The organism is Nocardiopsis algeriensis (assembly GCF_014203695.1).
Classification (GTDB): domain Bacteria; phylum Actinomycetota; class Actinomycetes; order Streptosporangiales; family Streptosporangiaceae; genus Nocardiopsis; species Nocardiopsis algeriensis.
Genome location: NZ_JACHJO010000005.1, coordinates 1 through 57671 on the forward strand (window position 1 = coordinate 1; position 57671 = coordinate 57671).

Annotated in this window: 50 protein-coding genes and 2 pseudogenes (1 of these 52 running past the window's edge); 24 read left to right on the forward strand and 28 right to left on the reverse strand. The window is 72.5% G+C overall.

Annotated elements, in window-relative coordinates; translation table 11 throughout:
- The 7 genes and pseudogenes from FHS13_RS21350 to FHS13_RS08755 all read left to right on the forward strand — a co-directional run.
- Positions 1–111: pseudogene (locus tag FHS13_RS21350) on the forward strand (IS5/IS1182 family transposase); the annotation flags it as partial.
- Positions 108–473 (forward strand): glycoside hydrolase family protein, encoded by a 366-nt coding sequence (locus FHS13_RS08735; RefSeq protein ID WP_184290307.1) that lies wholly within the window; start codon positions 108–110, stop codon positions 471–473. The pseudogene FHS13_RS21350 and the gene FHS13_RS08735, both read left to right, overlap by 4 nt.
- Before the next feature lie 92 nt (positions 474–565).
- Positions 566–697 (forward strand): hypothetical protein, encoded by a 132-nt coding sequence (locus FHS13_RS21690; RefSeq protein WP_281388743.1) that lies wholly within the window; start codon positions 566–568, stop codon positions 695–697.
- Between the two features lie 83 nt (positions 698–780).
- Complete coding sequence (locus FHS13_RS08740; protein WP_184290309.1) at positions 781–2517, forward strand: ABC transporter transmembrane domain-containing protein; 1737 nt, start codon at positions 781–783, stop codon at positions 2515–2517.
- Positions 2511–4217, forward strand: a complete 1707-nt coding sequence (locus FHS13_RS21855) for an ATP-binding cassette domain-containing protein (protein WP_184290311.1) — start codon at positions 2511–2513, stop codon at positions 4215–4217. The genes FHS13_RS08740 and FHS13_RS21855 overlap by 7 nt, the downstream gene beginning before the upstream one ends.
- Before the next feature lie 323 nt (positions 4218–4540).
- A pseudogene (locus FHS13_RS08750) lies at positions 4541–4861 on the forward strand (leucine zipper domain-containing protein); the annotation flags it as partial.
- Between the two features lie 721 nt (positions 4862–5582).
- On the forward strand, positions 5583–6140 hold the full coding sequence (locus FHS13_RS08755) for a type I-E CRISPR-associated protein Cas6/Cse3/CasE (RefSeq protein WP_184290313.1): 558 nt from the start codon (positions 5583–5585) through the stop codon (positions 6138–6140).
- Here the strand turns inward: FHS13_RS08755 and rox are convergent.
- The 3 genes from rox to FHS13_RS08770 all read right to left on the reverse strand — a co-directional run bounded on the left by rox (position 6137) and on the right by FHS13_RS08770 (position 9413).
- Positions 6137–7561, reverse strand: coding sequence for a rifampin monooxygenase (gene rox / locus FHS13_RS08760; RefSeq protein ID WP_184290315.1), 1425 nt, complete (start codon positions 7559–7561; stop codon positions 6137–6139). The genes FHS13_RS08755 and rox overlap by 4 nt on opposite strands.
- A gap of 245 nt (positions 7562–7806) precedes the next feature.
- Positions 7807–8466 (reverse strand): DUF6518 family protein, encoded by a 660-nt coding sequence (locus FHS13_RS08765; RefSeq protein ID WP_343064956.1) that lies wholly within the window; start codon positions 8464–8466, stop codon positions 7807–7809.
- 50 nt (positions 8467–8516) lie between these two features.
- Positions 8517–9413 (reverse strand): LysR family transcriptional regulator ArgP, encoded by an 897-nt coding sequence (locus tag FHS13_RS08770; protein WP_184290317.1) that lies wholly within the window; start codon positions 9411–9413, stop codon positions 8517–8519.
- A gap of 74 nt (positions 9414–9487) precedes the next feature.
- Between FHS13_RS08770 and FHS13_RS08775 the strand changes: the two genes are divergently transcribed.
- Positions 9488–10102: a LysE/ArgO family amino acid transporter gene (locus FHS13_RS08775; protein WP_343064957.1), complete on the forward strand. Its 615-nt coding sequence runs from the start codon at positions 9488–9490 to the stop codon at positions 10100–10102.
- Positions 10103–10232: 130 nt separating this feature from the next.
- On the opposite strand, the gene FHS13_RS08780 is transcribed toward FHS13_RS08775, so the two are convergent.
- Complete coding sequence (locus FHS13_RS08780) at positions 10233–11804, reverse strand: MFS transporter (RefSeq protein WP_425491166.1); 1572 nt, start codon at positions 11802–11804, stop codon at positions 10233–10235.
- 119 nt (positions 11805–11923) lie between these two features.
- Between FHS13_RS08780 and FHS13_RS08785 the strand changes: the two genes are divergently transcribed.
- Positions 11924–12517, forward strand: coding sequence for a TetR family transcriptional regulator (locus FHS13_RS08785; RefSeq protein WP_184290319.1), 594 nt, complete (start codon positions 11924–11926; stop codon positions 12515–12517).
- A gap of 50 nt (positions 12518–12567) precedes the next feature.
- The gene (locus FHS13_RS08790; protein ID WP_184290321.1) at positions 12568–13278 is read left to right on the forward strand and encodes a creatininase family protein; all 711 of its coding nucleotides are present in this window, start codon (positions 12568–12570) and stop codon (positions 13276–13278) included.
- 84 nt (positions 13279–13362) lie between these two features.
- Here the strand turns inward: FHS13_RS08790 and FHS13_RS08795 are convergent, their stop codons facing one another.
- From FHS13_RS08795 to FHS13_RS08835, 9 genes are all read right to left on the reverse strand, one after another.
- The gene (locus FHS13_RS08795) at positions 13363–14148 is read right to left on the reverse strand and encodes a class I SAM-dependent methyltransferase (RefSeq protein ID WP_420221735.1); all 786 of its coding nucleotides are present in this window, start codon (positions 14146–14148) and stop codon (positions 13363–13365) included.
- Positions 14145–15215, reverse strand: a complete 1071-nt coding sequence (locus tag FHS13_RS08800; RefSeq protein ID WP_184290323.1) for a glycosyltransferase — start codon at positions 15213–15215, stop codon at positions 14145–14147. The genes FHS13_RS08795 and FHS13_RS08800 overlap by 4 nt, the downstream gene beginning before the upstream one ends.
- Entirely contained in the window at positions 15212–15595 is a 384-nt protein-coding gene (locus FHS13_RS08805) for a 6-pyruvoyl trahydropterin synthase family protein (RefSeq protein WP_184290325.1), read from the reverse strand. Before FHS13_RS08805 ends, FHS13_RS08800 begins: the two co-directional genes overlap by 4 nt.
- 10 nt (positions 15596–15605) lie before the next feature.
- Complete coding sequence (locus FHS13_RS08810) at positions 15606–16580, reverse strand: zinc-dependent alcohol dehydrogenase (protein ID WP_184290327.1); 975 nt, start codon at positions 16578–16580, stop codon at positions 15606–15608.
- Between the two features lie 266 nt (positions 16581–16846).
- Positions 16847–17470, reverse strand: a complete 624-nt coding sequence (gene ribA / locus FHS13_RS08815) for a GTP cyclohydrolase II (protein WP_184290329.1) — start codon at positions 17468–17470, stop codon at positions 16847–16849.
- Between the two features lie 281 nt (positions 17471–17751).
- Positions 17752–20127 (reverse strand): beta-xylosidase/alpha-l-arabinosidase, encoded by a 2376-nt coding sequence (locus tag FHS13_RS08820; protein WP_184290331.1) that lies wholly within the window; start codon positions 20125–20127, stop codon positions 17752–17754.
- Between the two features lie 60 nt (positions 20128–20187).
- On the reverse strand, positions 20188–21033 hold the full coding sequence (locus FHS13_RS08825; RefSeq protein WP_184290333.1) for an ABC transporter permease subunit: 846 nt from the start codon (positions 21031–21033) through the stop codon (positions 20188–20190).
- Positions 21030–21938, reverse strand: coding sequence for a carbohydrate ABC transporter permease (locus FHS13_RS08830; RefSeq protein ID WP_343064958.1), 909 nt, complete (start codon positions 21936–21938; stop codon positions 21030–21032). Before FHS13_RS08830 ends, FHS13_RS08825 begins: the two co-directional genes overlap by 4 nt.
- On the reverse strand, positions 21935–23209 hold the full coding sequence (locus FHS13_RS08835) for an extracellular solute-binding protein (RefSeq protein ID WP_184290335.1): 1275 nt from the start codon (positions 23207–23209) through the stop codon (positions 21935–21937). Before FHS13_RS08835 ends, FHS13_RS08830 begins: the two co-directional genes overlap by 4 nt.
- A 209-nt stretch (positions 23210–23418) precedes the next feature.
- Between FHS13_RS08835 and FHS13_RS08840 the strand changes: the two genes are divergently transcribed.
- On the forward strand, positions 23419–24411 hold the full coding sequence (locus tag FHS13_RS08840) for a LacI family DNA-binding transcriptional regulator (RefSeq protein ID WP_343064975.1): 993 nt from the start codon (positions 23419–23421) through the stop codon (positions 24409–24411).
- Positions 24412–24474: 63 nt separating this feature from the next.
- On the opposite strand, the gene FHS13_RS08845 is transcribed toward FHS13_RS08840, so the two are convergent.
- The 5 genes from FHS13_RS08845 to FHS13_RS08865 all read right to left on the reverse strand — a co-directional run bounded on the left by FHS13_RS08845 (position 24475) and on the right by FHS13_RS08865 (position 29322).
- Positions 24475–25527 carry a FecCD family ABC transporter permease gene (locus FHS13_RS08845; RefSeq protein WP_184290339.1) on the reverse strand — a complete coding sequence of 351 codons (1053 nt, stop codon included), beginning with the start codon at positions 25525–25527 and terminating at the stop codon, positions 24475–24477.
- Positions 25524–26570 carry a FecCD family ABC transporter permease gene (locus FHS13_RS08850; RefSeq protein ID WP_343064959.1) on the reverse strand — a complete coding sequence of 349 codons (1047 nt, stop codon included), beginning with the start codon at positions 26568–26570 and terminating at the stop codon, positions 25524–25526. The genes FHS13_RS08845 and FHS13_RS08850 overlap by 4 nt, the downstream gene beginning before the upstream one ends.
- A complete protein-coding gene (locus FHS13_RS08855; protein WP_184290341.1) occupies positions 26570–27598 on the reverse strand; it encodes an iron-siderophore ABC transporter substrate-binding protein in 1029 nt (342 codons plus the stop codon). The genes FHS13_RS08850 and FHS13_RS08855 overlap by 1 nt, the downstream gene beginning before the upstream one ends.
- A 171-nt stretch (positions 27599–27769) precedes the next feature.
- The gene (locus FHS13_RS08860; protein WP_184290343.1) at positions 27770–28609 is read right to left on the reverse strand and encodes a helix-turn-helix domain-containing protein; all 840 of its coding nucleotides are present in this window, start codon (positions 28607–28609) and stop codon (positions 27770–27772) included.
- Between the two features lie 83 nt (positions 28610–28692).
- Complete coding sequence (locus tag FHS13_RS08865) at positions 28693–29322, reverse strand: hypothetical protein (protein ID WP_184290941.1); 630 nt, start codon at positions 29320–29322, stop codon at positions 28693–28695.
- Between the two features lie 56 nt (positions 29323–29378).
- Between FHS13_RS08865 and FHS13_RS08870 the strand changes: the two genes are divergently transcribed.
- The 3 genes from FHS13_RS08870 (at position 29379) to FHS13_RS08880 (ending at position 32292) form a co-directional block, all read left to right on the forward strand.
- Entirely contained in the window at positions 29379–29621 is a 243-nt protein-coding gene (locus FHS13_RS08870) for a hypothetical protein (RefSeq protein WP_184290943.1), read from the forward strand.
- A gap of 1349 nt (positions 29622–30970) precedes the next feature.
- Complete coding sequence (locus FHS13_RS21360) at positions 30971–31717, forward strand: thioesterase domain-containing protein (RefSeq protein ID WP_184290344.1); 747 nt, start codon at positions 30971–30973, stop codon at positions 31715–31717.
- A gap of 53 nt (positions 31718–31770) precedes the next feature.
- Positions 31771–32292, forward strand: coding sequence for a GNAT family N-acetyltransferase (locus FHS13_RS08880; protein WP_184290346.1), 522 nt, complete (start codon positions 31771–31773; stop codon positions 32290–32292).
- Between the two features lie 8 nt (positions 32293–32300).
- On the opposite strand, the gene FHS13_RS08885 is transcribed toward FHS13_RS08880, so the two are convergent.
- Positions 32301–33179, reverse strand: a complete 879-nt coding sequence (locus FHS13_RS08885) for an aldo/keto reductase (protein ID WP_246404984.1) — start codon at positions 33177–33179, stop codon at positions 32301–32303.
- Positions 33180–33311: 132 nt separating this feature from the next.
- Positions 33312–34109 (reverse strand): IclR family transcriptional regulator domain-containing protein, encoded by a 798-nt coding sequence (locus FHS13_RS08890; RefSeq protein ID WP_184290348.1) that lies wholly within the window; start codon positions 34107–34109, stop codon positions 33312–33314.
- A gap of 190 nt (positions 34110–34299) precedes the next feature.
- Here FHS13_RS08890 and FHS13_RS08895 point away from each other — a divergent pair, with 190 nt between their 5' ends.
- Entirely contained in the window at positions 34300–35475 is a 1176-nt protein-coding gene (locus FHS13_RS08895) for an acetyl-CoA C-acyltransferase (protein WP_184290350.1), read from the forward strand.
- A gap of 77 nt (positions 35476–35552) precedes the next feature.
- Entirely contained in the window at positions 35553–36368 is an 816-nt protein-coding gene (pcaD, locus tag FHS13_RS08900) for a 3-oxoadipate enol-lactonase (protein WP_343064960.1), read from the forward strand.
- Between the two features lie 206 nt (positions 36369–36574).
- Here pcaD and FHS13_RS08905 read toward each other — a convergent pair whose 3' ends face one another.
- From FHS13_RS08905 to FHS13_RS08925, 5 genes are all read right to left on the reverse strand, one after another.
- Entirely contained in the window at positions 36575–37417 is an 843-nt protein-coding gene (locus tag FHS13_RS08905) for an SAM-dependent methyltransferase (RefSeq protein ID WP_184290352.1), read from the reverse strand.
- A gap of 215 nt (positions 37418–37632) precedes the next feature.
- On the reverse strand, positions 37633–38337 hold the full coding sequence (locus FHS13_RS08910) for a hypothetical protein (RefSeq protein ID WP_184290354.1): 705 nt from the start codon (positions 38335–38337) through the stop codon (positions 37633–37635).
- Positions 38334–41294, reverse strand: coding sequence for a DEAD/DEAH box helicase (locus FHS13_RS08915; RefSeq protein WP_184290949.1), 2961 nt, complete (start codon positions 41292–41294; stop codon positions 38334–38336). The genes FHS13_RS08910 and FHS13_RS08915 overlap by 4 nt, the downstream gene beginning before the upstream one ends.
- Before the next feature lie 66 nt (positions 41295–41360).
- Positions 41361–42761: an MFS transporter gene (locus tag FHS13_RS08920; RefSeq protein WP_184290356.1), complete on the reverse strand. Its 1401-nt coding sequence runs from the start codon at positions 42759–42761 to the stop codon at positions 41361–41363.
- Between the two features lie 6 nt (positions 42762–42767).
- A complete protein-coding gene (locus FHS13_RS08925) occupies positions 42768–43601 on the reverse strand; it encodes a glycerophosphodiester phosphodiesterase family protein (RefSeq protein ID WP_184290358.1) in 834 nt (277 codons plus the stop codon).
- 156 nt (positions 43602–43757) lie between these two features.
- Between FHS13_RS08925 and FHS13_RS08930 the strand changes: the two genes are divergently transcribed.
- The 3 genes from FHS13_RS08930 (at position 43758) to FHS13_RS08940 (ending at position 48169) form a co-directional block, all read left to right on the forward strand.
- A complete protein-coding gene (locus FHS13_RS08930; RefSeq protein ID WP_184290360.1) occupies positions 43758–44213 on the forward strand; it encodes an Rv3235 family protein in 456 nt (151 codons plus the stop codon).
- A 214-nt stretch (positions 44214–44427) separates the two neighbouring features.
- Entirely contained in the window at positions 44428–46326 is a 1899-nt protein-coding gene (locus tag FHS13_RS08935) for a S9 family peptidase (protein WP_184290362.1), read from the forward strand.
- Between the two features lie 175 nt (positions 46327–46501).
- On the forward strand, positions 46502–48169 hold the full coding sequence (locus FHS13_RS08940) for a glycosyltransferase (RefSeq protein WP_184290364.1): 1668 nt from the start codon (positions 46502–46504) through the stop codon (positions 48167–48169).
- A 7-nt stretch (positions 48170–48176) separates the two neighbouring features.
- On the opposite strand, the gene pstS is transcribed toward FHS13_RS08940, so the two are convergent.
- Complete coding sequence (pstS, locus tag FHS13_RS08945; protein WP_184290366.1) at positions 48177–49325, reverse strand: phosphate ABC transporter substrate-binding protein PstS; 1149 nt, start codon at positions 49323–49325, stop codon at positions 48177–48179.
- A gap of 201 nt (positions 49326–49526) precedes the next feature.
- Between pstS and treY the strand changes: the two genes are divergently transcribed.
- The 4 genes from treY to FHS13_RS08965 all read left to right on the forward strand — a co-directional run bounded on the left by treY (position 49527) and on the right by FHS13_RS08965 (position 55514).
- Positions 49527–51917: a malto-oligosyltrehalose synthase gene (gene treY, locus FHS13_RS08950; protein WP_184290368.1), complete on the forward strand. Its 2391-nt coding sequence runs from the start codon at positions 49527–49529 to the stop codon at positions 51915–51917.
- A gap of 73 nt (positions 51918–51990) precedes the next feature.
- The gene (locus FHS13_RS08955) at positions 51991–52830 is read left to right on the forward strand and encodes a putative RNA methyltransferase (RefSeq protein ID WP_425491171.1); all 840 of its coding nucleotides are present in this window, start codon (positions 51991–51993) and stop codon (positions 52828–52830) included.
- 62 nt (positions 52831–52892) lie between these two features.
- Entirely contained in the window at positions 52893–54725 is a 1833-nt protein-coding gene (gene treZ / locus FHS13_RS08960) for a malto-oligosyltrehalose trehalohydrolase (RefSeq protein WP_184290372.1), read from the forward strand.
- A 99-nt stretch (positions 54726–54824) separates the two neighbouring features.
- Entirely contained in the window at positions 54825–55514 is a 690-nt protein-coding gene (locus FHS13_RS08965; RefSeq protein WP_184290374.1) for a class I SAM-dependent DNA methyltransferase, read from the forward strand.
- 1 nt (position 55515) lies between these two features.
- Here the strand turns inward: FHS13_RS08965 and FHS13_RS08970 are convergent, their stop codons facing one another.
- The gene (locus FHS13_RS08970; RefSeq protein WP_246404987.1) at positions 55516–56289 is read right to left on the reverse strand and encodes a phosphotransferase enzyme family protein; all 774 of its coding nucleotides are present in this window, start codon (positions 56287–56289) and stop codon (positions 55516–55518) included.
- A 248-nt stretch (positions 56290–56537) separates the two neighbouring features.
- Positions 56538–57092, reverse strand: a complete 555-nt coding sequence (locus tag FHS13_RS08975) for a pyridoxamine 5'-phosphate oxidase family protein (RefSeq protein ID WP_184290379.1) — start codon at positions 57090–57092, stop codon at positions 56538–56540.
- Positions 57093–57430: 338 nt separating this feature from the next.
- Between FHS13_RS08975 and FHS13_RS08980 the strand changes: the two genes are divergently transcribed.
- Positions 57431–57671, forward strand: the start of a protein-coding gene (locus tag FHS13_RS08980) for a response regulator (protein ID WP_184290381.1). 419 nt of this gene lie beyond the right edge of the window; only the first 241 of its 660 coding nucleotides appear in the window; the start codon lies at positions 57431–57433; its stop codon lies beyond the right edge, outside the window.

Here is a 57671-nt window from a genome sequence, read left to right on the forward strand (position 1 = left end):
ATCGCCCAGCTCAAGCAGTGGGCCATCCTGCGCCGCCTGCGCTGCTGCCCCAACCGGGCCGGCCAGATCACCCGCGCTGTGCTGATCCTTCAGCTTCGAGAAGCAAGATGAAAAGGGCTCAGTACCTCGCCGTTACGGGAAGAGATGACCAGAGGCTTCAAGAGGCTCAATCCGGGATCGATCTCGCGGCCTCCTACGAGTTTTACTACCTAGCCGGCTGCTTCAACGGAAGAGCCGGAATCCTGTCCTATCTTGCGCAGGCCATACGCCTGCGTCCTGATGGTGTGCTGGAAGCGACGGCCCGGAGACTGGTGGAGAGCCTTTCCCTCTACGCGGGTGTGCACGAGGGGCGTGTGGTGTTTGCAGGCAACCATCTTCTGAGGCTTTCCGCGGACCTGGCAACCGGTTCTGCCGGAGTCCTTTTGGCGCTCAATGCCTGGTCAGGCGGGCAAGGTCTTCCTTTCCTCAAGTAGCAAGCACAAATAAAGCTTCCGGGCACGGTGCCCGGAGCGGGTCGAACGACCCGTGTCGAAGGCGCTTCGCCTTCACTAAAGGAGAAAGAAAAATGAGCAAGATCCTGCAGATGCAGATGCTCGAGGCGGTCTCCTCCCCTGAGACCACGGGGCTCGTGAGCACGCTCAGCGTCGTTTCCCCCTGCCCCGGCTGGCCCTCCGCCCTCACTTGGGGAAACTGCTAATTCCTGTGTGACCGGGGGCTGAAGGCGCAAGGGCCTTCAGCCCCTTCGAGTGAGGCCGACCAGGCCGGGTGGGGGGAAAGACGATGGCGCGAGAGGTGAGAGCTGCGGACAAGTTGCTCTTGTCGTCGATCCGGGATTCCTATCTGCCGCTCACTTTGTATACGCTGGCCCGTTTGCTGGGTGCGGCGGCAGGGATCGCCCTGCCGCTTTCGATGGCTGCTGCGGTCGATGCTGTTGTCGACAGGGAGAGCGTAGAAGCTGCGATCGGCTTACTTGCCGCGGTCTCGGCCCTGCTCGTCCTTTGTGAGATGGCTGCGCTCCTCAGCGGTGCGTACTGCTCCGCGAGGGCCACTGCCCGACTGAGACAGCTCACGGCCCGGCGTCTGATGGCTGCGCGCCCCTCGGAGATCGAAACGGCGGATCGTGGTGGCCTCGCCATGGCGATCATTTCGGGTGCCCCCGAAGCCTCTGGAGCGCCCGTTGCCCTCGTGCAATCTGCTATCGCCGTGTTGACCGGGGTGGGTGCGATTGCCGTGCTCGGTTTCCTCGACATCTGGAGTTTGGTCGCCTATCTGGCCGTCGCTCCGCTGGGACTGCTGGTGGTACACCGTTTCATGGTCAGGGGCACCGCTGCCTCGCATGACTATCAACGTGCTCAGGCTCGGCTCGCAGGACACCTGATCAACAGTCTCAACGGTGCTCGGACCATAGCTGTGTCGAAGACCGCGGACCGTGAGATCGACAGGATCCTGGGGGGACTGGCGGATTTGGGCAAGGCCGGCCGGGCCTTCTGGGAGTCGATGGGGCGTGCGTCGAAGGGCGGCGAATTTCTCGTCCCCCTGCTCCAGGCGGTGGTTCTGGCTGTGGCTGGAATCGGAGTCGCCGGGGGGAGACTGACCCCCGGAGTGTTGGCTGCAGTGGTGCTCTACGCCGCTCAGGGCCTCGCCGTCTTCGATCAGGTGGGTGTCATCTCTGCGATTGCCCGGGCCCGGGCCGGAGCACGACAAGTCGCCTCGGTCGTCTCGCGCTCCCCCATCCGGTACGGGGACCTGGAACCGGGGGAGCATATGGGTGAACTGAGGTTGGAATCCGTCACAGTGTACGGCAAGGACGGCCGACCCGTACTGGATAGCGCAAGTTTGGTCGTTCCGCGGGGCACTGTTGTCGCCGTTGTGGGGGACGCTGCGGCTACGCGGTGCATTTGCTGGCTGGCAGCACGTCTGACAGATCCCGACCACGGTCGGGTGTACCTGAGCGGAGTCGACCTGCGTGAGTTGAGCGAGAAGTACCTCAGGTCGGTTGTTGGATTTGCGCCCACCACTCCCCACCTCTTCGGTGAAACGCTTGCCGATGCCGTGAGTTCGGGAAGAAAAGGTGGGAGTGAACGACTCACCGAGGCTGCAAAGAGTGCAGGGATCGCTGAATACGTTTCTCACCTTCCCGGGGGGTGGCGAACCCCTCTAGAAGATGTGGCTCTCTCGGACGGTGAGAGACAGCGCCTGGGTATGGCCCGCGCATTCTACGGACGCCCCTGCCTGCTCGTCGCAGAGGACGTCACCTCGAACCTGGACACCGTGACCGAAAGGCTTGTACAGGGCGCGCTGACCACACCACTGGGAAGCGGATCCAGATTGCTCGCGACCAGGCGCAGAGCTGTGGCGGAGCGGTGTGACCTGGTGGTATGGGTCAGCGACGCGCGAATCCGTGCGGTTGGTACACACGCGGAACTGTGTGAGAGCCCTGGTTACCGCGCAGCCTTGGTGAGCACCGGCGGTGCGGAAGGAGAGAACACCGTCATGACGGCTGGAGAGCTGTGGTGAATCCCGTTGCGAATTACCTGGGTGACCTGCGATCGCACTGGCGGCGGATTCTCGTTCTCCTGGGATGGTCGACTCTGCAAGCCCTGCCGGTGTTCGCCACCGGCCGCCTGGTGACTATTGCTATTGACGAGGGCTTTCTCTCCGGTCGGCCTGTACTCGGGTTGCTGGTGGCCGCACTGATTCCTATATTCGCACTGGTGGGAGCGGCCGCCGCACATCTAGTTTTTCGGAGCCTGGCTGAGATCGTTGAGCCAATCAGAGACGCTATGGTCCGACGGATCGTCACCGAAGCGGTCGAAACTGTGGCAGCCGATCCCCGGACTGCGCGTGTGAGTCGTTCCTTGGCACGGATCACCAGGCAGACCGAAGCTGTGCGGGGGGTCACGGCAGGAGTGCTGGTCGAGACCGCGTCCATGGCTGTCACCATCGTTGCTGTCGCGGCAGGGCTTGCCCTACTGGCCGGAGAAGTCTTTGCCCTGGTGGTGCTCCCAGTGGTGGCTTCCCTGGTATTGCTGGTCATGGCCCTGGGGAGGTTGATGAGGCGGCAGGACAGGGTGTATCGCCTGGAAGAGGAGCTCTCGGTCGAGGTCGATCACGGGGTCATGGCTTTTCGCGACATTGCAGCTCAGGGGCGTGGTACGCATACGGCGGACGAATTGGCTGCGCTTGCCTTTCGCCAAGCGGCGTTCGAAGTGGCGGTCGCCCGGGCGGGCACAATGAGAGGCCTGGTGGTCGGGGTCGGTGGATATTTCCCGTTGGTCCTCGTCCTGATATGTGCGGTTCCTCTGCTTGACCGAGGTTTGAGCCCCGGTGAACTGCTTGGGGCGTTGACCTATGTTTCGACGGGGCTGATTCCGGCCCTGAGATCCTTTGTCGGGGTCGCGGGCGATGCTCTGCCGCGTTTGGTCACCGCGCTCCGCCGTAGCGGAAGTACCCAGCTCACCCGCCCTGACATGATCGAGTTGCCGAGGGCGGCCCCCTGCGAACTGCTGCACGGACGTGCCGTTCTGTTCGAGTCGGTGACCTTCGCCTACGGTGAGGGCGCGCCGCTCTTCCGCGGCTTGGATCTGGCCTTTGCCGCAGGGGAACATATAGCGGTTGTGGGGCCCAGCGGTGCGGGCAAATCAACTCTTGTTGATCTCATGTGCGGAGTGCGGGAACCGACCGGAGGCCGGGTACTCGTCAGCGGAGTACCTCCAAGAGAAAACAGACATGTCGCTGTTCTCCCCCAGGAAGGCTATGTCTTCGATGCGACGCTGCGGGAGAACCTGGGATACCTCGCGAAAGGTACCGTCGACGACGACGAGGCGGCTCGAGTGATCGAAGCATTGGGAGCGGCCGCTCTCATTGACCCTGTGGAGGGTTTGGACGCACGAGTCGACCCGCGTTCATTGTCACCCGGGGAGCGCCAACTGATCTCACTGGTGCGACTGGCGTTGTCGGAAGCAAGTGTGGTGATTCTGGACGAGGCGACAAGCCATCTCAGCCCCGCGGTGGACGCGCGGATAGAGCGGCTCCTTCATAACCAGGGCCGCACATTGATTGTGGTGGCCCACCGTTTGGATGTGGTGCATCGAGCCGATCGAGTGGTGCTGGTGGACACGGTGGGGACCAAAGCAGGTACACACGAGAAGTTATTGGCTTCCTCGCAGGTCTACCGAGACCTGTTGGGGGATTCAGCTTCTGCCCAGGACTGCTGAATTCGCAGCTGGACTCTGGCACATGTGTTGTGACACAGCCAGAAAGGCTCGATAGGGCTGCCGCAGGCCGTTTTCCGGTGGGACATTGCTTCGTTCACCGGGAAGTATTCGCTTCGATTGAAATCTACATGGTTCGCAACCTTCGCATCGCAGAGCTCCCTTTGTGCCTGAGGTGCCCAAAGCCAGCGTGCCCAAGGGCGGGCCTAGGTGTGATGACCGCAGAGGTGAAGAACAGCCCGGCAGTGGCTTGACAACAAGAGAGGGCCTCCGACATAGGTGTGGATTGCTCAGATCAACACCTGAAGAAGGTCAGAAGGACCTCGATGTCCCACACTACCCATGCCAATGCCTGCCTCGCACCCACCGGACGCCTGGCCCTGGCCCGCTGCGTGGTCGAGGACGGCTGGCCGCTCAGGCGTGCCGCCGAACGCTTCCAGGTAGCGGTCACCACCGCCAAACGCTGGGCCGACCGCTACCGCACCCCGGGCCAGGCCGGGATGAGCGATTGTTCCAGCCGCCCCCGCCCCGGCGAGCTGGTGCACGTCGACATCAAAAAACTCGGCAACATCCCCGACGGCGGCGGGCACCGGGTGGTGGGCCGACATGCGGGGATACGCAACAAACAGGCCAAACAGCAGCTTGGGCAGCTGCTGGACCACGACGGAGAAGGGACATGGAGGTAACTCCCCAAGGCATGACGAGGGCACCGAACGGCGCGTGGACGGGACAGCACGGTCGGGTGCTGTCCGGCCAGTCTCGGCGGGGAGCCGCGTGATGAGAGAAGTGGAAAGCGGAAGGTCTGAGGCCTACCGCGCAGGCTCCTGGTACCAGACGGGCCGAGCGATCGGGCGCACGGCGGTGGTGTGCATCGAGGTCCTTTCGAGTGCTGGTCGTGCTTTGCGGGTGGACAGGGGGCCGGAGGTCCGGTGAGGAGCACGTTGCGGGGAAATCACTTGGGAAGCGATGGGTTTTCCAACAGCTGTCCGGGACGTGGTGTGTGGGAAGATTCTGCCTTGCCCAGGGAAGTGAGCACACACCGCGATCGCGCACCTGATCGATTGCGAAGGGACACCCCAGGGCCCATACGAGCCGGAGGGCGACGTCAGCGTAGCCCGCAGGGTGGGGACCCATGCGGCTATTCCCAGCAGCCCACCATGCTCTGTTGGCCGACCCCGCTCCGCCCCAGAAGCGCTGGACCCACCGTGGTGTCCTGGTGCGGTGTCACGCCTTGTCGCCTGGGCCCTGCGGTGCCGGGCCGGGGGCCGGAGCCTCGTACAGTGGGAATTTCACCCCGGGCACAGGAGATCCCTGGTGTCCCGGGACCACGTATGTCCCGCCTCGGCGGGGACGACCGGAGGGAAACCCTTGTACCTGGCCCGCATCAACCTCGACCCCAAGCGCAGCGCCGGCATGGACCAGTGGGCGGCCATGGGGCGGGCCGTACGCAGGGCGGTCGATCCCGACGAGTCCGGCACCCGTGTGCTGTGGGCGCGTACCTCGCCGAACACGCTGGTGGTCAGCTCCGACACCGCCCCGGCCTGGGGCAAGGTCCCCGGGGCGGTCTCCGCCGCCATCCACCCGATGCCGCGCCACCCCGAGGGCGAGACCGTCCGCTGGGAGCTCATCACCGCACCCACCGGGCAGCGCCGGGCGGAGTCCGGCGAGGAGGAGCAGCGCCCGCGCGGCAAGCGGACCCTCCTCGCGGAGGAGGAGTTCGAGGACTGGCTGCACGGCAAGTTCGCGGGTGCGCTGGACCTCACCTCGGTCAAGTGGAAGCGCCTGGGCGGCAGGCCCGCCCGGTACCACTTCACCGGGGAGGCCGTGGTGCGGGACAGCGAGGCGCTCCAGGAGCTGTGCCTGAGCGGTATCGGCGCGGGCACGGCCACGGGGGCCGGACTCCTCCTCACCAGTTCGATCGCCTAGGCGGCGGCGCCGAACCACGTCGGCAGGTGGGCGAGCAGGTCCTGCTGGTCCCCGCCGACCCAGGCCACGTGGCCGTCGGGGCGCAGCAGCACGGCGGGCACGTCCGGTTCCCCGCTGTCGTCGACGACGTGGTCGACCCGGTCGCTCCAGCCCTCCACCGAGAGCCGGCCGGTCCGGTCGAGGAGCAGTCCGCGGCCGCTGCGCAGCAGCTCGTAGAGACGTCCCTGCCTCAGGGGGACGTCGCGCAGCCGGCTGCCGAGCAGCTCGTGCCCCTCTCCGAGGTCGTAGCGGACCCCGACCGCGGTGATCTTCTCCATGAGGCGCCGGTTCACCTCCTCGATGTCCATCAGTTCCGACAGCAGGCCGCGCATCGCCCGGGGCCCCGGTTCGGGTGTCATCAGCAGCATCTGCGCGCGGGTGTTCTCCAGGACGCCGGCGGCCACCGGGCGGCGTTCGGCCTGGTAGGTGTCCAGCAGCCCTTCCGGTGCCCAGCCGGCGATCTCGGCGGCCAGCTTCCAGCCGAGGTTGAACGCGTCCTGGACGCCGAGGTTGAGCCCCTGCCCGCCGGTGGGCGGGTGGATGTGCGCGGCGTCGCCGGCCAGGAGCACCCGGCCGGCGCGGTAGTGCTCGGCCAGCCGGGTGGCATCGCCGAAGCGGGAGAGCCAGCGGGGTGAGTGCACACCGAAGTCGGTGCCGGCGAGTGCCCGCAGCCGCTGCCGGAACTCGTCGAGGGTCGGCCCGGCCGTGCGGTCCTCGGCCACCCCCTCGGCGGGCGCGATGACGCGGTACAGCCCCTCCCCGAGGGGAGCGACACCGAACCGCTGGTGGGTCTTGCCGACCTCGGCGACCACGGCCTCCACCTCCTCCAGGGGCCGGCCCAGCTCCATCTCGCCCAGCAGGGTCTCGTTCGTGCCGGGTTCGCCGGGGAAGCCGATGCCGAGCAGCTTGCGCACCGTGCTGCGGCCGCCGTCGCAGCCCACGAGGTGGCGCGAGCGCAGCTGCGTGCCGTCGGCGAGTTCGGCGGTCACACCGTGTTCGTCCTGGCTCAGGCCGGTCAGTGCGCAGCCGCGGCGGATCTCGGCGCCGAGGTCGGCGGCGTGCTCGGCGAGCAGGCGCTCGGTGAGGGGCTGCGGGATGGCGAGGATGTAGGGGTGCGCGGTGTCGAGGCTGTCGGGCCAGGGCTTGGTGATGCCGGCGAAGAAGCCGCCGACCACGAACTTCTCGCCCAGTTCCAGGAAACGCTCGAGCAGACCGCGCTGGTCCATCAACTCGATGCTGCGCACGTGCAGGCCGCCGGCGCGCGCGTGGGAAGTGGGCTCCTCCTGCCTCTCCAGGACGAGCGCGTGCACGCCGCGCAGCCGCAGTTCTGCGGCCAGCATCAGTCCGGTCGGTCCTGCCCCGACCACAATGACGTCAATCATGGGATCCCCCGTTCCTCGACATCGAATTTCCGCGGCCGCATCGCTTTTTCCCTTGGTGTTCCGGTACTTCTGTGCATGTGGTGCGCCGAAAGGGAAAAGGCATGTCGCGCAGCGCGGATGTGCACGCTGCGCGGCCGTGGAAGTCGATTCTGCGGCATGCCCGGGGGCTTGCCGCAAGCCCCCGGGTGCGATATATATTGAAAATGGCGGGAGATGTTTTTTCTCGCCTTCCCGTATCCGGATCCTCAGCTGAAGAGCAGGAGGAAACGGGGGGAGTAGGCCAAGGGGAACAGGACCGTGATCGGCACCGCCGTTCCCAGCGCGGCCGCGACGCCGGCAAGAGCGGGGGAGTTCCGCAGGACCCCCCAGGCGGTGAGGGCGACCCCCGCCGCGATGGAGCAGGCCCAGTAGGCGGGCGGGGTCGTGTCGGCGATGTGGAGGAGTCCGTACACGCCCTCCCCGGCGAGCACGCCGCCCATGAGGCCCGCCGCCGCGGGGGCGAAGCGGCTCCGGGTGCGAACGGCGTTGCCGGCCAGGCCCAGGAGGGGCCCCGCCGTGGCGGCGGCGGCCAGCCAGAACAGCGTCTGCCCCGAGGAGGGGGAGTGGCCGCGCACGAGCGAGGCGATGTCGTAGCCCGCCAGCATGGCCGCCAGGGACAGCACTCCGATGAGGCACGAGACCCACGGCCTGCGGGAGAGAAGGGCGAGCAGGAAGGCGGCCAGGCTCCAGGAACCCGACGAATTGGCCAGCGGGGACAGCGCGTGGGGAAGCAGGCCCTGGGCGAACGCGGTCGCGAAGCCGATCAGGAGCGCTGCGCAGACGGCGATGCCCAACTGCGCCGCCGGGTGCGCGATGAGCGGTGCGGGGCGTTCGAGGGCCGGTGCGGGGATGCGGGTTCTCTTCACACAGGCACCAACGCGCCGAGCACCGCCCGTGGTTCTTGTTCCGGCCGGGATCACAGGGGGCGCAGCCAGGCGCGGGCGCCGGCGCGCACGGCCTCGGTGACGCGGTCCAGGACGGGGGAGCGCAGGTTCCAGCGCTGCCAGTACAGGCGCACCTCGACCGGATGGTCGGGGGCCAGGGCGACGAGGCGCCCGCTCTCCAGTCCGGCGCGGCACTGCTGTTCGGGGACGGCGCCCCAGCCGAGGCCGAGGGCGACCGCGCGGGCGAAGTCCTCCGACGCGGGGACGTAGTGGCGCGGACCCGCCGGCTCACGTCCGGTGAAATCCCGTACGAACCGGTCCTGGAGCTCGTCGCGGCGGTCGAAGTGCACCACCGGCGCGCCGGCCAGCATGCCGGGGTCGCCGCGTCCGCCCAGGTGGCGCTCGTCGAACTCGGGGGTGCACACCGCCTGGTAGCGCAGAGTGCCCAGTCCTTCGACGGAGCAGCCCTGCACCGCGTCGGGGGCGGAGGTGACGGCGGCCATCACGGTGCCCGAGCGCAGCAGGGAGACGGTGTGCTCCTCGTCCTCGCGGTGGAGCTCGAACACGGCGCCCAGTTCGTCGGGCAGGTCGGCCAGCGCGTCCAGGAACCAGGTGGCCAGGCTGTCGGCGTTGACCGCCAGCGGTACGGGGATCCGGCCGCGCTCGTCCTCGCCCCGGCGGAGTTCGGCCAGGACGTCCCCGTCGAGCAGCAGCACCTGGCGGGCGTGGCGCAGCACGACCTCCCCCGCCGGGGTGGCGGTGACCGGGTTCGTGCGCCGGACCAGGACCTTTCCCGCGGTCTGCTCCAGCGCCCGCACCCGCTGGGACACCGCCGAGGAGGTCACGTGCAGCCGCCGTGCGGCGGCCTCGAAGGTGCCCTCCTCCACCAGGGCGGCGAGGGTGCGCAGGTGGTCGAACTGGAACGGCATCTTCAGCCCTTCTGAAGTATCTGAAGAAACTTTAGCTGTACTTATGGGTGCGCGGAGTTCTAACGTGCCCTCCTGTGAACGCAACGCTTGTCCCCGCTCTGCTCGGCCTCGGGACCGGGCTGGCCCTCATCGTGGCGATCGGTGCCCAGAACGCCTTCGTGCTGCGGCTGGGCATCGACGGCCGCTCGGGCACGGTCCTGTCCGTCGTGCTGGTCTGCGCGGTGTCCGACGCCCTGCTCATCACCGCCGGTGTCCTCGGAGTGGGCGCCGTGGTCGAGGCGGTGCCCCGGGCGGTCGCGGCGGTCCGCCTCCTGGGCGCCGCCTTCCTGCTCGTGTACGGTCTGGCGGCGGCGCGCCGCGTGCTGCGCCCGGGCACCTTGGAGGCCGCCGGGACCGCCGCGGGCGGGGCCGCCGCCGTGGCCACGGCGGCGGCGCTGACCTGGCTCAACCCGCACGTGTACCTCGACACCGTGGTCCTGCTGGGCTCCCTGGCCAACCAGCACGGCGATGTGCGCTGGTGGTGGGCCGCGGGGGCGGTCTGCGCCAGCTTCCTGTGGTTCTTCGCCCTGGGGTTCGGCGCCCGCCTGCTGCGCCCGCTCTTCGCCCGTCCGGGCTCCTGGCGGGTCCTCGACGCACTCGTCGCCGCCGTCATGCTCGCTCTGGGGGTGCGGCTGCTCCTGGGGACGTGAGATACGGCGCGGCGGGGCCGGAGGCGGTCGGTGGCAGGGCGCGGGGAGAAGGCCGGCCCTTGCGCGGGCCGTACGGGCGAAGGGCCGCCCGGTGGGGAAGCCCGGGCGGCCCTTCTGCGTACGGTGCGGATCAGGTGCCCTTGGCGGCGGGTGCGGGCTCCTCGGCCGGGGCGGCGGGCATGTCGATGCTGTCGCGCAGCTGGACCCTGGGCAGGAAGAGGGCCACGACCGCGCCGACCACGGCGATGCCGACGGCGACCAGGAACAGGTCACCGGTGGCGGTTCCGTAGGAGGCCTCGACGATCTCGCGGGCGAAGGCCGGCATGGCCTCCAGGTTGAGGGTTCCCGTGTCGGCCGCCGCGGCGCCCGAGGGGTCCACGCCGGCGGCGGCCATACCGTCGGCGATCTCGGTCGAGACGCGGTTGGCCAGGAAGGCGCCCAGGACGGAGACGCCGATGGTGCCGCCCAGGGAGCGGAAGAAGGCCACCGCGCCGCTGGCCGCGCCGAGCTCGCGCAGCGGGACCGAGTTCTGCACCACCAGCACCAGGTTCTGCATGGACATGCCCACGCCGGTGCCCATCAGAAGCATGCCGATGGCCACGACCGGCAGCGGGGTCGCCTCGTCCAGGAAGGACAGGACGGCGAAGCCGGAGACCAGGACCGCCATCCCGGTGACGACGTAGGACTTGACCCGGCCCGAGCGCGAGACCATGCGTCCCGAGACGGTGGAGGAGACCAGCACGCCCAGCATGAGCGGTGTGGTCAGCAGGCCCGCGGCGGTGGGTGAGTAGCCGCGGGAGAGCTGGAAGTACTGGCCCAGGAACACGGCACCGCCGAACATCGCCATGCCCACCGCGGCGCTGGCGACAATGGCGATTGCGCTCTCACGGCGCATGACCAGGTGCAGCGGGATGACGGGTTCGGACACCCGGGACTCCACCCACACGGCCAGGCCGAGCAGGACGACACTGGCGCCGACCATGGCGGCGCTCTGCCAGGAGACCCAGGCGAAGCTGCCCCCGACGAAGGTCACCCACAGCAGCAGGAGGCTGACGCCCGAGGCGATGAGTACGGCTCCGGGGTAGTCCACCTTGGTGCCGGGCCGGCGGACGTCCTCCAGGTGCAGGGTGCGGCTGAGCACGACGAAGGCCAGGAGCATGAACGGCACGCCGATGAGGAAGCACCAGCGCCAGCCGCCCCACGGGATCTCGGCGAGTGCACCGCCCACCAGAGGACCACCCACGGTGGCGATGCCCATGATGCCGCCGATGTAGCCGTTGAGGCGGCCGCGGTCCTTGGGACTGACGAGGGAGCCGATGATCACCTGGACCAGGACCTGCGAGGCGCCCATGCCCAGGCCCTGGATCGCACGGAAGGCGATGAGCTGGCCGGTGGTCTGGGCGAGGCCGCACAGCAGCGAGGCGACGATGAACAGCACGACCGACACCTGGAGCAGCAGCTTCTTGTCGAAGAGGTCGGCGAGCTTGCCCCAGATGGGTGTGGAGGCGGTCGAGGCCAGCAGGGCGGCGGTGACCACCCACGTGTACTGGGCCTGGGTGCCGTTCAACGAGCCCACGATCTGGGGCAGGGCGACCGAGACGATCGTGCCGCTGAGCATGGTGACGCCCAGCACGGTGAAGAGCCCGACCAGCGAGCGTTTGACGGCGGGCCACTCGGGTGCTGGCGAAGGAGGTGCGCTCAAAGAAACCTCTGCGAAGGAAAGCCGGGAAAGGTAAACGTAGTTGACCTGTCGGCCAGTTTACATGCCCGCCAGGCAAACATGCCCAGTGGGCAAACTTGCACACTGTGTAGAATCCCACTGTGGACAGAACACCCGGGCTGCGCGAGCGCAAGAAGGAACAGACGAGGCGGGCGGTGCACGAGGCCGCCCTGCGTCTGGCCGTCGAGCGCGGCTTCGACAACGTGACCGTCGACGCGATCGCCGAGGCAGCCGACATCTCCCGACGCACCTTCTCCAACTACTTCGCCGGCAAGGAGGACGCCGTCCTCTACGCGGGGGAGCAGCGCATCGCCGACCTCGTCGGCGCCCTGCACGACCGGCCCGCCGACGAGCCCGCGTGGACCGCGCTGCGCGCCGCGGCCCGGGCCCTCTACGGCGCCGAGTCCCCCTCCTCCGACCGGGAGTGGGCCCAGCGCACCCGCATGGTCCACCAGCACCCTTCGCTGCTGGCCCGCCAGCTCGCCAACCAGCACACGCTCTCGCGCGACCTGGAGGCCGCCGTCAAGGGGCGCGCACTGCCGGCCGGGACGTCCCGGCCCGCGCTGCTGGTGGCCGCATTCCTGTCGGGACTGCGCATCGCCCTGAGCGAGTGGACCGAGGCCCAGGACGACCGCCTGCTGATCGATGTGGTCGAGGAGGCCCTGGACGAGGTGGAGAAGCCCTTCGGCACATGATGCGGGTCCGCCGCGGGTGAGGCGGGCGCCGGCGGGGCAGGACCGGAACCATGGACGACCCAGCACTCTCCCTGCTGCCCCTGAGCACCGGCCCCGAGGAGGGCGAGCGCGCCGCCCGGGTGGCGCTGCTGCCCGTGGGCAGCCTCGAACAGCACGGACCCCACCTGCCCCTGGTCACCGACACCGTCGTCGCCTGCGCCCTGGCCGCTGAACTGGCCCGCGCCCACTCCGCGCGGCTGCTGCCCCCGGTCGCGTTCGGCTGCTCCCACGAGCACGCCGCCTGGCCCGGCACGGTGAGCATCTCGGCGGGAACACTGGCGGCCGTGGTCGAGGACATCGCCGCCTCCCTCGGTGAGACCCGCCTCGTTCTCGTCAACGGCCACGGCGGCAACCACGTTCTGGCCAACACCGTCCAGGCCTCCGGGGGGCGTATGGCCCTCTACCCCGGTCCGGCCGACTGGGAGGCGGCCCGCGTCGCGGCGGGGATGGCCACCGACAACGAGCGCGACATGCACGCCGGAGAGCTGGAGACCTCCGTGCTGCTGCACGTGCGGCCCGACCTGGTCCGACCCGGCCACGAGAAGGCCGATCACCTCACCGGCGAACGCGAGCACCTGCTCACCCTGGGGCTGGCCGCCTACACCGAGTCCGGGGTGGTGGGCCTGCCCTCCCTGGCCACGGCCGCCAAGGGGCGCGACCTCCTGGCCTTCCTCACCGAGCGCTTCGCCGGGCATCTCGCGGCACTGGACCGGGCCCGCTGAGGGGCGTCCGGCTCCCGCCCGCCGCGAGCGGTGCTCCGGCGGGCGTCGCGCCCCGCCCCCGGTCGGACGCACCGGCCCGCGGGGTCACCGGGGCGGGGCGAAGCCGGGAGGCAGGAGCAGCAGGTCGTCGTGGTGGACGGCGGCCGACAGGCGGCCCGCGGCCAGATCGGCCAGGCGCCGCTCCAGATAGGCCTCCGCAGGCAGGAACGGGGCCTGGGCGGCCGCGGCGCCCACCCATCCGCGCAGCCAGGCCTCGGTCAGCTCCGCCCGGGTCGCGTCCAGCCGCCACGGGCTGGGAAAGGCCAGGCAGCGGTAGCCGCGGCCGGCGAAGGCGTCGGCCGCCGCCGCGACGGCGTCCGGCCCGAGGAGCCCGCCGCGCCGCTGGTGGCCGTTGAAGGCCTCGCCGAACACGTGGTCCAGCGGGTCGGAGGGCGAGAGCTCCACCCGGCCCGTCACCGAGAGCGTGAACAGTGCGGGGCAGCCGACCGCGGCGACCGAGTCGGCCACCGCTGCCACGGTGTCCCCGGTGAGCATGTCCAGCAGGGCCGAGGCCGCCACCAGCGTCGCCCCCTCCAGGTCCCGGGGGCGCAGGTCGGCCAGGTCGAGCAGCCGGGTCTCGACCGTGTCGGCCGGCACGCTCGTGCGGGCCGCCTCCAGCAGCACCGGGTCGTGGTCGAACAGGATCCAGTGCCGCGCCCCGGGCAGGCGAGGGGCCAGCCAGCGGCCCAGCGAGCCCGTGCCGCACCCCAGGTCGGCGACGGTCCGGCCGTGCCCGCGCAGCAGCGCGACCGGACGTGCGGCGCGGGCTCGGGCGTCGGCGCCCTCGCGCATCGCCAGCCATTCGGGAGTGAAGGCTCCGGCCCCGCTCAACGGGTCTCCTCCCGGTCGAGGAGGGCGGCCGTCTCCCGAGCCGCCTCCTCCCAGCCGGTCAGGTCCTCCCGGCGCAGCAGGGCCGACCGCCGGAGCCGGGCGCGCAGCCGTCCGTCGGTGAGCCAGCGGCGCAGCTCCCGCGCCAGGGCGGCGGGGTCGCCGGGAGGCACGAGCATTCCCGGGAGGGACCCCTCCCGGTCGCGGCCGAGGGCCTCGGGTACCCCGCCCACACGGGAGGTCAGGACGGGGAGGCCGCGGGCCAGCGCCTCGGTGATCACCATGCCGTAGGTCTCACCGTGGGTGGGGAGCACGAACAGGTCGGCGCCGGCGTAGGCGTCCTCCAGGGCTGCGGGGGTGAGCGTCCCGGGGAAGGAGACCCGTCCGCCGATGCCCAGGCGGCGGGCCTGTTCCCTCAGCAGCGAGGCTCGGGAACCGCCGCTTCCCGAGAGGGAGGCGGACAGGCCGCCGTCGGGTCCGGCGCACACGCAGCTCCAGGGCAGGTCGGCGGCCGAGGCGAGTGCCTCCAGCAGCACCTCGTGCCCCTTGTGGCGGCTCAGCGAGGCCACGCACAGCAATCGGGAGCCGTCGCCCGGTGCTGCGGCGGGGGCCGGGTCGGTGCCCGGGACGACCACCGCCGGGAGTTCCAGGCCGTGGCGGCGGGCCAGGTGGCGGGCCGCCCAGCCGCTGGTGGCCACCACGGTGCGCGCGCACTCCAGGGCCGCGCGCTCCAGCGTGTCCAGTTCGGCGGCCTCGGCGGGGTCGTGCGCCCCTTCGGCCAGGGGCAGGTGCACGATCACGGCCAGGTGCAGCCGGGCCGCGTGGGGGTGCAGTACCTGGGGGACGCCGCAGGCCACGAGCCCGTCGAGCAGGACCGCTGCCCCGTCGGGCTGCGCGGCCAGCAGGTGCTGCAGTGCGGCGGTCCCTTCGGGGCCCGGTCGGGGCCAGGCCCCGGGCAGCTCTCTGCGGTGCACCGGTCGGCCCAGTTGCGTGAGCGCCTCGGCCAGGCGGCGGTCGTAGGTGTTGCCGCCGCTGGGCACGGTGTCCGGCGGGACCGCGAAGACCGTCACAGGTCGCGTTCGTAGCTCGCCCACGCCACGTGGGACTCGTGCAGTGTCACCGCGACGGAGCACAGCCCGGCCGCGTGGTCGCCGAGCCGTTCCACCAGGCGGTCGGCCACCTCCTTTGCCAGGAACTCGGTGGTGGTGTTGACACCGGCGAAGTCGGGTTCCTCGTCCAGGTTGCGGTAGTTGAGTCCGGCCACCACCTCGCCCAGCGCGCCGGTGGCCATGCCGATGTCCACCACGACGCCGTTCTCGTCGAGTTCGCGGCGGCGCAGGGTCGCGTCCACCACGAACGTGGCGCCGTGCAGTTTCTGGGCGGGTCCGAAGACCTCGCCGCGGAAGCTGTGCGCCACCATCAGGTGGTCGCGGACGGTCACACTGAACATCTCGCTCCTCTCAGGGGTAGGTGATGCGGTGGCACAGCGCGGGCAGGGTGCCGTCGGAGAGCCGGGGCAGCACCTCGGGCAGCTCCTCGAAGAGACTCTCCCCGGTGAGGAGGGCGTCGAAGGCCGGGTCGGTGAGCAGCTCCAGCGCCAGTGCCAGTCGCTCGGCGTGGTCGTAGCGCGACCGGCGCGCGGGGGAGATCATCCCCACCTGGCTGGCCCGCACGGCCAGCCGGTGCGAGTGGAAGTCCTCGCCCAGGGGCAGTATCACCCTCCGGTCCCCGTACCAGCTCAGCTCCACGACCTCGCCCTCGGGGGCGAGCAGTTCCAGGGAGCGGGTCAGTCCCGCCTCGGTGGCGCTGGTGTGGAAGACCAGGTCGCAGTCGCCCTCGGCCTCGGAGGCGTGGGCGAACCGGGTGCCGATCCGCTCGGCGATCCGCGCGCGCTCGGGCACCACGTCCACCAGCTGCACCCGCACGCCGGGGATCTGCGAGACCAGCCGGGCCACGCAGCAGCCCACCATCCCGGCGCCCACGACGGCGACCCGGTCGCCCACCATCGGCGAGGCGTCCCACATCGCGTTGACGGCGGTCTCGACGATGCCCGCGAGCACCGCGCGCTCGGGCGGGACCCCCTCGGGCACGACCGACACGGCCGAGGCCGGGACGGTGAACAGCGTCTGGTGCGGGTACAGCGTGAAGACCGTCCGCCCCTCCAGGTGCGGCGGCCCCTCCTCCACGGTGCCGACGTTGAGGTAGCCGTACTTGAGCGGGGCGGGGAAGTCGCCCTCCTGGAACGGCGCCCGCATCACCTCGTACTGGTTGGGCGGCACCCCTCCGCCGAAGACGAGGGTCTCGGTGCCCCGGCTGATCCCCGAGTACAGCGTGCGCACCAGGACCTCGTCCGGCCCCGGGGCGGGCACACCGACCTCCCTGATCTCCCCCTCCCCGGGGGAGCGCACCCAGAACGCGCGTGCTGTTCGCTTCATCGTTCCCCTTTCCCGAGCGCGGTGCCCCGGCTCGGTGCCGCCGGGGAACCGCTCCCACCAGACTTGCAGACCTCGCGCGGGAAACCCCCGCAACCCCGCCGGTTCGCGACCGCCGCGGCGGGTCGGGAGCGGTGCCCGGAGCAAGGAGCGGCCGGCGTCGCTGCGCCGGGGGCGAGGAGGGAGGGTTCCGCGGCGACCGGTTCCTGGCCCGCCGGGGGCAGGGCGCGCGGTCCCTCCGGGCCCGCGCGCCGCCGGCCGGGGCCGGATCAGCCGCCGCCGAGGTGGGGCAGGTCGTGGCCCAGCCTGTCGCGCTTGGCGGTGAGATAGGGGCGGTTCTCCGTGCGCACCGGGGCCAGCAGGGGTGTGCGGGCCGCCACCTTGACCCCGTGCTCCTCCAGGGTGCGCACCTTGTCGGGGTTGTTGGTGAGCAGTCGCACCGAGTGCACGCCCAGGTGGTGCAGTACCCTCGCGGCGGGCGCGTAGTCGCGCGTGTCCACGGGCAGGCCCAGCTCGGTCGCGGAGTCCACCGTGTCCAGTCCGTGCGCGTCCTGCAGGACGAGTGTGCGCACCTTGTCCAGCAGGCCGATACCGCGGCCCTCGTGGCCGCGCAGGTAGACCAGCACGCCCCGGCCCTCGGTGCGGATCTCCTCCAGGGCCGCCTCCAGCTGGTCCCCGCATTCGCAGCGCAGCGCGCCGAAGACGTCACCCGTCACGCATTCGGAGTGCAACCGGACGGGGACCTCCTCCTCGTCGCGGACATCTCCGAGCACCATGGCCAGGTGCTCGGAGCGGTCCGCCGGGTCGCGGAAGGCCACCGCGCGGAAGGGTCCCCCGCGGGTGGCGACCTCCGCCTCCGCCACGTCCTCGGCATCCATGCCCCGGTCGCTCATACGCCCCCTCGGATCGGCTCTCGTCGTCGACGGGACATGGGACGGATGTGACCGCTCATGTACGTACGGCCGCGGAGGTCCGCACGACCTCGCCGCGAGTACAAGACCGGCCACAGCCGGAAGTGTGCTTCTTCAGGGTTGTCCCATCGACGGTCTAAGTGCCCGTTGCCCGTCCGCCGGGGCCGGGAAACCTTCCCCGGCCCCGGCGGCACCCGGTCGCCCGGGTCCGCTCGGGTGGGACCGCCCCCGTGTCGCCGGTCCCTCCCGTGCGGGGGACCCGCTCACCCCGCGTCGGCGGATCCGTCGGCGGATCCGTCCACGCGGGCCCGACTGAGCAGGTGGCGGGAGTGGTCCACGGTCCGCTCGGGCCCGCGCAGGCGGATCGGTACCCGCAGGCCCGGGTCGGCGCTGGAGGCGGCCAGGTACAGCTCCAGGTCGCCCGGCTCCACGATCCGCCTGCCGTCGGGGCCGGTGTAGGCGGACAGGTCGGCGTGCACGGTGAACTCCACGCGGCGCCCCGCCCTGGGCTCCAGGTCCACCCGCGCGTACCCCACCAGGCGGCGCACCGGCCGGGTCACCCTGGCCACCGGGTCGCTCAGGTACAGCTGCACGACCTCCGTGCCGGCGACCGCGCCCTCGTTGCGCACGGTGCATCCGACGGTCACCTCGCCGTCGGTGCCCACCTCGGCCGGTTCGGCGCCGGGTTCCACGGCCGCGCCGTCCAGGACCGGGTCGGACCAGCCGAAGCGGGTGTAGGACAGGCCGTGTCCGAACGGGAACAGCGGGGTGGGGTCCACCGAGCTGACCTCCCCGGGACCGGCCAGCGGCGGGCCGAGGTAGGTGGTGGGCTGGCCGCCGGGGTCGCCCGGCACCCCCAGGGGCAGCCGTCCGCTGGGGTTGACCCGCCCGGAGAGCACCCCAGCCACCGCGGGTGCGCCCTCCTGGCCGGGGAAGAAGGCCTGCACGACGGCGGCCGTGCGGTCGGCGAGCGCGCCCAACGCGTAGGGGCGTCCGGTGAGCAGCACCAGCACCACCGGGGTGCCCGTGGCCGCCACCGCCTCCACCAGTTCCTGCTGGACGCCGGGGAGGCGCAGGTCGGTGACGTCGCACCCCTCGCCGGAGGTGCCCCGGCCGAACAGTCCCGCCCGGTCGCCGACCACGGCCACGCACACCTCGGCGCCGCGCGCGGCCTCGACGGCCTCGGCGATCGCGGAGGTGTCGTCGCCGTCCACCGTGCAGCCGGGCACGTGCACCAGTTCGGCGCCGGGCAGCTCGGTGTGCAGGGCCTCCAGCAGCGTGGCCATCTCCAGACCCAGCGGCACGTCCGGGTGCTGGGCGCCCACGTGGCTGGGGAAGGAGTAGCAGCCCATGAGGGCCTCGGCCGTGTCGGCGTTGGGGCCCACGACCGCGATCCTTCCCCGGTCGGCCAGCGGCAGCACCCCGTCGTTGGCCAGCAGCACGACCGATTCCTCGGCCAGGCGCCGGGCCAGGGCGCGCTGGTCCCCGGTGTCCAGGGAGAGGTCGTCCTCCTGGGGTTCGGGGGCCCAGTCCTCGTCCAGGAGCCCCAGTTCGCACTTCTGGAGCAGCACCCGGCGCACCGCCCGGTCGACCAGCTCCTCGGGCACGCGCCCGGCGCGCACCTCCTCCAGCAGCGGTTCCCCGTAGCAGTGCAGCGTGGGCAGTTCGACGTCCACGCCCGCGGACAGGGCCAGCGCCGCGGCCTCGCCGGGCGAGCCGGCCACCCGGTGCAGGGTCTCCAGGAAGGCGATGCCGAAGTAGTCGGCCACGACCGTGCCCTCGAAGCCCCACTCCTCGCGCAGGAGCCCGGTGAGCAGCCCGGCGTCGGCCGCCGCGGGCAGCCCGTCGTTGTCGTTGTAGGCGTGCATCACCGATGCGGCGCCGCCGTGGCGCAGCGCCATCTCGAACGGCGGCAGCACGGTGTCGGCCAGCTCGCGCGGCCCCATCGACACGGGCGCCAGGTTGCGTCCGCCCCGGGAAGCGGCGTAGCCGACGAAGTGCTTGAGCGTGGCCACGATCCCGGCCGACTGCAGGCCGCGCACGTAGGCGCTGCCCACCGTTCCCACCAGGTAGGGGTCCTCGGAGACGGTCTCCTCCACCCGGCCCCACCGCAGGTCGCGGGCCACGTCCAGGACGGGGGCCAGCCCCTGGTGGACGCCGACCCGGCGCATGCGCTCGCCGATGGCGGCGGCCATCCGCTCCACCAGGTCGGGATCGAAGGCCGCACCCCAGGCGGGCGGGGACGGGAAGACGGTCGCGGTCCAGGCGGTGAAACCGGTCAGGCACTCCTCGTGCACCTGCGCCGGGATGCCGAAGCGGTTGGCTGCCGCGATCTCGCGCTGGGCGCGGGCCAGCGATCGGGCCCCCGCGGCCGGCGCCACCGGGGCGGTGCCGAAGGGCCGTGTCAGCTGGCCCAGCCCGTGGGCCACGGCCTCCTCCCAGGAGGGCGGCTCCTCCATGTCGTGCTGGTGGGGGGCGACCCCCTCGCCGGAGGTGTCGGCACCGACCCACAGGCCGCGCAGCTGGGCGGCCTTCTCCTCCAGCGTCATCTGCGCCAGCAGGAGGTCGACGCGTTCTTCGGAGGGCAGGGACGGGTCCTGCCAGGGGGCGGGGGCGCTCTGTGCGGTGGGGCGCGTCATGTGCGTTCTTTCCAAAGTCGGGGGCTCCCCGGGGAGCCGTCGGTCGCGGGCGGGGAGCGGCTACTTGCCGCCCACCCCCATGAGCCCGTTGACCAGGGAGCGGCGTGCCAGCAGGTAGACGACAAAGAGGGGGACCGTCGACAGCACCACGGCGGTGAGCAGGCCGGGAACGTCGACCCGGTACTCGCCCTGGAACTCGAACAGGCCCATCGTGATCACCCGCTTGTCGGCGGACTGGGTGAGGATGAGGGGGAACAGGAAGCCGTTCCAGGCCTGCAGTGCGGCGTAGACGCCCACCGTGCTCAGGCCCGAACGCGACATCGGCAGCACCAGCTGGGTGAAGGTGCGCGCCACCCCGGCCCCGTCCAGGGCCATGGCCTCGTACAGCTCCTCGGAGATGTCGCGCATCGTGCCCACGAGGATCAGTACGCACACCGGGAGCGCGAAGGCAGCCGTGGGCAGCACGATCGCGGTCAGGGAGTCGTAGAGCCCCAGGTTCACGATGATCAGGTAGACGGGGATGATGACCGCCTGGGAGGGGATCGCCAGCCCCAGCAGGAACACGCGGAACACGTTCTGGGTCCAGCGGCTGCGCGAGCGCACCACGGCGAAGGCGGTCGTCGCCGACAGCACCATGACCAGCACCGCCACCGCCAGGGTCACCAGCGCGGTGTTGCCCACGAACACCAGCAGGCCGTTGTCGATCGCGGCGACGTAGTTGCGCAGGGTCGGTTCCGAGGGCAGCGCCAGCGGCCCCTCGGCGGTGTAGTTCTCCGACCGCTGCACGGTGGCGATCAGCAGCGTGTACAGCGGCACCGCCACGACCAGCAGCCACAGGAAGGCTCCCAGGCCCCCCAGGACGTTGGGCTTCTCCCGCACCGGGCGGACACGTCGTACGGTGGTCACATTCCCTCCCGGGTACTGCGCATCGAGCCGAACCCGGTGAAGCGCACCATGAGCAGCGCGACCACCGTTGCGGCGAGGACCAGGGTGAAGGCGATCGCGCTCGCGTACCCCAGCTCCCAGCTCTTGAAGCCCACCCGGTACATCAGGAACGGGACGATGCTGGTGTCGGTGCCCGGACCGCCGCCGGTCAGGATGAGCACCGTGTCGAAGTAGGTCAGTGCACCCACCACCATCAGCACGGAGGAGGTGGTGATGGTGTGCCGCAGCTGCGGCAGGGTGATGTGCCAGAACATGCTCAGTCGGCCGGCGCCGTCGATGCGGGCCGCCTGGTAGAGGGACTCGGGGATCTGGCGGGCCCCTCCTTGGTAGAGGAGCATGTGCAGCGGGATGAACTGCCAGGCGCTGACGAACACGATCACCCAGAAGGCGCTGCCCGAGCCGCCGAGCAGGTCCAGGGACCCCAGGCCCAGCGCGGGCCCCAGCCAGGCCGCCGGCCCGAAGTTGGGGTCCAGCAGGGCGCGCCAGATGATCGCGACGGCGGCCGAGGACAGCAGCAGCGGCAGGAAGAAGATCGCCGAGAGCACGGCGCGCGTGCGCTGGCGTCCGGCCGCCCAGACGCCCAGCAGCAGGGCGATCGGGGTCTGCACCGCCCACGAGGCTGCGGTGAGCAGCAGGCTCAGCCACACGGCCTTGCCCATCAGCGGGTCGTCGAACAGCCGGGCCCAGTTGTCCAGGCCCACGAACCGGGGCGCGCCCAGGCCGCCCCACTCGGTCAGCGACAGATAGGCCACCAGGGCCATCGGCAGCGCCGCGAAGACCGCGAAGTAGACGAGGCCGGGCACCGCCCACAGGGCGCCGGGCCGCCCCGTGCGAGGGGCGGACCCGGCGGGGGACTTCCTGGTCACAGCGCCGCCAGCGCGTCGACGAACTGCTCGGGCGTGCTCTGCCCGTTGAACAGGGACTCGATCTCGGTGACCATCGGGGTGGCCACGTCCGGGGGCAGGGCCTGGTCCCAGGAGAGCTGGAAGTGGGGCGCGTCGCGCACCATCTCGTACTGGAAGGTCGCGAAGTCGGGGCTGGGGCTGTCGGCCAGCAGCTCCTCGGCGCCGGTGGTCGTGGGCACCTCGCCGTTGGCGACCATGTCGGCCACGTACTCCTCCTGGGAGGTGTACGTGAGGAACTCCAGGGCCGAGTCCAGGTGGGGGCTGTCGGAGGTCACGGAGAAGAAGTTGGTCGGGTTGCCCACGACGTTGGCGGGGTCGCCCTCGCCCCCGTCGATGGGCGGGAAGGCGGTGTAGCCCAGGTCCTCCTTGGCGAAGTCCTCGGCCTGGTCCAGGTGGGTCGAGTACTCCCACGAGCCCATGAGGTGCATCGCGGCCCGGCCCTCGGAGAGCAGCGTGGAGGCGCCGCCCTCGGTGTAGCTGACCGAGGCGTAGGCGTCGCCGAACGCGCCCCGGTCCACCAGCTCGGCCACCATCTCGGCGGCCTCCAGCACGGCCGGGTCGCGCCAGCCCTCGGAGTCGCCGCCCACGATGCGCTCGAACACCTCGGGGCCGCCGATGCGGTCCACCAGGTACTGCAGCCACATCTGCTCGGTCCAGGGGTCGGCCCCGGCCAGGGCGAAGGGGGTGACGCCCTCCTCGTTGAAGGTGTCGACCAGGTCCAGGATGTCGTCCCAGGTCTCGGGCGGTTCGGCGCCGGCCTCCTCGAACACGGCCTCGTTGTAGAAGAGGATGACCGGCTGGGTGCCGCGCAGGGGGATCCCGTACTGGACGCCGTCGATCTTGCCCGACTCCAGGACGGAGGGGATGAAGGACCCGGCGAACTCGGGGTTCTCGGCGAGCATGTCGTCCAGGGGCTCGAGCATGCCCTGCTCGACGTAGGGCTCGATGCTGCCGCCACCCCAGTTGAAGAACACGTCGGGCTTCTTGCTGGAGCCCATCGCGGTGCGCAGCCGCTCGACGTAGCTGTCCCCGGGGACCTCGTCGATGACGGCCTCCGCGTCGGAGTCCGCGTTGAAGCGCTCGACCGCGCCCTCCTGCACGACCACCAGGGTGTCCTGGTACATCCACACGTGCATCTCGTCGCTGCCCGCACCGCCGCCACCGCCGCAGGCGGTGGTGCCCAGCAGGGCGAGTGCCGCGACCGCGGCCGCGCTGACTCTGGGGGTAGTCATGGCCCACCTTCTTCGAAACTATCGGGAATGTTTCCGAAACTGTGTCGTCAGAATGTACGGGTGTCCTGTGCGATCGTCAATAGCCCCCTGAGATCCACATCACCCTGGGGTGGGGCGGGGCGTGCCCGAGCGGCGGGAAGAGCGTAGTATCAGGCGGCGTGAGTGCAGAACCCCTACCTTCCGCCCGCTCCGACACAGGTTCGCAACCGATAACGATCTCGAAAATTGCGGAGGCCGCCGGTGTCTCGGTGCCGACGGTCTCCAAGGTGCTCAACGGCCGCGCCGACGTGGCGGCCGACACCCGGGCGCGGGTGGAGGAGCTGATCCGCCGCCACGGCTACCGGCGCCGGCGCGGCTCCGGGGCGGCGCGCTCGTCGCTGATCGACCTGGTCTTCCACGAACTCGACAGCGCCTGGGCCGTCGAGGTGATCCGCGGGGTGGAGAACGTCGCCCGCAGCGAGGGCCTGAGCGTCGTCCTGACCGAGACCGGCGGGGAGAAGACCCCGCGCGACGACTGGGTCGACTCCGTGCTCGCCCGCCACACCACGGCCGTGGTCCTGGTCTTCTCCGACCTTGCCCCCGAGCAGCGGGGCAGGCTCACCGCCCGCGGCATCCCCTGCGTCGTGGTCGACCCGGCGGGGGATCCGGCACCGGACATGCCCGCGGTCGGATCGGCCAACTGGAGCGGCGGCCTGGCGGCCACCCGCCATCTCCTGGAACTGGGGCACCGGCGCATCGGCGTGATCGGCGGGCCCCGGAGCGTGCTGTGCAGCCGCGCCCGCATCGACGGCTACGCCTCGGCCCTGGACTCGGCGGGTATCGAGGTGGACCCCGAGCTGGTCCGCCACGGCGACTTCCACGTCGAGTCGGGACGCGACCGCGGGCGCGAGCTGCTGCTGCTCGACGAGCCGCCCACCGCGGTCTTCGCCGGCAGCGACCTGCACGCCATGGGCCTGTACGAGGCCGCCCGCGAACTGGGGGTGCGCATCCCCGAGGACCTCAGCGTCGTCGGCTACGACGACCTGCCGGTGGCCCGCTGGGTGGGGCCGCCCCTGACCACGGTGCGCCAGCCGCTGACCGAGATGGCCGAGGAGGCGACCCGCATGGCGCTCACCCTCGCACGCGGGGAGAGCCCGCCCAACCCGCGCCTGGACCTGGCCACCGACCTGGTCGTGCGCGGGAGCACCGCGCCGCCGCGGTGACGCGGCGGCCCGGCCGTCGATCCGGCCGTCGATCCGGCCGCCGGCCGGTCGGCGGCGGTGAGGTCAGAGGGAGCCGCCCGCGCGGTTGGTCCGGACGATCAGGTACACGAGGTAGGGCGCACCGAGCACCCCGGTGACGACCCCTACCGGGTAGCGGGTGCCGAAGGCGAACTGCGCGCACAGATCCGCCGTCAGGACCAGGAGGGCCCCCACCAGTGCGGAGGGGATGAGCAGGGAACCGCCGGGGCCGGTGAGGCGCGCCGCGATCGGTCCCGAGAGGAAGGCGACGAAGGCGATCGGCCCGGATGCGGCCGTGGCGAAGGCGATGAGCCCCACCGCGCCCACGACCGCGAGGAGCCGGGTGCGGTCCACGCGCACGCCCAGGGCCGCGGCGGTGTCGTCGCCGAGCTGGAGCGCCGACAGGCTGTTCGCCTGGGACAGCAGCACGGGGGTGAACACGAGGAGTGCGAGCAGGACCGGGACGGTCCCGTCCCAGCTCGCGCCGTTGAGGCTGCCCGTCAGCCACCGCATCGCCTCCTGGAGGTCCCAGGCCGGCGCCCGGTCCAGGATGTAGTCGGTGATACCGGTGAGCACGGCGGCCACACCGATGCCGATGAGGATGAAGCGGGTTCCCGAGACCCCGTCGCGAAACGCCAGCCCGTACACGAGCAGGGCCACCAGCAGGCCGGCGGTGATCGCGAAGACCGACACCCCGGTCGCGTCCAGCGAGAGCACCACGATCGCGAACGTGGCCGCCGCTCCGGCACCCGCACTGATGCCGATGACGTCCGGGCTGGCCAGGGGGTTGCGGAGCATGGTCTGGAACGTGACCCCTCCCAGGCCGAAGCACAACCCGGCCGCCACCGCCAGCACCGCCCGGGGCAGGCGCAGGCGCCCCACGGTGAACGAGGCGCCCGGGACGTCCTGGCCCAGGGCCACCCGCACGACGTCGCCGAGGGGATAGAAGGTCTGCCCGACCATCAGGGACACGGTGAACACGGCGGCGACCAGGACGGCCAGGACGGCGATCACCGTGCCCCGCCGACGGGCGCGGCGCGCTCTGGCGCGGGCGACGGCGGCGACGGTGGAGGCACTCGGGGCAGCGGGGGCGGTCAAAGCGCACGTACCTTCTGGCGGCGGACGATGTGGATGAAGAACGGGGCCCCGACCAGCGCGGTCACGATGCCCACGTCGATCTCGGCGGGGCGTGCCGCGATGCGGCCGACCACGTCCGCCGCGGTCAGCAGGGCCGCGCCGCCGAGGGCGGAGAACGGCAGCAGCCACCGGTGCCCGGAACCGACCAGCAGCCGGCACGCGTGCGGCACGACGAGGCCGACGAAGCCGATCGGCCCGGTGACGGCGGTGGTGGCGCCGCACAGCACGACGGCGCCTAGGGAGGCGGTCGCCCGCGCGAGCGCCACGCGCTGCCCCAGGCCGGCGGCCGTCTCGTCGCCCAGGGCGAGGAGGTCGAGCCCTCGCGCGGACAGGAGGCAGACGGCGGCCCCGACCGCGATGAAGGGCAGCAGCTGCGCGAGCGAGTCGAACGTGCCGCCGCCCACGCCGCCGACCTGCCAGGAGCGGACACCGTCGGCGATGTCGTTGCGCGGGAGCACCACGGCGCTGACGAGCGAGGCCAGGGCGGCGGAGACCGCGGCCCCGGCGAGGGCGAGCTTGAGGGGTGTGGCTCCGCCCCGGCCCAGGGCCCCGATCGCGTACACGAACACCGCGGTGGCGCCCGCCCCGGCGATCGCGACCCAGACGAAGCTGGAGGCGGAGGCCAGCCCGAAGAAGGCGATGCCGGTGACCACGGCCAGCGAGGCGCCCATGTTCACGCCCAGGATCCCGGGGTCGGCCAGCGGGTTGCGGGTCACGCCCTGCATGACCGCGCCCGACAGCGCCAGGGCAGCCCCCGCCAGGGCCGCGAGCAGGGTCCGGGGGACCCGTTTGGCCACCGCCGCCTGGTCGAAGCCCTCGGTGGAGCCCCCCAGTGCGGCCGTGACGGCGGACCAGGGCACGGTACGGGACCCGACCGCGACCGAGACGAGCAGGAGGGCGGCCAGGACGCACAGGAGGGCGACCAGCCACAGGGCCCGGGCGCGCCTCGGGCGCCGCACGGCGGCGGCGCCCGGGACGGGGGGCGAGAGGGTGTGCGCGGCCACTACGCCCCGCCGGCTGCTTCCGAGAGGAGCGACAGGTACTCGTCGAGGACCCACGAGATCGCCAGCGGGGTCGGGTTGGCGGCCGTGCCCAGAGGGCTGTCACCGGGCAGGCTGACGACCGCGCCGTTCTCGACCGCGGGCATCTGCGACAGGAGGGGGTCGCCCTCCAGGGCCTCCACGAGCTCGTCGCCGCCGTAGGTGACGATGATCTCCACGTCGTCGAAGGCGTCCGCCTGTTCGGCGCTGTGGGTCAGCGAGAACAGGTCGGTCTCGGCCGAGGCGGTCGCGACGCTCTCGGGGGTGGACATCCCCAGGTCCTCGAAGAACAGGGCGCGCGTGTCGTGCGTCGTGTAGAAGCTGACCTCGCTGAGGTCCGTGGTGTCCACGTGGGTCAGGAACATCGCCGACCGGCCCTCGATCTGCGGATGCCCGGCGGCCGACTCCGCGATCTCCTCCTCGAGGCCGGCGATGAGCTCCTCGCCCTCCTCGGCCAGGCCCAGGGCCTGGCTGTTGAGCCGGATCATGTCCCGCCACGGCGTTCCCCATGCGGTCTCGGGGTAGGCCACGACGGGGGCGATCTCGCTGAGCGTGTCGTAGTCCTCCTGGGTCAGACCGGAGTAGGCGGCGAGGATCACGTCGGGCCGGGTGTCGGCGACGGCCTCGAAGTCGATGCCGTCGGTCTCGTCGAACAGCACCGGCGTCTCCGCGCCCAGCTCGGTGAGTTTCTCCTCGACCCAGGGGAGCACGCCGTCGCCGTCGTCGTCGCCGAAGTTGGCGGATGCCATGCCGACGGGGACGACGCCCAGGGCGAGCGGAACCTCGTGGTTGGCCCAGTTCACCGTGGCGACCCGCTCGGGTGCGGACTCGACGGTCGTGGTGCCGAGGGCGTGCTCGATGGTGACGGGGGTCCAGTCGCCCGAGCCGCCCTCCCCGCCGGAGGAGTCGGAGGAGGGCGAGGAGCAGGCGGTGAGCCCGGCGGCGAGCAGTGCGGCTGCGGAGAGCACGGCCGGCCTTGAGACGCGGAGCATGGGTTCCTTCCCGTTGCGGCCGGGCGGGGAGGGTGCACGCACGGCCAACCGCGGCGAGAGCGCGAGTTTAGGTTTGCCTAACCGAATTTAGGGTGTCCTTGGCTGGTGTGCAATCACGCAGATGCGACACCTTTTGTAGCGAAACGGACAGGCGTGGTCGGCCAGGAGGTCCTACAGTGAGCGGAACCGTCCCGGGCTCAGCCCCGTGATCCGCCGGAAGGCCGCCCCGAAGGCGCTCGCCGAGTGGTAGCCCACGCGCAGGGCGACGTCGTCGATCTCCTCCCCCCGCGCCAGCATCGTGATCGCGTGTTGCACGCGCGCGGTGGCCAGCCACCGGCTGAACCCCAGACCGGTCTCGGCGCGGAAGGCCCGCGTGATGGTGCGGGTGCTCACACCGAGCCGCGCCGCCCACACGGCCAGGGTGGTGGTGTCGGCGGGGTTCTCGCGCACGGCGGCGACGACGGGGGCCAGCAGCGGCGACTCGGGTATCTGCAGGATCAGCTCGTTCCGGGCGGGCGCGAGGAGGTCGAGCACCATCGCCTCCGTCCTCGAACGCGCCTCCGGGGCGAGCTCCTCGGTGTCGAGCCGGTCGAGCAGGAGCCGCAGGAGCGGTGTCACCTCCATCGCCACGGGCCCGTCCGAGAGCTGCGGCACGGCGTGCACGCCGAACTGCGCGGCGCGGTGCCACGTGCCCGCGGGGGTCCAGCCCGAGTGGCGCGTGCCGGCCGGGATCCACAGGCCGAGCGTCGGGGTGATCGTCCAGACCCGCCTGCCGACCGTCGCCGAGGAGGCGCCCCGCCGGTTCCAGAGCAGCTCGTGCGTCGGATGCGAGTGCTCCTCCCAGAACGTGTCCCGGGGGATGACCTCGGCACTGCCCATGACGACGAACGGCACGTCGATCTCGCCGGGGGCGTAGAGGGGGAGCCTGCGGCTGTCGACCGCGCCGCGCGACGAGGAGCCGGTGGGGCGCGGAGGAGCTGCCGGAGTCGAACGGATGTCGCGTGTGACCACGACGTCCAGGCTACGGGCGGCGTCTCCCCGGGTGGAGGCGGTGCCCCCTGCCCCGGCCGGGGGACTCCGGCGCGGTCCCCGGGTCAATCGGGGAGGTCCACCCGGATCTCCCCGCCGAGGGAGGCGCCTCCCTCGAGTTCCAGGTCGTCGCCGCTCCAGAACCGCCCCGGGTCGTAGTAGCCGGGGCGGCGGCCCTTGGGCAGCAGGCCCATGGCCTCGTAGGTCAGGGCGATGACCTCCGCGCAGTAGGCGGTCTCCAGGGCGCGCCCGCCCTGCTCGCGCCTGCGGCCGGGGCGCAGCGGCAGGCGTCCGCGCGCCCAGCGCCCGGCCAGCTGCGCGCTGGAGGGGAAGGGGGTGCCGTCCAGCCTCGCGATCGTGCGCAGCACGGCGTCCTCCATCGCACGGTCGGCCACCGGCTCCAGTTGGCGCATCCAGCCCTGCTGGCCGTACTTCTCGCCCCAGACCAGGACCGCGTCGCGCAGGTCGTGGAGCTGTACGCCGCGCTGGTGCCTGCCGGTCCACATGTCGGGCAGGGAGCGGCCGAGCTCGGCGTGCCACATCAGCGGCGGGAGGTCGTCGAGGACCACCGACATGCCGACGTGGTTGACGGGGCTGTTCGTGGTGAGTTGGATGGCGCGGTCGGCCGCACTCCGGCCCCGGAAGACCCAGATGTCGCCGGTCCGGGTGATCTCCACCGCCTGGCTCAGGGACATGCTCGTATCAGACACATCGCTAGCCTAGGCACATGCGATGGTGGAAGGCCCTCGGAGTGGCCGCTTTCGTGGGTGTGGCAGCGACCGGCGTGGCGATCGCCCGCGCCGAGCGCAAGCGCCGCGCCTACACGCCCGAACAGATCAGGGAGCGCCTGCGCGAGCGCCATGCGCAGGCCGAGGCCGCGGCGGTCGATCCGCCCGCTGCGGTGGCCGCGGTGCAGGAGGGACCGGTGCGAAGAGCGCTGTCCTTCGTCAGGGCCCTCCCGTCCGCGGCGGCCCGGCGCCTGCGCCGTCCTTGAGTTCGCCTCGTCCGGGATCTCGGTGGCCTGTTCCTGTACCCATGCCGGAACGGCTGGTGTCGGACCCGGCGAGACATCCTGCGCAACCTCCTCGCCCGTCCGGACCATGAGCGGTTCGCGCCGGCCCCCGCCCTTGCCCCACTCGGTGGTGGCGGCCCCGAAGGGGAACAGGCCCGGGTGTGGACGCAGCCAACGTCCTTTCTTCCCGTGATCTTGTATCTGCGGTCACTTTGGCTGGATATCAGGACGGCAGTAAAAGGGGGTGAAGTTGACTCCAGGTACAAGATCACGGGAAATAGGGGCGTAGGGAGAGAAGGGCCCCGGAGTTCTGCGTCCAACGTTTGGCGGACGATATCGGTCAGGAATCCCCGTACGATCGGCGCGGGTGGTTGCGGGGTGGGGCGTGCGTCCTTTTTGAAGGTCGCGTCTCGCACGTCATGCACCCGATTCCCGATGGCCCAGTCTTTGCAGCATACGCGGGCGCCGTTCTGGGTCTTGCCGTCCACGCTGCGGGCGATGTGGCGGGGCTTCTCGGAAGGATGCGTTGCTGCTGCACGGCCAGCAAGTGGTGTGGGTCCCGGTGCGGGCCGGGGTGTCGATGCGGCGGCGTTCGCTGCCAGGAGAGCGGAAGCGTGCCGAACGGTGGCCTGGTCCACGTCGAGAGTGGCGGTACAAGGAACCACGTGGAGCCTTTCAGGTGGACCGGCATGGTTTCGTCACCTCGCCTTTCACGTGGGGCTCCACGCCCATTGAAAAAGAACAGGGAAGGGCGGAGGCCTTCAGTGGTGAGCGCACGTGCCAGGATGCTCTCGTCTTTCCGCGGTGATCACCTCGGCACTTCTCGACGGCCCTCGTCTCCAGAAGCGGTGAACCGGGCAGGGTGGCAAGAGAGAGGAAGGCAGGAACCGGGAACAAGGCTCTCCACCATCGGACTCGGGTTCCTGGGACAGGTTGTTCCTGTCAGCACCTGCGCGCCCACCGGTGCTGCCGGTCCGCCCCCGCACCGGTCGGCGGATCGCACGGTGGAGGCGTTGTCGGGGCGAGCGCCGCTCGGCCTGCGCCGCCGACGCGGATCTCCCGGTCGGCCGTCGGCGTTGCGAGCGGTCGATGCGCTGGAGGCGCCGACGGGAGGACCCCGGCTGCTTGTCGGGCCATCGCCGGTTCGGTTGCCGGCCGGACCGCGAACATCCGACGGGTATCGCGAGCGGGCCACCACCTCCCGTTCGCCACCGCGGGCCAACCCGTCGGAGCCGCCCCGCGTTCCAGGTGCGGGGCTCTTTGTTACTCGTAAGTTCTACCGACTGGTAATTTTGTCGATCGGCAGAGCGGGAGAACGTGCGAGGAGAGCCGTGCGGCAGGGAGTACTGACCCGGATCAGGCCCGTCCAGGAAGGGTTCCGCCTGTTCCTGCTGCACCACGCCGGGGGCTCCCCCGCCAACTACCGGCCCTGGGTACGGCATTTCCCCGCCGACTGGGACGTGTGCCTGGTGGGTGCTCCCGGCCGCGACGCCGGTACCGAGCCCCTGCGCGAGGCCCGCGAGCTCGCCCGCCACCTGTACGAGCACATCGCCCCCGGGACCGATCGCCCCCACGGCCTGTTCGGGCACAGCATGGGCGCCCTCCTGGCCTACGAGATGGCGCTCCTGGCCGCCGAGAGGGGCGCGCCCGGCCCCGACTGGCTCGGGGTGTCCGCCTGGAGCCCGGCGCCGGGGCCCGAGTGGGACCGGCCGCGCCACCTGCTGCCCTCCGAGCAGCTGTGCGAGAGCGTCGCGCGCTCGGGCGCCCCCGCCGGAGCCCTGGACGACCCCGACCGGTGGCGGCGGACCGAACCCCTCGTCCGCGCCGACCTGGAGGTGGTCGACACCTGGCGCCCCCACCCCGGCACGCCGCCGCTGCGGACACCGCTGTCGGTCCTGGGCGGAGCGGCCGACCCCGGCATGCCGCCCGAGCGCATGGACGCCTGGCACGGATACACCGAGGGTCCGGTTCTCAGGCACACCTTTCCCGGCGGCCATTTCTACTTCATGGGCCGTGTCGGCGAGGTCGTCGCGCACGTCACCGCCGACGTGGCCGCCGCTCTGGGCACGGCCCGGTGATCCGCGCCCTACGGCCCCTGTCGCGATGGTGAAGCAGGGGCTACGGTGGATACATGAGCCTTGAGCTGCAGACCGACCGACTCCTCATCCGGGAGTGGAAGACGGACGACGCCGAGGCGGCCCTGCGGGTGTACGGGACCGACGAGGTGACGAGCCGGCTGACGCCGGAGTTGCGCCCGCTGAGCGATGCCGAGGCGATGCGCTCGGTGCTGCACGCCTGGATCGAGGCGGGGCCCAACCTGATGCCGCCGGCGGGACGCTGGGCGATCGTCCGCAAGGACGACGGGGAGGTGGTGGGAGGACTGTCCCTCAAGCTGCTGCCCCCCTACGAGGAGGACTTCGAACTCACCTGGGCCCTGAGCCCCGACGTGTGGGGCCAGGGCTATGCCACCGAGGCCGGCCGCGCCATCATCTCCTGGGCCTTCGAGCAGGGGATCGAGGAGGTCTTCGCGGTCGCCCGTTCGAGCAACGAGCGCGCCGTCGCGGTGGCCCGCAGACTCGGCATGGAATGGGTCGGCGAGACGGAGAAGTACTACGACACGAGGTTGCAGGTCTTCCGTCTGCGTCCCGCCTGATCCGGCCCTCAGTCGCCGAGGTACCGGCTGATCCGCTCGGTCTCCTCCTCGGTCAGGCGCACGGCGGCAGCGGCGACGTTCTCCTCCAGGTGCGCCACCCGCGAGGTGCCCGGGATGGGCACCATGACGGGGGAGCGGTGCAGCAGCCAGGACAGCGAGAGCTGCACCGGGGAGACCCCGTGCTCACGGGCCGCGGCGGCCAGCGGTGAGTCCGGTCCGGCCAGTGCGCCCCGGTCCACCGGGGCCCAGGGCAGGAACGCGATCCCGTCCTTCTCGCACTGCTCCAGGACCTCCTCGGAACGCCGGAACGAGGGGGCGTACTGGTTCTGCACCGAAGCCACCGGTGTGATCGCCCGGGCGGCCGACAGCTCGTCCACGCCCACCTCGCTCAGCCCGATGTGCCGGATCTTGCCCTCCTCGCGCAGCTCCACCAGGGCGCCCAGCTGGTCGGCCAGCGGCACCTCGGGGTCGATGCGGTGCAGCTGCATCAGATCGATCCGCTCCAGCCCCAGGTTGCGCAGGCTCAGCTCCACCTGCTGCCTGAGGTACTCGGGGCGGCCCAGCCGGTGCCACTGGGAGGGCCCGGTGCGCACGAAGCCCGCCTTGGTGGCCACGACCAGGTCCTTCGGATAGGGATAGAGGGCCTCGCGGATGATCTGCTCGCCGATCTGGGGGCCGTAGGAGTCGGCGGTGTCGATGAAGGTGACGCCGAGTTCGACCGCGCGCCGCAGCACCGCCAGGGCCTCGTCCCGGTCCCGGGGCGGTCCCCACGCCCCCTCGCCCACCAGGCGCATGGCACCGAAGCCCATCCGGTGGACCGGCAGGTCGCCGCCGATGGCGAGGGTGCCCGCGAGGGCGGCCGAGGGTGCGGTGTTCGGCTCGGTCAAGCTGCTTCCTTCCGAGCGGCACGGTGGCCGCGCTGGTGCCGGGTCGGGGCCGCTCCGGCGGTTCGCGGAGACGGCCCCGGTGCTGCGGGCAGCATCTCAGGAGGAGGTCACCTCGGCAAGGAACCGCGGCGCTCAGACGCCCGCGCCGCGTCGCGTCACCGACGCCAGATCGGCCTCGATGCGCGCGGCGGTCTCCCTCAGGGCGGGGAGCAGGCGGCGGCCCATCTCCTCCAGAGGAGTGCGGCCCGCGTGGGTGGAGACGTTGGCGGCGGCGACCACGCTCCCCGAGGCGTCGTGCAGCGGCACGGCCAGCGACCGCAGGCCCTCCTCCAGCTCCTGGTCGACGACGGCGAAGCCCTGGGCGCGGACGCGCTCGACCTCGGCGCGCAGCTTGCCGGGGTCGGTGACGGTGAAGCGGGTCAGCGGCCGGGCCCGCGCGAGACGGGCGGCGAGTCCGTCGGAGGTGATCCCCGCCAGCAGTACCCGGCCCATCGACGTGGCGGCGGCGGGGAACCGGGTGCCCACGGTGACGGTCGCCGTCATGATGCGGGTGGTCGCCACGCGGGCGACGTAGAGGATGTCGTCGCCCTCCAGCACCGAGACCGAGGCCGACTCCCCGACCTGTGCCGACAGTTCCTCCAGGTGCGGCTGGACCACGTCGGGCAGCCCCGCCGAGGCGACGTAGGCGTACCCGAGGTCCAGGACACGCGGTGTGGGCGAGAACAGGCGGCCGTCGGTGCGCATGTAACCGAGGTCGGCCAGGGTGAGCAGGAAGCGGCGCGTGGCGGCGCGTGTCAGGCCGGCGGTGCGCGCGACCTCGCTCAGGGTCATCGCGGGCCGCTCGGCGGAGAAGGCCCGGATGACGGCCAGGCCGCGCTCCAGGGACTGCACGAAGTGCGCGCCGCGCTCCGGCGCTTCTTCTGTGGGCATGGGGTCTCTCCGCGGTCGGGGGGTGGGGAGGGGCGGACGGGTCGTCGCCTCCGCGATGTTCTCACACCGCACATCCCGATCCTGGTGCTCCGAGTGCGGAGGCGGCCGCGGAACGTACCGACCCCTATTTAACCTAACGCCGTTAGGTTAAGGTTGGAGCCGCACATCCCGCCCCGACACAGGAGGCCCCGTGACCGACGTCTACGTCCTGGATGCCGTCCGCACCCCCTTCGGAAGGTACGGCGGAGCCCTCTCCGGTGTCCGCCCCGACGACCTGGCCGCCCGCGTCGTCGGCGCCCTCGTCGAACGCGCGCCCGGCCTGGAGGAGACCGTCGACGAGGTCGTCCTTGGCAACGCCAACGGTGCCGGTGAGGAGAACCGCAACGTCGCGCGCATGGCCGCCCTCCTGGCGGGCCTGCCCACCTCCGTCCCCGGTGTCACCGTCAACAGGCTCTGCGGGTCGGGCCTGGAAGCCGTCATCCAGGCCTCCCGCGCCATCCAGACCGGCGACGCCTCCCTGGTGATCGCCGGGGGAGTGGAGTCGATGAGCCGGGCCCCGTGGGTGATGCCCAAGCCCGCCAAGGGCTTCCCCGCCACCGACACCGCCCTGTACTCCACCACACTGGGCTGGCGCATGGTCAACCCGCGCATGCCCGAACGGTGGACGCGCTCCCTGGGGGAAAGCACCGAGGCCCTCGCCGCCGACCGCGGCATCGGCCGGGCCGAGCAGGACGCCTTCGCCCTGGCCAGCCACACCAGAGCGGCCGACGCCTGGGCCAGAGGGGTCTTCGACGACGAGGTCGTCCAGGTCGAGGGCGCCGCCCTGGACCGCGACGAGTGCATCCGCCAGACCTCCGCCGACAAGCTCGCCGCCCTCGCCCCCGCCTTCCGCGACGGAGGCACCATCACCGCCGGCAACGCCTCGCCCCTCAACGACGGCGCCGCCGCGGTCCTGATGGGCGACCGCGCCGCGGCCGACACCCTCGGCCTGGAACCCCTGGCCCGCATCGCCGGACGCGGCGCGGCCGGAGTCGATCCCGACGTGTTCGGCATCGGCCCCGTGCGCGCCGCCGAGATCGCCCTCGAACGTGCCGGGATCGGTTGGCAGGACCTGTCCGTGGTCGAGCTCAACGAGGCCTTCGCCGCCCAGTCCCTGGCCTGTGTGCGCAGCTGGAAGGAGCTCGACCCCGGCATCGTCAACCCCAACGGCGGGGCCATCGCCATCGGACACCCCCTGGGTGCCTCGGGCGCCCGCATCCTCGGCACCCTCGCACACGAGCTGCGCCGCCGCGGCGGCGGCTGGGGACTGGCCACCCTGTGCATCGGGGTGGGGCAGGGACTGGCCGCGGTCCTGCACGCCGGCTGACGCCGTCCGCACGAATCCGGCCGCGTCCCCGTGCCGGGACCGGCATCCGGACCCGCCGGCCGTTAACGTGGGCGGGAGTGCCGGCACCGGCACGACGAGGTACAGACCCAGGAAGGCGGGGGAGAACGATCGACGTCGACCTGCACCACGTCGCGAGCGGACCCGAGGACGCACCGGTGCTCCTGCTCGGCGGCTCGCTCGGCAGCACCGTCGCCATGTGGGACCCCCAGGTCCGGGCCCTGTCCGAGACCTTGCGCGTGGTCTGCTTCGACCACCGCGGCCACGGCGGGTCCCCCGTTCCCGCGGGCCCCTACTCCATGGAGGGCCTGGCCGGGGACGTGATCGCCCTGATGGACCGGCTCGGCGTCGAGCGCGCCCACTACGCCGGCCTGTCCCTGGGCGGCATGGTCGGGCAGTGGCTGGCACTCCACCACCCCGAGCGGATCGACCGCCTCGCCCTGCTGGGCGCCACCCCCTTCAGCGGACCCCCCGAACCGTGGCGGGAGCGGGCCGCGACCGTGCGCGACCAGGGCCCTGGTGCGCTCGCCGACACACTGCTCGGGCGCTGGTTCACCCCGGAGTTCGCCGAGAGGCACCCGCAGGACATGGAGCTCTTCCGCGACCAGATCACCCACACCCCGGCCGAGGGCTACGCCGGGTGCTGCGCGGCGATCGAGGGGTTCGACGTGCGCGAGGACCTGGCGCGGGTCCGGGCGCCCACTTTGGTGGTCGCGGGGGCCGATGACCCCGCCGCACCCGTGGCGGGTGCGCGGACGATCGCCGAACGCATTCCCGGCGCCCGACTGGAGGTGCTGGAGGACGCCGCCCACCTGCTGTCGTGGCAGCAGGCGGACAAGGTCAACGCCCTCCTCGCCGAACACCTGGCCGCCTGAGCCCTGTTCTCCGGACCGTCTCGGGCTGCACGGCCGCCAGGCGCCCCTTGCCGCGCCGGAGGAGCCGGTGAGGGCGACCGGGCCGAGCTGCGCTCCCCGCCGTGCGAGGGAGCGCCTGCCCGACGGTTCGCCGATGCGGCGGGAGCACCTCCACGACACGGCCCGGTGCCGCGGGGCGCCCGCCGCCTGGGCGGGCGCCCCGCGCCTCAGGGCTTGAACGCGACCCCGGCGTGCTCCCACAGCCGCACCGACGGGTCGGCGGGCCGGGCACGGGGCTCGGTGCCGGGGCGGCGCCAGCCGGCGCAGTCGACGGCCCGCGGCCCCTCCTCGCGGCCGTCGCTCCAGGCACTGACCAGTTCGAGGCCCTCGAAGGCGGCCTCGGCCTCCTGCGGGCTGCGCACCCGGCCCCACGGGGTGCCGAACGACAGGATCCGCTCGGTGGTCAGCCGCGCGGTCTCGGGGTCGTCGGAGACCACGTGCGAGTAGACCAGGCACGACCCCGACGGCAGCCGCGCGAACAGGCGCTCGAGCAGGCCGAAGGGGTCGTCGCTGTCGGGGAGGCAGTGCAGCAGCGACACCGTCATCACGCAGACCGGGCGGCCTCCCTCCAGCAGACTGCGGGTCTCGGGGGCGTCGAGGAGCGCGTCCGCGCCGTTCCTGATGTCGGCGTTCAGGAAGGCCGTACGCCCCTGGCCGCCGGCGAGGAGGGCGCGGCCGTGCGCGAGCACGATGGGGTCGTTGTCGACGTAGAGCACCCTGGCCTCGGGGTTGACCTTCTGGGCCACCTGGTGGGTGTTGTCGGAGGTGGGCAGCCCCGCCCCCAGGTCCAGGAACCGGTCGACCCCGCGGGCCGCGACGTAGGACACCGCGCGGGAGAGGAAGGCGTGGTTGTCGTTGGCGTAGGCAAGGGTCTCGGGAAACTCCTCCAGGAGCATGTCGCAGGCCCGGCGGTCCACCTCGAAGTTGTCCTTGCCGCCCAGCAGGTAGTCGTACATGCGGGCGATGCTGGGCGTCTCCATGTCGATGTCGGGGGGGAAGCGGTTGGCCATGAGCGGTCCGGGGCGCCACCCGGCGCGCGACCGGATGGAGGGGGCCCCTGCCTCCTTACTCGTGTGCGCCGCGGGCGGGGCCGCAGGCTGCCGTACGGGGTGGTGTCACCGTGTCGGGGGGAAGTGATCTTCCGCCGAATCGTAACGGTGTTTCCCAGCTCTTACCGTGGTTTTCCCAAGGAAATCCGAAAGCGCGTATTCGGCGGTGCTCGGGATCATGTTCCCGGTTCGGAGAAACGGGGCAGTTCGTCGGCGAGGGCACCCGGCGCCGCTGCCCGGATGCGCTCTCCCGCGCTGCGCGGCAGGACAGGAGGGGCGGGGAGGGCGGGCGCCGACCAGAATGCCGCCGCCGAACCCGGTTCGGCCGGGGTTTCGGTTCCGGAAGAAACCGACGAATCTTCCTCCATTGCCGTTCCAGAAGAATTGTTCCCGGTTGTCTCTTCTGGCATTGTAGGGATGTTTATGGCGCCCAGTGTCCTGACCTGCGCCTGTAGTGCTCGCCGCTCCCTGCCCAGCCACCGTGTCAGGACGAACGGATCCCTTTCCGCCTCGTCCGCCAGCGCCGCCGCGGCGGCAGCCAGATGCACGCAGACGCCCTCCCAGCGGTCGCACGAGCACGTCGCCACGAGGGAGTCCCAGCCGCGCGGCACCAGGTCCACCCCCAGCAGCGCGAACACCTCCGCCACCGCGACCGGGAGCTCACCGGCCAGCACCCGGGAGCCGAACAGCGGCTGCGAGGCCAGCGCCGCGCACACGCGCTCCCAGTCGGCCTCGCCGGGCACCGCGCGGATCAGGCTCACCTCCTGGCCTCCCACCAGCGCCGACACCTCGCCCGGCCGCACCGAGAGCCGGACAGCGCCGGGCACGCCCTTGCCGGGCAGCGCCCGGCCGACGAGTTCGGACCACTCCCGTCCGCTCATCCGGCCACCGCCTCGGGGGACAGGCGCACGACCTCCCGCAGGTCCTCCACCGACAACCCCGCCAGCCACTCCTCACCGGTGGCCACCGCCCCGTCGGCCAGCACGCTCTTGCGCTCGATCATCTCGTCCACCCGCTCCTCGACCGTCCCCACGCACACCATCTTGCGCACCTGCACGTCGCGCCGCTGCCCGATCCGGAACGCCCGGTCGGTGGCCTGGTTCTCCACCGCCGGGTTCCACCACCGGTCCACGTGCACCACGTGGTTGGCCGCGGTCAGGTTCAGTCCCGTCCCCGCAGCCTTGAGCGAGAGCAGGAAGACCGCCGGTCCCGCCATCTCCTGGAAGCGCCGTGTCATCTCCTCCCGATCGGCGCGCGGCGTGCCCCCGTGCAGCCACAGCACCGGCACGCCCAGGCGCGAACGCAGGTAGGGCGCCAACCGGTCGCCGAAGCGCGCGTACTGCGTGAAGCACAGGGCCTTGTCGCCCTCGGCCGCGGCCTCGCCCAGGATCGACTCCAGCCGGTCGAGCTTGCCCGAGCGCCCCGCCAGCGCCGAACCGTCCCCGAGGAACTGGGCCGGGTGGTTGCAGATCTGCTTGAGCCGCGACATCGTCGCCAGCACCAGCCCCTTCTTCTCCTTCTCGTCCGCCTCCCGCAGGCGCTCGGTCATCTCCTCCACCACCGCCTTGTACAGCGACGCCTGCTCGGGGGTGAGCGTGCACCACGTGCGCATCTCCACCTTCTCCGGAAGGTCGGCGATGATCGACCGGTCGGTCTTGAGCCGGCGCAGCACGAACGGCCCCGTCATCCGCCGCACACGGGCGGTGTCGGGGCCGCTCTCGCCCGCCACCGCCTGCTCGAAGGCCGCGGCGGTGCCCAGCAGGCCGGGGTTGGCGAAGTCCATGACCGACCACAGTTCACCCAGGTTGTTCTCCACCGGCGTCCCGGTGAGTGCGATCCGGGTGCGGGCGGGCAGGGAGCGCACCGCGCGGGCCTGCCGGGTGCCGTGGTTCTTCAGCGCCTGCGCCTCGTCGCACACCACCCGGTGCCAGGGCAGCCCGGCCAGTTCTGCCGAGTCGCGGGCGACCACGCCGTAGGTGGTCACCACCAGGTCGCAGGCGCCCACGAGACGGGCCAGGTCATTGCCCTGGGGACGTTCGGGGCCGTGCTGGACGTGCACCCGCAGGCCGGGCGCGAAGCGCTCGGCCTCGCGCCTCCAGTTGCCCACCAGTGACACCGGGCACACCAGCAGCGTGGGCCCCGGAGCCGGGCCGTCGCGGCGCTCGTCGGCCAGCAGCGCCAGCAGCTGCACGGTCTTGCCCAGGCCCATGTCGTCGGCCAGGACCGCACCCAGCCCCAGCTCACCGAGGAAGCGCAGCCAGGAGGCGCCCCTCTCCTGGTAGGGCCGCAGGACGGCGCCGAATCCGGGCGGGGTCTCCAGGGGCCGCAGGGACGACTCGGCCCCGCCGCCGAGCAGGGCGCCCAGCGGGCCCGAGGCCCGGACCTCCTCCACCGGCAGGGGCGCGGTGCCCGCCGCGCCCACGGCGGTGCGCAGCGCCTCCTCGGTGCGCATCCGGCGGGCGCCGTGCCGGACGACCATCTCCAGGGCCGCGGCCACACGGTCGGGGTCCATCTCCATCCACCGCCCGCGCACGCGCACCAGGGAGCGCTTGAGCCGGGCCAGTTCGGCGAGCTCGGCGAGCTCCTCCTCGGTGAGGGGTTCCGCGCCCTCCTCCCCGCCGCGCAGGAGCACCTCGAACGAGACGTCGACCAGGTCGGAGGGGCCCACACCGCCGCGACGCCGGGCGGGCGGCTCCTGCGCGTCCATGCGCAGCCCCAGGGAGGACCTTCCGTGCCACTCGGGCAGGACCACGGAGAACCCGGCGGCACTCAGCCCGGGCGCCGCCTCGGAGACGAACCGCTGGGCGTCCTCGGTGCCCAGCAGCAGCCGGGAGGGCGCCAGGTCGCGCAGGCAGCGGCGCAGCAGCGGATGGTGGCGGGCGGCCCGGCGCAGATCGGACAGCGCGGTGGCACCCACGTCCGAGGGCAGCCAGGCGGCGCCCTCGCCCAGCCAGACCTGCTCCAGGGGCAGGCGCAGGCCCGGCTCGGCGGACGAGCGCACCCAGAACTCCACCGTCCACGGACCGTTCCGGTCGGGTTCGCGCAGCAGGAACAGCAGCGCCGCCCGGCCCTGACCGCGCACCCGGGAGCGCCAGTCCCGCAGCGGTCCGCGCAGCCGCTCGACGGTTCCGGGGTCCGGCGGGGGGCCGCCGGTGGAGAGGGCGGCGGCCAGGGCAGGGCCGGACCCCTCCGCCGCGGTGCCGGACCGGGGCGGGGCCAGGCGGCGGGCCACGGCGTCGGTGAGCAGCTCCAAGGGTTCCAGGACGCAGACCCGCCCCGCCTCGCCGGGGGAGCGGCCGGGCAGGTGCGCGCGGGCCGAGGCGGGCAGTGCCGCGGTCAGCGCCGCCAGGTGTTCCCGGACCGGGTCCAGCGGGGCCGGGCGCCAGCGGGCCCGGCCGCCCGCCAGGCCGGGCAGGACGCAGTCGGAGCGCACGAGCAGTTCGGCGAACCCGCGCACCGCGCACAGGTGCCCCAGCGAGGGCCCGACGGCGGCTCCGGCGACCTCTGCCCGGCCCTCCAGCGCGGACAGGAGGCGCTCTGCGGCGGCCGGGGCCAGACGCAGGGCCGGGACGCTCCAGGAATGGAACGCGGCCGGATGCGCCGACGCCCGGGCGGAGTGCTCGGGCGCGTCGGGGGTGCCCGGCAGGAGCAGTTCCAGCGGGGCGACCCGCAGGGACTCACCCTCCAGAGGAGCGGCCAGCAGGTCGCGCAGGGCCCGCGGGACCAGGGCGAAGGGGTGCGGCGGGGACGCCGAGTCCCGGCCGCCGCTCCGCGCGGGGCGGCCCTCGCCCCACACCGCCAGCGCGTCCCCGTCCCAGGCGCCGTGCAGTACCCGCATCCCCGTCCCCCGGTCAGTCGTCACCGGCCCAGTATGGGGGGAGCCGGGGACAGGACCGCCAGGAGGTCAGAGCCTCTCGGGCACCTCGTTGCCCACGGCGAGGATGCCCCGGCGCATGCGCACCCGCCAGAGCAGGACGCCGCCCAGGACGAAGAAGGCGATGAGGGAGACCACCGCCATCCGGTAGCCGCCGGTGAGGGAGACCACGACCGTGACGGTCAGCGAGCCCAGGAAGGTGGAGCCCTTGTCCGAGATCTGGAACAGGCTGAAGTACTCGGCCTCCCTGCCCCTGGGGATGAGCAGGGAGAACATCGACCGGGCCAGTGACTGGGTGCCGCCCAGCACCAGGCCGATGCCCACACCCAGTGCGATGAACATCCCGACGTTCCCGGCGGGCAGGAACCAGGCCGTGCCCACCAGGCCGATCCACACGGCGATGCTCGCCAGCACGGTCCGCTTCGTTCCCAGGCGGCGGGCCACCGCCCCGGTGGCGAACGCCCCGGCGAAGGCCACGAACTGGATGACCAGGATGGTGGTGATCAGCGCGCCCTGCTCCAGCCCGAGGTCCTGTGTGGCGAAGGGCGCCGCGTAGCGGATCGTGGCCTGGATGCCGTCGTTGAAGAAGATGAAGGCGAGCAGGAACATCAAGCTGTCGGGGTGGTGGCGCATGTCCTTGACCGTGCGGCCGAACTGGCGCATCGCCGCCCCCGGCCCGCTCCTGCCGCGCGCGGCCAGCGCTCCGTAGCGGTCGCGCAGCGGCCGGACGGCCAGGACGGTGAACCCCGCCCACCACACCGCGCAGGAGGCGAACGCGATGCGTACGGCCTCGCCGGTGGTCAGCCCCAGCGAGTCGGCGCTCGTCACGAGGACCAGGTGCGCGGCCAGCAGCAGGGCACCGCCCAGGTACCCCAGGCCCCAGCCGGTGACCGACACCCGGTCGCGCTCGTCGGCCGTGGAGATCTCGGGGAGGAAGGCGTTGTAGACCACGATCGAGAAGCCGTACAGCAGGTTCGCCAGCACGAACAGCACCGAGGCGGCCAGGTAGCCGTCGGAGGCGAGGTACAGGCCCGCCGTGCACAGCGACCCGCCCAGCGCGAACGCCAGCAGCCACCGCTTCTTGTGCCGGGAGTGGTCGGCCATCGCACCCACGACCGGGAGGCCGATGATCTGCAGCAGGATCGCCGCCGTGGTCAGCGCCGGGTACAGGGAGTTGGGGTGCAGGTTCAGGAAGCCCAGGCCCGGGACGTCCAGGACCAGGGACGGGTCCAGGCACGACGCGGCATCGGGAGCGCCGGCCGACGCGCAGGCCAGACCGCTCAGGTAGGGGCCGATGAGCACGGTGACCACCGAGGTCATGAACACCGAGTTGGCCCAGTCGTAGACGTACCAGCCGCGCTGTTCGCGGCGGCGCTCGGCCGGGTCGGCCGAGGGGGCGCCGCCTGCGGCGGGCCCTGCGGAACTCTCCATGGCGGACTATCCGTTCTGTGGGGGAAGGCCGGCTCCGGGTCCGGAGCCGGCGGGGCCCGCCCACTGCCCGCGCCGGACCAGCAGGTCCCGCAGGCCGGCGGTGTTGTCGGTGACGATGCCGTCCACACCCGCGTCGAGCAGGCGTTCCATCACCGCGGTCTCGTTGACCGTCCACACGTGCACCTGCATGCCGAGGCGGTGCGCGGTGCGGATCAGGTCGCGGCTCAGCACGGGGAAGGAGCCCCGCCGCATCGGGATCTGCGCGCACACCGGTGCACGGGAGGCCAGCGGACGCAGCGCGGGGGAGAGCGAGGCGGCCCGCAGGCGGGCCACCTCCACGGGCCCGCACGAGGTGGCGACGGGACGGGGGAACAGGCGCCGTGCCCGGTCCAGGCGCCGCTGGTCGAAGGAGCCCACGCACACCCGGTCCCAGGCGCCGGTGCGGCGCAGCACCTCGACCAGGGGCTCGACGGCGCCGTCCGACTTCAGGTCGATGTTGAACCGCGCGCGGGGCCAGGTGCCGAGCAGGTCCTCCAGCAGCGGCACCGGTTCCAGCCCGCCCACGCGGGCCTGCGCCACCTCGGCGCGGGTCAGGTCGGCGATGGCCCCGGACCTGTCGGTGGCGCGGTCCAGGGTGTCGTCGTGGAAGGCCATGAGCACGCCGTCCTTGGTGGCGTGCACGTCCGTCTCCAGGTACGTGTAGCCCAGATCGAGGGCGTGCTGGAAGGCCGGTGCGGTGTTCTCCAGCTCGGTGCGGCGCACTCCCCGGTCGTCGGTGAGCCATCCACCCCGGTGGGCGAGGGCCAGCGGTACGGGGGAGGAAAGGTAGGCATCGGTCACAAGGGCAGTATGCCCTCGTGCGGGGAACGGGGAAATGTCCGCCGCCGGGAGCCGGCCCTGACCCGAAAACCTGGAATTCCAGGTGGCACGGAGGGGTCGGGGCGGCCTCTGTGTGGAGGTGACGGCGAACGTCGTCCTCTCGGAAGGGAACTGTTCATGTCGCACACCTCTCCCCTTCACTCCTGCCCCCGCCCCGCCTGCGGAGGCCACACCGCCCTGCACCGCCCTGTCGCCACCCCCGCGCGCACCCCCGAGCGCCGCGTGCTCCCCCGGCCGTGTCGGGCGGTGCTGCACGGCCACCGCACCCCCGCCGACGTGTACCTGCTCGCCCAGCAGGTCGCGGAGGTCCTCGTGGGCCGCCGCGCCCCCGAGGCGCTGCGCGACCGCGTGACCGTCCAGGTCCGGGAGGAGCTGCGCCGCCTGCGCGGCGCCGTGCCCTGCCGGCTCGCGCCCCGCCTCGTCCGGGTCTTCCACCAGCCCAGCGGCGACTCCGTCGAGGCCAGCGCCGTGATCGGCTGCGGCATGCGTTCGCGCGCCTTCGCCTTCCGGGCCCACCGCGAGGAGGGCCGCTGGGTGTGCACCAGCCTGGAGACCGACGGGCTGCGCCGCTGACCTCCCGCCGGGGGCGCGGGCCCGCGCCCCCGGCACCCCGCACCCCCAGCGCCCCGCGCCGTGGATTCCCGGGCGGCGCGCCGATAGTGTCCCGGTGGCGCACCCCCGATCCGGCTGCGGACGCGCCGCGCCCCCGCTCGTACGGCGTGCCCAGGACCGGGTACGCCGTCGGAAGAGAAGGAGAGGGCGGCCCCACCGGGACCGCCACCCGTGTATGAGACCTGACGACATCACCCGCCTGCACAGCATCGGCGCCCCGACCCTGTCTCCCGACGGGAGCCGGGCCGTGTTCTCCGTCTCCCGCCCCGACCTGGAGGAGGACGCCTACCTCGGCTCCCTGTGGTCGGTGCCCACCGACGGCTCCGCGCCGCCCTCGCGGCTCACCCGCGGGGACAGGGACCGCGCCCCGGTGTTCTCCCCGGACGGCAGGTGGATCGCCTTCCTGCGCCCCGACGCCGACAAGCGGCCCCAGATCCACGTACTGCCCGCCGACGGCGGCGAACCGTGGGCCCTCACCGCGCACCCCCTGGGTGCGGACGCCCCGGTGTGGAGCCCCGACTCCACCCGCCTGGCCTACACCGCCCGCGTTCCCGAACCCGACAGGTACACCGGCGGCGAGCCGGCCAAGGAGCCGCCCCGGCGCATCACCGCGCTCAAGTACCGGGTGGACGGCCTGGGATTCACCAACGACCGCCGCTCCCACGTGTTCGTCTCCGCGCCTGTGGACCCTTCCGGGGAGGCCGGTGAGCCCGTCCGGGTGACCGACGGGGACCACGACCACCAGGACGTGGCCTGGAGCCCCGACGGCGGTGAGCTGATCTTCTCCGCCTCCCGGCACGGGAGCCGCGACACCGACCTGGTCGTCGACCTCTGGGCCTGCGAGCCCCGGGAGGGCGCGCCTCTGCGACGGGTCACCGCCGGAGAGCTGAGCGCCGGGAAGCCGGAGTACTCCGACGACGGCGCCACCGTGTACTTCCTCGGCGACGAGCTCGGAGAGGACCTGCGCGACTTCGTGGGGCAGACCACCGCCCTGTGGTCGGTGCCCGCCGACGGTTCGTCGGCGCCGGTCCGGCTCACCCCCGCCGAGGACCCGCGGATGATCGGCGGCCCCAGAGCCACCGCGGAGGGCCTGCTGGGGCTGGCCGAGCGGCGCGGCGCCGTGGACCTGGTCCTGGTGCCCCTCGGCGGCGGTCGGCCCCGGGACGTGCTGAGCGGCAAGGCGCAGGTGCAGTCCTTCGACAGCCGGGGCGGTACGGTCGTGGCCGTCGTCTCCGACGGCCGCAGCAGCGGTGAGCTGTTCGCGGTCGGGGAGGACGGCGCCCGGGCGCTCACCTCCTTCACGGAGGGCCCCGAGCCGCTGCCGATGACCGAACTGACGGCGCACGCCCCCGACGGACACCCCGTGCACGGCTGGGTGACCCTGCCCGAGGGAGAGGGCCCGCACCCCGTGGTGCTGATGATCCACGGCGGTCCCTTCGCCGCCTACGGGCACCAGCTCTTCGACGAGACCCAGGTCTACGCGGGAGCCGGGTACGCGGTGGTCATGTGCAACCCGCGCGGCTCCTCCGGCTACGGGCGCGAGCACGGCAGGGCGATCATCGGCTCGGTGGGGGCGGTCACCGCCGCCGACGTGCTGGCGTTCCTGGACGCGGCACTGGAGGACGAGCGGCTGGACTCCTCCCGGGTGGGTGTCATGGGCGGCTCACACGGCGGATTCATGACCACCTGGATCAGCGCCCACCACGGCGAGCGCTTCCGGGCGGCGATCAGCGAGCGCGCCGTGAACGCGATCGACAGTTTCAGGGGATCCTCCGACATCGGGTCGTTCTTTCCCGAGCCGCTGTACGGCCCGGAGGAGACCTGGGAGCGGGAGAGCCCGCTCACCCATGCCGACAAGATCGATGTCCCGATGCTGATCATCCACTCGGAGGAGGACTGGCGCTGCCCGCTGGAGCAGGCCCAGCGCCTGTTCGTCTCGCTGAAGCTGCGCGGGCACGAGACCGAGATGCTGGTCTTCCCCGGTGAGGGGCACGAGCTGACCCGCTCGGGCCTGCCCAGCCACCGCGCGGCCCGCTTCGAGGCGGTCCTGGACTGGTGGCAGCGCCACCTCTAGGAGGCGGTGCGGTGGATGCCGCCCAGGGGGAGTGACGTGCCGGGGCGCCGCGCCCCGGCACGGGCATCCGCCGGACGCGCCCCGGCCGCGGGGGCCCTCCCGGCCTTGCCGTGCCGACCGGGCTCCTCGGACGCCCGCTCCCTCCTTTCATGGAAAACAGGACTATAGTGACTCTGTGTCACAGAATAAGTACGCAGAGTCTCATGTCGACGGAGTCTCGCACCGGGGGAAGGTCGAACGCGTCCTCACCCGCGTCTCCCACAACGACTGGAGCGCGCTGGAACCCCCCGGCATCGGGCGATGGCGGCCCTACCGGAGCGTCAGCGTGATCATCCCCGCACGCGGCGGACAGGAGCGCCTCGACCTCACCCTGGCCTGCCTGGCCGGGCAGACCTACCCCGAGGACCTCCTGGAGGTCGTGGTCGTCGACGACCACTCCTCCCCGCCGCTGCGCCTGCCCCGGCTGCGCCCCGGCCGCTGCCGCCTCCTGCCCGCCCCCGAGGGCGGCCGGGGCGCAGGATACGCACGCGCCTACGGGGCCCACGCCAGCACCGGGGACATCCTCCTGTGGCTCGACGCCGACATGGTCGTGGACCGCGACTTCGTCGAGGCCCAGGTCCGCTGGCACCACGTGCACGCCGAGACCGTCACCCTGGGCCGCGTCCGCTTCGCCGACACAGCCCCCGGAAGCCCCGCCGAGGTCCTGTCCCGGATCCGCGCCGGCACCCTGCACGAGCAGTTCGGCCCCTGCGGCGAACACGACTGGGTGGAGAGGCTGCTCCGCGTCAGCAACGACCTGCGCGAGTCCGACCACCTGGGCTTCCACGCCTACATCGGCGCCGCGGCGGCACTGCGGCGCAGCCTCTACGAGGCGGCCGGCGGCGTCGACCCCGACCTGGACCTGGGCCAGGACACCGAGTTCGGCTACCGGCTCTGGCAGGCGGGGGCCGTCATGGTGCCCGAACCCGCCGCCACCGCCTGGCACATCGGCGGAGCGGGCACCGCCCGCACCCGCCTGCCCTCCGCGCGCTACCGCACCGAGGTGCTCGCCGAACTCATGCCCCATCCCCACGCCTACCGGGAGAGGGTCCCCGTCCACCGCAGGCGCGTGCCCCTCGTACGCGCGGTCGTCGACGTGTCCGGAGCGCCCTACGACCTGGTCCGCGACTGCGTCGACCGGCTGCTGGCCGGCGCCGAGAGCGACCTCGTCCTCACCCTGGTCGCCGACTGGGAGGGCACCGGGAGCGGAGCCCCCGGCGGACCCCGACTCGATCTGCGTCTGATCCAGGCCAACTACCTGCGCGAACCCCGGGTCGGCTTCGCCTCCGCCATGCCGCGCACCGGCTTCCCCTCGCCCTTCCTGCTCCAGGTGCCGGTCACCTGGGGCCTGGGCCAGGTGGCCCTGTCCCGGATGCTGGCCGGTGCCGAGCGCTCCCGCGCCGGACTCACCGAGCTCCTCCCCGCCGGCCCGGCCCTCCCCGGCTCCGGCGTACGGCTGTGGCGCACCCGCGCACTGGCCCGCGCCCTGCGGGTGCGCCGCGCCGGAGAGGATCTGGGCGACGTCGTCACCGAGGTCCACGGCCGCTACCGCATCCACGCGGGGGCGGAGACGCTCACCGACCTGTCGCTGTACCGGCCGGTGCCGCCGCTGCCGCGCACCGAACCCGACCCCGACGGACTCGTCCTCCCCCCAGCCCCCGAGGGCGAGGAGGACGGGCCCCCGCCCCGGCAGGAGAACCGCCGGGGGCCCGGAGGCCGGGCCCGCGCGGCGCGCGGATGGCTGCGCTCCCGGCTGGGGCGCACCCTCCGGAGGGTGCGCGGACCGGGGCGCACGCGCGACTGAACCGGCCTCAGGCGGTACCGATGGAGTCGATCGACGCCAGCAGCTGCTCGCGCAGGCTGTCGTTGACCGGGGTCGACCCGGTCTCGTCCGACGCGGCCTCCTGGCCCTCCGGGCTGACCACGTAGCGCAGGAACGCCTGGACGCGCTCGGCCACGCCCTCCTCCGGGTACTCCTGGCACACGACCTCGTAGCTGACCAGGACCAGCGGGTAGCTGCCCGGCTCGGTGGTGCCGTGGTCCAGATCCAGAGCCAGGTCGTTCTCGCCGGAGCTGTCCTCCCGGCGGGGGGAGTCGGCGACCACCTGGGCGGCGGCCTCCGGGGAGATCTCCACGAACTCGTCTCCCACGCCCACGTCCACGGTCGACATGCCGTGCACGTGCGACATCTCCACGTACCCGATCGCGCCCTCGGCGCGCTTGACCGTGTCGGCGATACCGCTGTTGCCCTGCGCCGACTCGCGCGGCGTGAGCGGCCACTGCCCGTCCGCCTCGTGGGGCCAGGCGTCCGGCGCCGCGGTCTCCAGGTAGCGGGTGAAGTTCTCCGTGGTCCCGGAGTCGTCCGAGCGGTTGACCGGCGTGATCGCCATGTCCGGCAGGTCCACGCCCGGGTTGTCCTCGGCGATCTCCGGGTCGTCCCAGCGCGTGATCTCCTGGTCGAAGATCTTCGCGATGGTCGCGGGGCGCAGGTTCAGCGAGTCGATGCCGTCCAGGTTGAACACCACCGCGATCGCCACCACGTAGGCGGGCAGGTTGAGGGTGCCGGTACCGCCGCAGCGTTCCAGGGCGTCCTCGCTCTCGGCGGGGTCCATCGCCGCGTCGCTCCCGGCGAAGTCCACCGCGCCGTCGATGAACTGGTTGCGGCCGCCACCCGATCCGATGGAGTCGTAGTAGACCCGGGCGTCGGAGCACGCCGACTGGTATCCGGCGATCCAGGTCGTCATCGCGTTCTCCTGGGCGCTGGAGCCCGCACCCGAGAGGCTTCCGGAGAAGCACTCCAGGTCGTCGGGCACCGGCGGCGGGGCCGCATCCCGGACGGCGTCGTCACTGCCGCAGGCGGTGACCGCCAGCAGCAGGCCGGCCAGCGCGGCCGACGCCGCCCCCGCATTGCGTCGGCGGCGCCGGGCGCCTGTCCTGGTGCGCTTGTTGGACGCGAGCACGTCTGCCTTCCACTCCTTCGTCGGTGCCTCGGTTGTCACCGCCTGCCCCACGGCCGCGGCGGCGCGTCGTGGCTGGTGGCGGAGCACCGCCGAAGAATTTAACCATTGGCGGGCAGACGCCCCGAAACCGCCCCGCACGAGGGCGCCACCCGCACGCGCAGGCGTGCATGACACGCGGAGGGCCTGGGCACGGGTACCTGCGTGAGAAGCACGCGCAGCACGCCCACGGCCGTTCCGACGTCAACCTACCGCCTGCAACTGCACCCCGGGTTCACCCTGGAGGACGCCGCGGACCTGCTCGGCCACCTGGACCGGCTCGGAGTGGGTGCGGTCTACCTCTCGCCGGTTCTGACCGCCGCGCCCGGCTCCGGGCACGGCTACGACGTCGTCGACCCCACCCGCGTCTCCGAGGCCCTGGGCGGCCGGGCCGCGCTGGAGACCCTGTCGGCCAAGGCACGGGAACTGGGGATGGGGGTGGTCGCCGACATCGTCCCCAACCACATGTCGGTGGCCTGCCCCGACGCCAACCCCTGGTGGTGGGACGTCCTGCGCCTGGGCCGCGACTCGCCCCGCGCGCGCTTCTTCGACATCGACTTCGACGCCGGCCCGATCCTGATCCCCGTGCTCGCCGACGACGGCGACGGCGGCCGGGCGGCCCTGGCCGACCTCACCCTCTCCGGCGGATGCCTGGCCTACCACGACAAGCGCTACCCGATCGCCCCGGGCACCCTCGACCCCGGCGACACCGCAGAGCAGGTGCACCGGCGCCAGCACTACCGCCTCGTGTCCTGGCGGCGCGGAGACCGCGAGCTCACCTACCGGCGCTTTTTCGACGTCAGCGACCTGGCCGCCGTGCGCGTGGAGGACCCCGACGTGTTCGACGCCACCCACGCCGAGATCCTGAGCTGGGCCGACGAGGGGCGCATCGACGGCCTGCGCGTCGACCACGTCGACGGCCTCACCGACCCCGGAGGCTACCTGCGCGCACTCGCCGCACGCTTTCCCGGGTGGATCGTCGTCGAGAAGATCCTCGCCCCCGGCGAGGAGATCCCGCAGTCCTGGCCCGTGGCCGGAACCACCGGCTACGACGCGATGCGCGTGCTCGGCGGTGTCCTCGTCGACCCCTCCGGGGAGGCCGACCTCACCACCCTGGCACTCGACCAGGGAGTGGAGGCCGACATCGGAGAGGTCGACATCCTCGCCCGCCGCCACGCCGTCGAACACCTGCTGGCGGCCGAGGTGCACCGCATCGCCGCCCTGCTGCCGCCCCGGCCGCCCCGCGGCGGCGGTGACCCCTCCGAGGCGGCGCTGCGCCGGCGCCGGGAGGCCGTCGCCGAACTGCTGTGCTCCTTCGACGTCTACCGCTCCTACCTCCCCGAGGCCGAGGCCGCCTGGGAACGCGCCGTGGCGGCCGCCGCCCGGCACCGCCCCGACCTGGCCGCCGACCTGGACGCGATCGACCACCGCGTCCGCACCGACCCCCGCGGCGAGGCGGCCGTGCGCATCCAGCAGACCAGCGGCATGGTCGCGGGCATGGGCACCGAGAACACCGCCTTCTACCGCGCCACCCGCTTCGCCGCGCTCAACGAGGTCGGAGGCGACCCCGGCGACTTCGCCGTCACCCCTGAGGAGTTCCACGACGACGCCGCCCGCCGCCAGGCACACCGCCCGCACACCATGACCGCCCTGTCCACCCACGACACCAAGCGCTCGGAGGACGTGCGCGCCCGCATGGCCGCCCTGTCCGAGACGGCCGAGGCCTTCTCCGAGGCGGTCCGCCGCTGGACCGAGCGGTGCGCCCTGCCCGAACCCGCACTCAACCTGCTGGGCTGGCAGACCCTCGTGGGCGCCTGGCCCATCGGTGAGGAACGTCTCGCCGACTACCTGATCAAGGCCGCCCGGGAAGCCCGGCTGGGCACCTCCTGGACCGACCCCGACCCCGAGTTCGAGGACCGCGTCCGCGCCTGGCCGGGCCGTGTCCTGGCCGACCGCACCCTGCTCGGCGAGGTGCTGTCGGTCGTGGAATCGGTCCGCGGCGCCGGATGGAGCAACTCCCTGGCCCAGAAGGCCCTCCAGCTCCTGGGGCCCGGTGTGCCCGATATCTACCAGGGCACCGAGCTGTGGGACCTCTCACTGGTCGACCCCGACAACCGGCGCCCCGTCGACCACGCCCTCCGCGCCGACCACCTCTCCCGCCTGGAGGAGGGGTGGCTGCCACCCGTCGACGACACCGGCGCCGCCAAGCTCCACCTGGTCCGCACCTGCCTGCTCCTGCGCCGCGAACTGCGCCCCTCCGGCTACCTGCCGCTGCACGCCGAGGGTCCGGCCCGCCGCCACGCCCTCGCCTTCGCCCGCACCTCCGAGGAATCCGCCTCCCCCGACCTGGCCGTCGTCACCACCCGGCTGCCGCTGGGCCTGGCCGACGCCGGAGGCTGGTCCGGCACCACCCTGCCCCTGCCCTCGGGCCCGGGCACCTGGACCGACCGCCTCACCGGCCGGGCCCTGGCCCCCGACACCGCCGGCGGCCCCGTCCTCGCCCGCCTGGAGGAGGTGCTCGACCGCTACCCTGTCGCGGTCCTGGTCCGCCGCTGACCGCGCCGCAGGTAGGCTGGCGGCGATCATGGCGAGCACCGACACCACACACCGCGCGGGACCTCGACTGCGCATGCCCGGCGCCGTCGCCGCGGCCCTGGCCTGCCCCGTCTGCACGAGCGGGCTCGAACCCCGGGAGCGCGGACTCTCCTGCGACGCGGGGCACAGCTTCGACGTCGCCCGCGAGGGCTACGCCGCCCTGCTCACCGGCGCCACGCCGCCCGGCAGCGGCGACACCAAGGAGATGGTCGCCGACCGCCTGCGCTTCCAGCAGGCCGGACACTACGAGCCCCTCGCCGGCGCCCTCGCCGACACCCTGGCGCGAGAACTCACCGTGCCCGCCCCGCTCGTCGCCGACATCGGCGGCGGCACCGGCCACTACCTGGCCCGCGTGCTCGACGCCCTGCCCGACGCGGTCGGGCTCACCGTCGACGTGTCCAAGTTCGCCGCCCGCAAGGCGGCCCGGGCCCACGAACGCGGCGGCGCCGTCACCGCCGACGCCTGGCGCGCCCTGCCGCTGCGCCAGGACTGCGCCGACGCCCTGCTCAACGTGTTCGCCCCGCGCGGCGCCGACGAGTTCCACCGCGTCCTGCGTCCCGGCGGCGTCCTGCTCGTCGTCACCCCCGCCGCCGACCACCTCGCCGAACTCCGCGGCCCCCTGGGACTGCTGGAGGTCGACCCCCGCAAGGACGAGCGCCTCGCCGACACACTGCACGGCCGCTTCGCACCCGACGGCACCCGCGAGCTGCGCTTCCCGCTGGAGCTGACCCGCGCCGACACCGCCACCGTCGTGGGTATGGGCCCCAGCGCCCGCCACATCGACCCCGCAGCCCTGCACGCACGCATCGCGGCACTGCCCGAACCCGTCGCCGCCACCGCCTCGGTCCGACTGCACACCTACCGGCCCCGCTGACACCCCCTCCGCGGAGCGCCAACCGCGCGTGAGTGCACTGCGACCTGGGTAGACCACCCTGCGTGAACGAGACCACCACGGCCGGTCCCCAGGTGCCCGGGACCGGTGTCGACGGCCACTTCGCCGTGTGGGCACCCCATCTCGGACGGGTCCGCCTGCGCCTGGGCGGCGCCGACGACCCTCACCCGCGCCTCCTGCCCATGGAGCGCGACCGCGACGGCTGGTGGCACACCCACGCGGACGGCGCAGGCCCCGGGACCGACTACGCCTACCTCCTCGACGACGACCCCACCCCGCTGCCCGATCCCCGCTCCCAGCGCCAGCCCCACGGCGTCCACGCACCCGGCCGCGTCCACGACCACACCGCCTTCACCTGGACCGACACCGCCTGGACCGGCCGCGCCCTGCCCGGTGCGGTCGTCTACGAACTCCACGTGGGCACCTTCACCCCCGAGGGCACACTCACCGCCGCCGCCGAGCGGATCGACCACCTCGTCTCCCTCGGCGTCACCCACGTCCAGCTCATGCCCGTCAACGCCTTCGACGGCACCCACGGCTGGGGCTACGACGGCGTCCTGTGGTACGCCGTCCACGAGCCCTACGGAGGCCCCGACGCCCTCAAGGCCTTCGTCGACGCCTGCCACGGCCGCGGCCTGGCCGTCCTGCTCGACGTGGTCCACAACCACCTCGGCCCCTCCGGCGCCTACCTGCCCCGCTTCGGCCCCTACTTCTCCGGCGAGAACGACTGGGGCCCCGCCCTCAACCTCGACGGCCCCGACTCCGACCCCGTCCGCCGCCACGTCCTCGACAACGCCCTGGGCTGGCTGCGCCACTACCACCTCGACGGGCTGCGCCTGGACGCCGTGCACGCCCTGCGCGACGACCGCGCCACACCGATCCTCGCCGAGCTCTCCGCCGAGACCGATGCCCTGGCAACCGCCCTGGGCCGTCCGCTCTCCCTCATCGCCGAGTCCGACCGCAACGACCCGCGCACCGTCACCCCGATCGAGGCCGGAGGACTGGGCATGACCGCCCAGTGGGCCGACGACATCCACCATGCCCTGCACACCGCCCTCACCGGTGAGACCCACGGCTACTACGCCGACTTCGCCGGCCCCGACGCGCTGGCCGGCACCCTCACCCGCGTCTTTCGACACGAGGGCACCTACTCCACCTTCCGCCGCCGCACCCACGGTGCGCCCGTGGACACCGCGCGCACCCCCGGACACCGCTTTCTGGCCTACCTGAGCACCCACGACCAGATCGGCAACCGCGCCCGCGGAGACCGCATGGCCGAGCACGCCTCCCCGGACCTGCTCGCCTGCGGAGCCGCACTGGTGCTCTGCTCGCCCTACACGCCGATGATCTTCATGGGGGAGGAGTGGGCGGCGACCACCCCTTGGCCCTTCTTCGCCTCCTTCCCCGACCCCGACCTCGCCGAAGGGGTGCGGCGCGGACGCCGCCGCGAGTTCGCCGCCCTGGGTTGGAACGAGGAGGACATCCCCGATCCCATGGACCCCGCCACCCGCGACAGCGCCGTGCTCGACTGGTCCCAGCCCGCCCGCGAACCGCACGCCGAGGTACTGGAGACCTACCGCGCCCTCACCGCCCTGCGCCGCACCGAACCCGAGCTCGCCGACCCGCGCCTGGACCGCTTCGCCGCCGAGGCCGACGGCGGCCGCGTCGTCCTGACCCGCGGCACCCTGCGCCTGGCCTGCAACCTCACCGCCGAGGACACCGAGATCACCCTCGACGCGCCCGTCCGCACCACCGTGTTCGCCTCGGGCAAGCACGACGCCGACGGCACCCGGCTGCACCTGGCAGGCGAATCCTTCGCCCTCGTGCGCGTGGACGGCTCGGCCGTGCGGCACCCCGGACCGCCACCGACCGGATGAGAGGTACCCGCCGGGCGCGAGCGCGGGGAAGCGGGACGGTCCTCTTCCCCCGGAGAAAATCGTTGGCGCACCTCCTGCTCCGAGAGCGACACTGGGGCCATGGGCGACTTCGCGCAGTTCGACACCCGCCGCTACCGCACCGTCGGCATCGCCGCCGGCTACGACGGCTGGTCGGCCACCTACGAGGACTCGGTGCTCGACGCCATGGACATCGCGCTCCTCGACGGCCTCACGCTTCCCCGGAAGGCACTGGACCGCGTCGCCGACCTGGGCTGCGGCACCGGCCGGACCGCCACCTGGCTGCGCGGCAGGGGCGCGGCACACATCGACGGTGTCGACCTCAGCCCCGGGATGCTCGCCCTGGCAGAGAGGCGCGGCGCCCACGACAGCCTCACCGAGGGGGACGTGCGCCGGACCGGTCTGCCCGGCGCCTCCTACGGCCTGGTCGCCGCCTCCCTGATCGACGAGCACCTGCCCGACCTCACCCCCCTGTACGCCGAGGCCCGCCGCCTGGCCCGCCCCGGCGGCCTGTTCGTGCTCGCCTCCTACCACCCGCACTTCGCGATGCTCACCGGCATGCCCACCCACTACACCGACGCCTCCGGTGAGAACGTGGCCATCGCGACCCACGTCCACCTGGTCAGCGACCACGTACGCGCCGCCGCGGCGGCCGGATGGACCCTGGCCGAGATGCGCGAGGGGCTGGTCGACGACACCTGGGTGGCGGCCAAGCCCAGGTGGGAGAGGTACCGGGGCCACCCGGTCTCGGCCGCCTACACCTGGCGCTGACTCAGCTCAGCAGGGCGGCCGACCACACGCCGCGATGGCGCTCGACGTGGTCGGCTGCCGGCCCCCAGTGCTCGGCGTGGCCCTCGGCGTGCAGGCGCGCCCACGGCTGCCGGCCCGTTCCGGCACCCTCCACCAGCAGTTCGTACATGCCGCGCACCCGGCGCGCGATCGCCCCGGGCAGTTCCTCGCGCTGGGCGCGGTCGCAGCCGTAGCCGTCGGCCAGCGCCCGCAGCCTGCGGGCGCTCCGTTCCGGATCGCCGCCCTGGTGCAGCGGCACGAACCCGTGCGCCGCGTAACCCAGATCCCCCATCCGGGTTCCGGGGCCGGCGCCGTCCCAGTCGACGAACACCCACCGCTCACCGTTGCGCACCAGGTTCCAGGGCGCCAGGTCGTGGTGGCAGATGATCTCCTCGCGTTCGTCGGGGATCACCACGTCCCACACGGGGGTCCAGGTGCTCGGTGGCCGGTAGACGGCGGCCAGGTCGTGCAGGCGGCGGATCATCCCGCCCAGCCGCCGCAGCTCTTCCTCCGTCATCGGCGGCATCCGGTCGGCGAGGGTCCCCGGGACGTACTCCAGCATCTGATCACCGCGCAGCGACCGGCCGAACGCGCGGGGCGCACCCTCGTATCCCTGCCGGTTCAGGTGGTGCAGGAAATGGGTGACCGCCGGGGCGCCGCGGTGCCATTGCTTGCGCACGGTGTCGCCCACGCGCACCACCGGCCCCGAGGTGTTGCCGCCCTCCAGCACCTCTCCGCCGGCACATACCTGTTCCATGGCCGCCATCATCACGGTCGGCGGGCGGTGCCGTCCACCTCTTTTCCCCTCCGCGCCGGACCCGCGCTGCTTCCGGGCCCGGCCCCTTCCCCGGGCCTCCGGCCCGCAGGACGTGAGAACGGCCCCGTCCCACCGAGGGGACGGAGCCGTCGCGAGAGGTGAGGGGTACGGCCGATGTCCGGTCCGCCCCGCAGCGGACCGGACACCGGACCGGTCGCGGCGCCGCACTGCGCTTGCGGCGCCGGTTCTCAGGTCCTGCTGATCCTGCGCCCGGTCACCCTGCCCGGCGTGATCTTCAGAACCTGGTCACGGCTGCCTTCGGCCCATGGCTGGGGGAGGCGGCCTTGTGGAATGCGGGCCAGTTCGTTGGCGTCGCGGACCCAGCGGCAGTGGCCCGTCGCGAGCACGCTCCACCCCTCGCGGCGCTCGTCGTCGAACAGGTCGACCTGGAAGGCGGCGTGGCCGCGTGCGTAGCGCATGATGGTGCCCGCCAGGGTGGACCGGAACACGATCACGTCGTTGAGCAGCGCGTAGTTGACCGGGAGCACGGTCGGAGCCGCGTCGCCGTCGATCGTGAAGGCCACCCGGCCGATGTCGCGCGAGCCGAGAAGCTCGAAGCATGCGCTCCGATCGAGGACGCTGAAGTTGGCCTTTCGGTCCCCGCCGATGACGTCGGTCCCCATCTGTGCCTCCTCGTCCTCGCTGAGCCGGCGCGTGCCGGCGAAGTCGTCGTCCCCCGCGCGCTGCTCCGGAGCTCTCCCCGCGGCAGTGCCCTGCGCGCCGGCACCTCTTGCCTGGAACATCACAACGCCCCCCGAATCCTGGTGCCTTCGCCACCATTCTCGCTGTTCACCCGGGGTGGGCGTAGGGTACGGCCGCCCCCGGGCGCGCGACGAAGGTCCCTGCCCCGCGACTACCCACGGGGCCGCCCGGCCCAAACTGGAAGGGACCTATGGCCCCTACGGCGGCGGTTTCCGCTGCATAGGGTGGTTGTGCGGGGACCATGGCCTCGGTCCCGGCCCGACCTCGCGGCGCGGACCGGCCCTCCGGTGAACGACAATGGGCACGGCGACCGGGTATCCCACAACCGAGGCGGCCAGTGCCGCCGGCAGGTCACCAGCGCTGAGGAGGTGCGCACCTGATGGGCGGCGACACAACGATCCGGGTGTTCCTGGTGGACGACCACGAGATCGTCCGGCGGGGCGTCGGTTCCCTGCTCGACGACGAGGAGGGCATCGAGGTGGTCGGCGAGGCGGGAACCGCCGCGCAGGCCATGGCGAGGATTCCCGCACTCGAGCCCGACGTGGTCGTGCTCGACGTCCGGCTTCCCGACGGGGACGGCGTCACCGTCTGCCGGGACATCCGCTCGATGCTCCCCGACA

Bases quoted from the DNA above. Each gene is read 5' to 3' on its own strand.
- FHS13_RS08955 (WP_425491171.1), top strand. From the start codon at position 51,991: ATGCCCGGCGCCGTCGCCGCGGCCCTGGCCTGCCCCGTCTGCACGAGC.
- FHS13_RS08740 (WP_184290309.1), top strand. From the start codon at position 781: ATGGCGCGAGAGGTGAGAGCTGCGGACAAGTTGCTCTTGTCGTCGATC.
- FHS13_RS08920 (WP_184290356.1), bottom strand. From the start codon at position 42,761: ATGGAGAGTTCCGCAGGGCCCGCCGCAGGCGGCGCCCCCTCGGCCGAC.
- FHS13_RS21690 (WP_281388743.1), top strand. From the start codon at position 566: ATGAGCAAGATCCTGCAGATGCAGATGCTCGAGGCGGTCTCCTCCCCT.
- FHS13_RS08865 (WP_184290941.1), bottom strand. From the start codon at position 29,322: ATGTCCCTGAGCCAGGCGGTGGAGATCACCCGGACCGGCGACATCTGG.
- FHS13_RS08820 (WP_184290331.1), bottom strand. From the start codon at position 20,127: ATGACGCGCCCCACCGCACAGAGCGCCCCCGCCCCCTGGCAGGACCCG.
- FHS13_RS08905 (WP_184290352.1), bottom strand. From the start codon at position 37,417: ATGGCCAACCGCTTCCCCCCCGACATCGACATGGAGACGCCCAGCATC.
- FHS13_RS08975 (WP_184290379.1), bottom strand. From the start codon at position 57,092: ATGTTCCAGGCAAGAGGTGCCGGCGCGCAGGGCACTGCCGCGGGGAGA.
- FHS13_RS08915 (WP_184290949.1), bottom strand. From the start codon at position 41,294: ATGCGGGTACTGCACGGCGCCTGGGACGGGGACGCGCTGGCGGTGTGG.
- FHS13_RS08930 (WP_184290360.1), top strand. From the start codon at position 43,758: ATGTCGCACACCTCTCCCCTTCACTCCTGCCCCCGCCCCGCCTGCGGA.
- ribA (WP_184290329.1), bottom strand. From the start codon at position 17,470: ATGAGCGACCGGGGCATGGATGCCGAGGACGTGGCGGAGGCGGAGGTC.
- FHS13_RS08970 (WP_246404987.1), bottom strand. From the start codon at position 56,289: ATGGAACAGGTATGTGCCGGCGGAGAGGTGCTGGAGGGCGGCAACACC.
- FHS13_RS08965 (WP_184290374.1), top strand. From the start codon at position 54,825: ATGGGCGACTTCGCGCAGTTCGACACCCGCCGCTACCGCACCGTCGGC.
- FHS13_RS08770 (WP_184290317.1), bottom strand. From the start codon at position 9,413: ATGCCGTTCCAGTTCGACCACCTGCGCACCCTCGCCGCCCTGGTGGAG.
- FHS13_RS08880 (WP_184290346.1), top strand. From the start codon at position 31,771: ATGAGCCTTGAGCTGCAGACCGACCGACTCCTCATCCGGGAGTGGAAG.
- FHS13_RS08910 (WP_184290354.1), bottom strand. From the start codon at position 38,337: ATGAGCGGACGGGAGTGGTCCGAACTCGTCGGCCGGGCGCTGCCCGGC.
- FHS13_RS08855 (WP_184290341.1), bottom strand. From the start codon at position 27,598: ATGCTCCGCGTCTCAAGGCCGGCCGTGCTCTCCGCAGCCGCACTGCTC.
- FHS13_RS08805 (WP_184290325.1), bottom strand. From the start codon at position 15,595: ATGTTCAGTGTGACCGTCCGCGACCACCTGATGGTGGCGCACAGCTTC.
- FHS13_RS08890 (WP_184290348.1), bottom strand. From the start codon at position 34,109: ATGCCCACAGAAGAAGCGCCGGAGCGCGGCGCGCACTTCGTGCAGTCC.
- FHS13_RS08835 (WP_184290335.1), bottom strand. From the start codon at position 23,209: ATGACTACCCCCAGAGTCAGCGCGGCCGCGGTCGCGGCACTCGCCCTG.
- rox (WP_184290315.1), bottom strand. From the start codon at position 7,561: ATGATTGACGTCATTGTGGTCGGGGCAGGACCGACCGGACTGATGCTG.
- FHS13_RS08735 (WP_184290307.1), top strand. From the start codon at position 108: ATGAAAAGGGCTCAGTACCTCGCCGTTACGGGAAGAGATGACCAGAGG.
- FHS13_RS08790 (WP_184290321.1), top strand. From the start codon at position 12,568: ATGGACGACCCAGCACTCTCCCTGCTGCCCCTGAGCACCGGCCCCGAG.
- FHS13_RS08810 (WP_184290327.1), bottom strand. From the start codon at position 16,580: ATGAAGCGAACAGCACGCGCGTTCTGGGTGCGCTCCCCCGGGGAGGGG.
- FHS13_RS08935 (WP_184290362.1), top strand. From the start codon at position 44,428: ATGAGACCTGACGACATCACCCGCCTGCACAGCATCGGCGCCCCGACC.